Consider the following 54,295-nt stretch of genomic DNA (forward strand, 5'->3'; position numbering starts at 1 on the left):
CGTGAGACTAGTTTCAACGAACCGTGAAAAACAGGAGAAGTTCATGAGCACTACCTCGAGCCCTGACGTCTTGGTCGTCGGCGCCGGGCCGGTCGGGCTGGTCGCGGGCTGCGAACTCGCCCGCCGCGGCATCCGCGTGCGGGTGATCGACAAGTTGGCGGAACCGACCGACCAGTCCCGAGCCATCGCGGTGCATTCCCGCAGCCTGGACATGTACGCCCGGATGGGCATCGTCGACGAGATGGTGAGCACCGGGGTCAAGGCCACCGCGATGAAGATGTACGCCGGCCGCAGCAGGCTGTTCCACGTCCCGTTGGGCGGCGTCGACAGCGCGTTCCCGTTCAGTTTGGTGACGGCACAGACCGAAACCGAGCGCGTTCTCGCCGAATACCTGGAGTCGCTCGGCGTCACCGTCGAGCGCGGTGTCGAGCTGACCGCGCTGAAGCAGGACGACGCCGCCGCACACCTCACCTTGCGGCACGCCGACGGAGTGACCGAACTCCTCACCACGCCGTGGGTGATCGGGGCCGACGGCGCCCGCAGCACCGTGCGCAAACTGGTCGGTACCAAACTCGCCGGTTCCTTTGTCGGAGAACGCTTTCTGCTCGGCGACGTCGACGCCGAACATCAGCTGGACCGGGACGCGATGTACACCTTCTTCGCCACCGAGGGCCCGGTGGTGGTGCTGCCGATGCGCGACGGGCGGATGCGGTTCCTGGCCGAGGTCCACGACGAGCCCGGCACGCCGCTGAACCTGCACCCGACGCAGGACGAACTGCAGACGATCCTCGACCAGCGAGTCGGCGGCATCCGGTTGGTCGGCTCGCATTGGCTGACCACTTTCGAGGTGCACCACGCGCGGGTGCCGGCCTACCGTTGGGGCCGGGTCTTCCTGGCCGGCGACGCCGCCCATATCCACAGTCCGGCCGGCGGCCAGGGCATGAACACCGGCATGCAGGACGCGTTCAACCTGGCCTGGAAGCTGGCCGCGGTGGTCGAGGGCGACGCCGGTGAGCGACTGCTGGACAGCTATGAGGCCGAACGGCTACCCGTTGCGCAAAATGTCATCTCCTTCACCGATCGGCTCACCAAGGTCGGCACGCTCTCCGGCGTGCCGCGGGTCATCCGCAATCTGCTGGTGCGCACGCTTTCGCACATCCCGGCGACGCGGCAATTGGTCGCCAACGTCGTCGCGGAGATCGGCATCTGCTACAAGGACGGCCCCATCGCAGTGGGACCGCGCCTCAAGCACGCCAAAGTGGTTGCTGGTGAACATTTTCCGCATGTCGCCGACGAGACGCTGCAAAAACAGCTCAGTGCGGTCTGCGGTGTGCAGAATACCGGCCACACCGTGGTCACCGTCGCCGACGCACATGTGGCACCGGCCGCGGGCGACGGTCAGCCGCAGGTCCTGGTCACCGGTACGGACACGCCGGTGGCCGGGTATGACGCCGTCATCGCCGACCCGAAAGGTCTTGTGGCGCAGCGACTCGGACTCACCGACGGCGGCCGGGTCGTGATCCGCCCGGACGGCTACCTCGGGGCCGTCGCCGCCCTGGACGACACCACCACCATCGCCGACTACTTCGCCACACTGAGGAGCTGAACCCATGTACACCTACGACATCGACGCAGCGGACATGTTCGAGGACCGCACGCACCAGTTCGAGAAATTCGGTATTCCGCTCGAGGACATCGAACGGGTCCGCGAAGCCGTCACCGACATGTGGACCGACGCGCCGGGTGGCTGGACCTACGAATGGTCCAAGCTGGCCAACGAATACGCCTACCGCGGCGACCACCACATGGCCTCACTGCTCTATGGTTGCGCGAAGTTCCCGTGCCTGACCGATCAGGCGCGAGTGCAGGCCCTGCGCAATCAGCTCGAGCAATTCCAGTTGGCAGCCAAGAATTTCCCGGTGACCTTCGAACGACGGATCATCACCGTCGGCTATCGCGGCGGCACCGTCGAGGTGCCCGTCCACCTGTACTCCACCGACGGCGACTACGCGGCGCGGCCGGTGCTGATCGCCAGCGGTGGGGTGGACACCTGGAAGATGGACATCCACCCGTGGTGGGTCGGGTTCACGATGAACGCCGGCGTATCGACGCTGGCGTTCGACCACCCCGGCACCGGCGAGACCGCGATCCCGCTCGACCGGCACGCCGACGAGGTGATCCACGGAATCGCAGACTACGCAAGGACACTCGGCGACGGTAGGGTGGCTCACTTCGGCGCATCGTTCGGCGGCAACTTCGCCGCGATGTCGGGGCTGACCGGGATCGTCGACGCCGCAATCAATCTCGGCGGACCGGTCGTCAAGTCGTTCGAGCCAGAGAACCTCAAGAAGCTGCCCTACGGCATGCACGACATCGTCGGCAACGCCATGCATTGGGATCACTCGCCGAGCCTCGACGAGATCAGTGTCGGTCTGGGCGATCTCAATCGAGCGAATCTTCTTGCCCAGCAGACTAATTCTGCGATGCTGGTCGTCAACGGCGCCGACGATTACTTCATCCCGCAATCGGACACCCTGGTCTTCGAAGGCCGGCCCAACACCGAGGTACACCTGATCGAGGGCACCGGTCACGTCGCGATGAGCAAGGCCCCCGAGGTGGTGCCGATGATGATCGGCTGGCTGCGCAAACAGTTCAGCGAGAACTACGCACGCAGCTCGTAGTCGTCTTCGACCAGCGTGCGGGTGCGCTCGAAGAATGTCCGCCCGCTGTAGGGCAGTTGGGTGACCACCTTGCCGCTGGGATGGCGAAAGTAGTTGGTGCAGGCCAGCCAGACCTTGCCCGCCATCGCGGTTTGGATCTCGTCGTTGTAGCGCCGCTGCGCGTCGTGGGTCACCTCGATGGTGCGCGCCCGGCGACCACCCATCACGTCGAGCATCTGGCGGATGAAAGTCGTCTGCGCCTCGTGGATGTAGATGATCGAGTTGACGCCATTGGTGTTGGGGCCGTAGAGCGTAAAGAAGTTCGGGTACCCGGCGATCAACGTGCCCAGGTAGGCTTCCGCGCCGTCGCTCCAGTCGTCGCGCAGTTGCCGGCCACCGCTTCCGTACACGTCGATGCTGGCCAGGTAGTCGGCGGCTTTGAAGCCGGTGCCGTAGACGATGGTGTCGACGCGGTGCTCGACGCCGTCGGCGGTGCGCACCCCGCGTTCGGTGATCTCGGCGATCGCGTTGGTTTCCAGGCTGACGTTGGGCAACCCGAACGTCGGGTACCACTCGCGCGACATCAGCGGCCGTTTGCAGCCCGCCGGGTAGTCCGGTGTTAGCTTGGCACGCAGTTCGGGGTCGGCGATCTTGCGGTGCAAGTAGCTTCGGGCAAGCTCGGTCGCCTCGCGAGTCTGGTCGGCGTCGACGTCGAAACTGGATGACTCGTAGGCGTCGAATGCCTCGTCACGCAGCTTTTGCGCTGCCGCCGGATCGCGTTCGAACTCCGCGTGCTGTTCCGGGGTGAACGGAAAGTCGAATCGGGGCGCGATCCAGATCGGTGTTCGCTGAAACACGGTGAGATGAGCGGTTTTCGGGGCGATCGCCGGGACATATTGAATCGCGCTGGCACCCGTGCCGATGGACGCGACCCGCTCACCCGCCGTCGACCTGCTGTGGTCCCAGCGCGCGGAGTGGAATCGCCGGCCCCGAAACCGCTGCGCCCCAGGGATATCCGGAACATTGGGCACATCGAGCATTCCGACGGCGCTGACCACGACGTCGAACTGGTGCTCGTCGCCGTCGTCGGTGACGAGCGTCCATCGTCGCCCGCTGTCCGACCAGCGCACCGAGGCGATCGAGGTGTGGGGCCGCAGGTGTGGGCCCAGCCCGTGCTCGTCGGCCACCCGTTCCAGGTAGGCCAGGATCTCGGGCTGGTTCGCGTAGGTCTTGCTCCAGCGTGGGTTCAGCGCGAACGAATACGAGTACAGATGCGACGGCACATCGCAGGCCGCACCCGGAAAAGTGTTGTGCCGCCAGGTGCCTCCGAATCCGTCGGCGCGGTCGAAGATGGTGAAGTCGTAGCCGCCCTCGGCGAGCTGGATTCCCATCGCGATGCCGCCGGCGCCGGCGCCGATGACCCCGACCCGCGGCTTCACTCCCATTGCGCGAAGTAGGGTCGCTCGGGCCGGCTCTTCTCCACCAGGATGAACACCACGCCCCACGGATCGGCGAACCAGGTGGTGCGCACTCGCGCGACGTCGGCGATTCCGCTGACCAGGAATCGGACTCCCTTGCTCTCGAGTTCCGCCCGGGTGGCGTCGAGATCCTCACAAATCAGCCCGACGTGCGAGAGCCCGTGATCGGTCAGCGCTCTGCCGGCACCACGCTGGCTGTCGGGAGAGCCACCGTCGACGTTGAGGTACTCGATCACCTCCAGGACGCGATCGCTGCCGTCCCCGAAGCCGACGATGGCGGCCTTCATGGTGGGATCGGCCACCAGTTCACCCATGTCGTTGCGAATGGCGTTACCGGCCATCACGTACGGCGGCGACAGCACACGCAGGCCTAAGACGTCGCGGTAGAAGGCCACCGCGGCCTCACAATCCGGAACGCACACCCCGGTGTGGGCCAACCCGGTAATCACGTTCTCGACTCTACGTCGGGCTTGCCAACACCGGCGTCGGCTTCGGAATCTGGCAGGGAAGATAATGGCCGGGTGCGGTCAGTCGAGGAACACCAGCGCGTCGTAGCAGCCATGATCAGCGCCCGCCCCGCCGCGACGGTGCCACTGACGGAGGCGCAAGGCCTGGTCCTGGCCGACGACGTGGTGGCCCAGCTGGCGCTGCCGGTGTTCGACAACTCCGCGATGGACGGATACGCGGTGCACGCCGAGGACACCTACGCCGCCACGCCCGACAGTCCGGTGATCCTGCCGGTCGCCGCGGACATACCGGCCGGGCGCACTGACGCGTTGACGCTGCAACCCGGCACCGCGCACCGCATCATGACCGGCGCGCCGATGCCCGCGGGGGCGACCGGCGTTGTGCCAGTGGAGAACACCGACGGCGGCGTGGACTCGGTGGCGATCCACGCGCGCTCGGAGCCCGGCAAGCACATCCGCCGAGCGGGCGAAGACGTGGCGCCGGGCACCACCGTGCTGCGCAAGGGCCAGGTCGTGACCCCGGCGGTGCTGGGCCTGGCCGCGGCGCTGGGATTGCCGGAGCTGCCGGTGATACCGCGGCAGCGGGTGCTGGTGATCTCGACCGGGACGGAGCTGGTGACGCCGGGCACCCCGCTGCAGCCCGGACAGATCTACGAGTCCAACTCGATCATGCTGGCCGGGGCCGTGCGTGAAGCGGGCGCGGACGTGATCGCCGTCGCGACGGCCGAAGACGATGTCGCGCAGTTCAGTTCGATCCTGGATCGGCATGCGGCCGACGCCGACCTGATCATCACCAGCGGCGGAGTCAGCGCCGGCGCCTACGAAGTCGTCAAGGACGCCTTCGGCCGCGACGGCGACCAGGGCGTCGAATTCGTCAAGGTGGCAATGCAACCCGGGATGCCGCAGGGCATCGGCCGCGTCGCCGGCACCACGATCGTCACACTGCCCGGCAACCCGGTCAGCGCGCTGGTGTCCTTCGAGGTGTTCATCCGTCCCGCGCTGCGCACGGCGATGGCCCTGCCGGATCCGCACCGCCCGCACCGGCCCGCGGTTCTCGCCGAGTCGCTGACCTCGCCGCGAGGCAAACGCCAGTTCCGGCGCGCGATTCTCGACATCTCCGACGGCAGCGTGCTCAGCTACGGCCCGCCGGCCTCGCACCACCTGCGGTGGCTGGCGTCCGCGAACGGCCTGCTGGACATCCCCGAAGATGTCGTGGAAGTGTCCGCCGGAACCGAACTGCAGGTCTGGGATCTGACCTAATAGTCAGACACTCCCGGTTGCTGGCCCGGACGAAGCAGCAAGCCACCGGGGCTCCGTAAGATGACGCGGGTGGCACGACGCCCCCGCCATTCCGCTGAGGAAGGCCTGTCCTACCAGGGCCCGACGGTCAGCCCACGGCACATGCTCGAGTTGGTGCGCGAGACCGTCCCGCCGGTTCATCCCGCGGGGCTGCCGTTCATCTCCGCCGGCTTGGCCCTCGCCCTGGTCGGACGCAACCACCGGTGGCCGCGCCGGGTCGGCCTGCTGGCCGCCGGTGCCTGCGCGGCGTTTTTCCGGCACCCGCCGCGGGTGCCGCCCACCCGGCCCGGTGTCGTCGTCGCCCCCGCCGACGGCGTGGTCTGCCTGGTCGACTCCGCGGCCCCACCCGCGGAACTGAGCATGGGCGACGCGCCGCTGCCGCGGGTCAGCATTTTCCTGTCGATCCTGGACGCCCACGTGCAGCGCGCCCCCGTCGGCGGCGAAGTGATCGCCGTGCAGCACCGGCCGGGCCGCTTCGGGTCGGCCGACCTGCCCTCGGCGAGCGACGAGAACGAGCGCACCAGCGTGCGCATCCGCACCGACAACGGCGCCGAGGTGGTCGCGGTGCAGATCGCCGGACTGGTCGCCCGCCGCATCGTGTGCAACGCGCACGTCGGGGAGAAACTGTCGATCGGCGACACCTACGGCCTGATCCGGTTCGGCTCCCGGCTGGACACCTACTTCCCGCCGGGCACCCAGCCGATCGTCGCGGTCGGGCAGCGCACGGTGGCCGGCGAGACGGTATTGGCCGAGCTGCGATGACCAACAAGATCCGCGGCCGCGCGGTCAACCTGCAGATCCTGCCCAGTGCGATGACGGTGCTGTCCATCTGCGCGGGGCTGACCTCGATCAAGTTCGCCCTCGAGCATCAGCCGAAGGCGGCGATGGCGCTGATCGCCGCCGCGGCCATTCTCGACGGACTGGACGGCCGGGTGGCCCGCATCCTGGACGCGCAGTCGCGGATGGGTGAGGAGATCGACTCGCTCGCGGACGCCGTCAACTTCGGCGTGACCCCGGCCATCGTGCTCTACGTGACGCTGCTGGAGACGTCACCGGCCGGCTGGATCGTGGTGCTGCTGTACGCGGTTTGCGTGGTGTTGCGGCTGGCACGGTTCAACGCGCTGCAAGACGACGGGACCCGGCCCGCCTACGCGCACGAATTCTTCGTCGGGATGCCCGCGCCGGCCGGCGCGATCTCGATGATCGGCCTCGTGGGGCTCAAGCTGCAGTTCGGCGACGGCTGGTGGTCGCACCCGGTTTTCCTCTGCATCTGGATCACCGGGACGTCGATGTTGATGATCAGCAAGATCCCGATGCGCAAGATGCATGCGGCGGCGGTGCCACCGAACTGGGCGGCGCCGCTGCTGGCCATCCTCGCGATCTGCGCAGCGGCGGCGGTGTTGGCCCCCTACGTCCTAATCTGGGTCATCATCATCGCTTACCTCTGCCACGTCCCCTTCGCGGTGCGTAACCAGCGCTGGCTGGCCGCACACCCCGAGGTGTGGGACGAAAAGCCCGAACAACGGCGCGCGGTGCGGCGTGCCAACCGCCGCGCGCAGCCCAACCGGCGACCCATAGCCCGGCTGGGACGAACCGGCGGTCGGTCGATGGCGCGGCTGGGGCTGCGTAAGCCGGGTGGACGATTGCCATGACGGATCCCCGCGCGGGGTCCGGACAGCTGACGCTGACCGCCCGGCTGAACACCTCAGCCGTCGACTCGCGCCGCGGCGTCATCAGAATGCATCCGAATGCCGTTGCCGCCCTTGGTATCCGGGAATGGGATGCCGTATCGCTGACCGGCTCGCGAACCACCGCGGCGGTGGCGGGACTGGCCGAGGCGACCATCCCGGTGAGCACGGTGCTGCTCGATGACGTGACACTGTCCAACGCCGGGCTGCGCGAAGGCACCGCGGTGATCGTCAGCGCGGTCACGGTGTACGGCGCGCGGTCGGTCACGCTGAACGGCTCTTCGCTTGCCATTCAATCGATTACCTCGGCCACCCTGCGGCAGGCGCTGCTCGGCAAGGTGATGACCGTGGGCGACGCGGTGTCACTGCTGCCCCGCGACCTCGGCCCCGGCACCTCGACATCGGCCGCAAGCCGGGCGCTGACGTCGTCGGTCGGGATCAGCTGGACCTCGGAGCTGCTGACGGTCACCGGCGTGGATCCCGAGGGACCGGTGAGCGTGCAGCCGAACTCGTTGGTCTCCTGGGGCGACGGGGTCCGGGTGGGCGCGAGAGCACCTCGGCCGGAACCCGTGGCCGTCGCGGATCCCGCCATCCACGTCGACGATCTCAAGGGTTCCCAGGTGCAGGCCGGCAAGCTCAGCGAATGGCTCAAGCTGGCCCTCGATGAACCGCACCTGCTGAAAAGCCTTGGCGCCACCACGAATTTGGGTGTGCTGGTGTCGGGTCCGGCCGGAGTCGGCAAGACGACGATGGTGCTCGCGGTGTGTGCGGGCCGCAGGCTGGTCGAACTCGACGGCCCGGAGGTGGGCGCGCTGGCGGCCGAAGACCGGCTCAAGACGGTGGCCGCCGCGGTGACCGCGATTCGCGATGGCGGCGGCGTACTGCTGATCACCGATGCCGACGCGCTGCTGCCGGCGACCGCCGAGCCGGTGGCCGCCCTGATCCTCGCCGAGCTGCGCACCGCGGTGGCCACCGACGGCGTGGCGTTGATCGCCACCTCCGCGCTACCCGACCAGCTCGACCCACGGCTGCGCTCCCCCGAGCTGTGCGACCGGGAACTCGGCTTGACACTGCCCGACGGCGCGACCCGCAAGGCGCTGTTGGAGACGATGCTGAAATCCGTTCCCACCAGCGAGCTAGAACTCGATGAAATCGCCGGCCGTACACCGGGTTTCGTCGCCGCCGACCTGGCCGCGCTGGTGCGGGAGGCGGCGCTGCGGGCGGCCTCGCGCGCCAGCGCCGACGGCCAGCCACCCAAGCTGAACCAGGAAGATCTGGTCGGCGCGCTGTCGGTCATCCGGCCGCTGTCGCGCTCGGCCAGCGAGGAGCTGACCGTCGGAAACCTGACGCTCAACGACGTCGGCGACATGATCGAAGCCAAGCAGGCGCTGACCGAAGCGGTGCTGTGGCCGCTGCAGCATCCCGACACCTTCGCGCGTCTCGGCGTCGACCCGCCACGCGGAGTGCTGCTCTACGGGCCGCCCGGCTGCGGCAAGACCTTTGTGGTCCGCGCGCTGGCCAGCACCGGGCAGCTGAGTGTGCATGCGGTCAAGGGCTCCGAGCTGATGGACAAATGGGTGGGCGCCTCGGAGAAGGCCGTCCGCGAGTTGTTCCGGCGCGCACGGGATTCGGCGCCGTCGCTGGTGTTCCTTGACGAGGTGGACGCGCTGGCGCCACGGCGTGGGCAGAGCTTCGACTCGGGCGTGACCGATCGGGTGGTGGCCGCGTTGCTGACCGAGCTCGACGGCATCGACCCGCTGCGTGACGTCGTGGTGCTGGGCGCCACCAACCGGCCCGACCTGATCGATCCCGCGCTGCTGCGCCCGGGCCGCCTGGAGCGGCGGGTATTCGTCGAGCCGCCCGACGCGGCCGCCCGCCGCGAAATCCTGCGGACCGCGGCGAAATCCATCCCGCTGAGCGCGGATGTCAATCTCGACGACATCGCCGCCGAACTCGACGGGTTCAGCGCGGCCGACTGCGTGGCCCTGCTGCGCGAGGCCGCGCTCACCGCGATGCGGCGCTCCATCGACGCCGCCGACGTGACCGCCGCCGACCTCGAGGCGGCCCGCAACACCGTGCGGCCCTCGCTGGATCCCGTTCAGGTGGAGTCGCTACGCGCGTTCGCCAAAGCTCGCTAGCACCGCACGCACCGAGGCCGCGACATCGGCCTCCAGCCAGGACGGCATCGGCTCGTCGCGTGCGTGGCGCCGAACGACCGCATAAGGCAGGTCGACGATCGCGCGAACGACGGCATCGACGGATCGGGAATCTTTGCGCCCGTAAAGCTTTCGTGCCAGTACGCCGACCCGCTCGGTCAGCGGCGCGTTCATCGCGCCCACCGTCTGCTGGAATTGCGCGTCGGGCGCTTCGTCGAACAGGTCACCCGGACGGATGGTCAGCAACAGCCGAGCATCGTCGGGGAGTTCGCGCGCGAAGCTGATCGCCGCGACGGCCATCGCGACCGCGGTGTCGGCCGGCGAATCCGCCGCATCGGCCTCCGCGGCCGCCATCGCCCGGGACTGGAAGCGCTCCAGCGCGCGCAGCCACGCCGCCGCCAGGATGCCGTCGCGGTTGCCGAAGCGGTGATACAGCGTGCCGGCCGGCGCACCGCTGGATTTCGCGATCGCCGCGACACTGGCCGCGCGTGGTCCGCCCTCGAGCACCAGCGCACGGGCTGCGTCGAGGATCACATCGGTTTCATGCTTCCGCGGAGGTGCCATGATCTAGTACATTCCTTCTATATGGAACGATTACCCTATATCGATGAGCATGCCATAACTGTCGACGCGAATCGCGCAGAAACGTGGACGGCGCTGCTACGCGTGATGTGTCGCGATCCGCACGACCCATCCACTGTGCCAATCGGTTTCGTGCTCGACGAAGCACGCGAACCGGAACGCTTCGCGCTGAAGGGCCGCCACCTGTTCGCGATCTACCGGTGGGTGTTCGAGTTGGACGCCGACGCCGCGGGCCGCACCCGGGTGCGCGCGACCACCTGGGCGGCCTTCCCGGGTGTGCACGGAACGATCTATCGCGCCCTGGTCATCGGCACCGGCGCGCACCGGGTGGTGACCCGCCGGACGCTGAAACGCATTGCGGCCGCGGCACTTACCGAGCAGACCGGGATCGGCCAGACCGCGTCCGACTACACGGATGTCTTCGAGGTCGGAATCCCGCACGGCGACGTGCGCACTGCCGAGCAGATGTTTCGTGACGCGCTCGGCAGTGAACGGGGCGGAGGCGCGGTGGTGTGGATCCATCGCCACGTATTGAGATTTCACCTGGGCCCGCACTCCTCGCCCGATCACCTGATCGGCTGGCGCATCGTGCAGTCGGATCCCGACGAGCTCGTGCTGACGACGGGCGGCCCGCTGATGCGCGGCGAGCTGACGCTGCGACGCCTGGACGGTCGGCGCGCCACGCTCACCACCCGCGTGCACTACCACCGCAGAGCCGCCGGCATGGTGTGGGCCGTGATCGGCCCGCTGCATCGGGTCGTGGCACCGCGGCTGATGGAGCGCGTCGTCCATCCCGGCCCACGCCGACCGGTGGTCATATGAGTTCCGTCTGAACGTTTTGGCGCGCTGGCGCGTAACCACTTCGCATACACCATCCTGATGAGGTTGCCGGCCCAATACGTTGCGGCGGCCTCGAGGAGGACTCGGAGATGAGCGACCGCCCCGCGAGGCCAACATGATCGCGACGCAACCATCTCCCGGGATCGGGCGCCCCGCACCCCGGGCCGGATTGCTGGCGAAATTGCGTCAGACGGCGCCCACCAGCCGCGTCATGGTGGTGGCCGTCATGGTGTCGATGGTCGCCTTCCTCGACAGCACCGTGGTGAATCTGGCGCTGCCGGCCACCCAGCGCGACCTCGGCGGAGGACTGTGCTTGCAGCAGTGGGTCGTCGACGGCTACCTGCTGGCCATGGCGGCCGCCATCTTGCCGGGCGGTTCCATCTCCGACCTGTTCGGTCGCGTGCCGGTGATGCGTTTCGGGCTGGCGGCCTTCGGCTGCGGCTCGGTGGTGGCGGCCACCGCGGCCTCGCCGGTGATGCTGATCTCCGGGCGCGTCGTCCAGGGTCTGGGTGCGGCGTTTTTGGTGCCCGGGTCGCTGGCAATGATCAATTCCACGTTCGCCCCCGCGGACCGCCACAAAGCCATCGGAACGTGGACCGGGTGGACCGGTACCGCGTTCGCGATCGGCCCGCTGCTGGGCGGGTTGGCGGTGGACCTGCTGAGCTGGCGCTGGATCTATGCGTTGTCGGCCGTACCGATCGTCATCGGTTTCGCATTGACGTTTTGGCTGCGCCCCGTTCCCCGGCCGACCGAGCGCGCCCCCCTCGACGTCCGCGGGGCGGTGTTGGCCGCGATCGGGTTGGCCGCCACCGTGGATGCGCTGATCGAGGCCGGACAGCACGGATGGTCCGAGCGCATCGTCGCGACGCTGATCGTTGGGATCGCGGCAGTGCCGGCGTTCGTGAGTTGGCAACGGCGCGCCGCGCACCCGCTGATACCGCTGCGGCTGTTCGCGGTCCATAACTTCGCCGCCGCCAACTTGGTCACCGCATTCGTCTACGGCGCCATCGCCATGGCCTCCCTCGCCGTCGCGCTCTACACCCAGGAGGTCGCGGGCTACTGCGCGACGGTCGCGGCCTTGGCCACCCTGCCCAACCCCGTCCTGTCGTTTCTGTTCGCCAGGCGCGTCGGCGCTTTGGCCGCCCGAATCGGACCGCGGGTTTTCCTGACGACGGGCCCGATCCTGGCCGGACTGGGGCTGCTGCTGATCCGGCCCGGTCACGGATTCAACATCGTCACGCATCTGCTGCCCGGGACGACGGTGCTGGCCATCGGACTGCTACTCACCACCACGCCGTTGGGCGCCCTGAACCTGTCTTCGGTCGACGCGGCCCGCAGCGGAATCGCGGCGGCCGTCCAAAACGCGGTGGGCCGGACGTCGGCGCTGACCGCCGTGGCGTCCGTGGGATTGATCGCGGCGGGCAGGCTCACCGATGTCAGTTTCGCGCGGTTGCTGCAGATCGCCGCGGCCTTGTTCTTCATGGCCGCGGTGATCGCCACCGTCCGCGTCGTCAATCCACGGCATGCGACCGAATCCGTTACGTGTGTGCCGGCAGACCCAGGACATGTTCGGCGATGAAATTAAGGGCGAACTCGTTGCTGACCGGGCCGGATCGCGAAAGCCGGGCATCGAGGTAGTTGTCGATCCAGCCCTGGCGCTCATCCCATGCATCGACCCCCATCACCTGCATGGTGTGGTCGTGGCTGTCGAACGCGAGATCGGCGGTGAGCACCTTCGCCATATTCGCCTCGCCCGCAACGGCATACGCGTCCACACCCGCGTCGAACCGCGAGGCGGTCCGGTACACGAACAGCCGAACCGCCGCGAGCCGGGCGTGCAGGTTGGCCAACGGGTGCGCGATCGCCTGGTTGGCGCCGATCGGCGCGCTGCCCGAGATGACACGTTCCCGCGCACGGCCGATCGCGGACGTCAGGGCGTATGCCGCGCTCCCCAGGCATAGTGCGGCGGTCAGGACGCGTTCCACCGCGGTGAACGGCCACATGGCGGCCAGGCCGTTGCCCTCGGTGCCGATCAGGCCGTCCGCCGCAACGATGACACCGTCGAGTTCGAGCTGATATTGCCGGACGCCTTCGCGATAGCGCATCGGCAGCTCGCGGATCGTCACCCCGGGCGAGTTCGGGTCCACCAGGACCATTGTGTGGCCCTTCGATGCATCGCCGGACGCCGCACGGCCGAACACCAGCACGCGATCCACCGCGTCCAGGCCGGACGTGATCTGCTTGACGCCATTGACCACGAAATGGTCCCCGTCGCGATGGATCTCGGTCCTGGTGCGGAAAATGTTGTGGCCGCTGTGTGACTCGGTTGCGGCCAGGGCAAGCAGCGTCTGTCCACGGGCAACCCGGGTACACCACTGCCGACTAGCCGACTGCGGACCGGCCTCGGCGATCGCATGCGCGATCGCCGAGGACAGCACCGGCATCCACAGCACGATCCCGCGTTCGGCGAATGCCTCGAGGACAAGACTCATGCCGAGCAGCCCGCCCTCGGCCCCACCATATTCGGCGGGTAGCACCAATCCGGGCCAGCCGTGCTCGCAGAAGCTGGCCCACAATTGCGGGTGCATCTCATGGCGATCCAGCAGATGCTGTCGGATCTCGCCCGCCCGGTCCGCGCACCGCGCCGCAACATCGCGCGCTTGCGCACGCAGCCGGGTGTGGACCGGGGAGAGTTCGAGTAATTCACGCGCCGTCGGAATTTCCAGCATGGGTGCAGAGTAACACTCCGGAGTTTTACTCTCCAGCTGATCAGCGCGCGGGCGGCACCGGTGTCAGTTCGGCAACCGCGTCACCTTCCGCGATGACCGAACCCTCGCTGCCCAGCAGCTGGATACGAACTCGGCCCTGGGCCGGCGGTTGCTGTCGCCGCGGACGCTTGGTCGGGACGCCGCTCATGCCGGCAACGGCCGCATCGATCAAATCGTCGGCATAATGCAGCAGCGGGTTCGGCAGTTGGCCGGCCAGCCAGCGCTGGGCGATGGCGTGCACCGGCCCGGTCACGATCGCGATCACCACTGGCATCGGAAAGTCCTTTGCCTCACCACGGGCGATGAAGGGCGCCAACCAGTTTTGGTAGGTCTCGGTCAGGCCGCGGTTCAAGTCTTGCAGCTGCCCACCGGCCTCGGTGGTCCAGTCGAGGTGGCCTCGGCCATAAAGGAAACGCGCACGGTCCGGGTTGTCCTCAATCCAACCCATCAGTTGGCGGACCACGCCGCCGATGGCCTCCCGCAACGTCGCCGGGTTTTGCCGAATCACATTCCAGAAGCCGTCCTGAACCGATTGCATCGCCCCGACGTAAAGCGCACCCGCGATCGCGTCTTTCGACGAAAAGTGATGAAAAAGAGCACCGTTGGATACGCCACAGCGCTCTCGAATCCGCGCGACTGTGGTCCGCTCGTACCCGTCCTCGGTAAAACACTGCAGAGCCGAGTCCAAAATGCTTTCGCGCATTCCCATGCCGACGCAGAGTAACACTCCGGAGTGCCGACGACCATGATTTTGCCGTTGGCTGCGACGCCAGGCCTTGGGCGTCCGCTTTCGGGGGCACGACGACAGCATCGAGATGACGCGCAAACTGGCTACACTCAGACAATCGACATCTATCCTGAGTCACTCAAACCGCAGTTGCGGGACACGCGGAGATGAGCGAACGTCGGACCGCGCTGCAGGTCGTCGACGGAATCGACCTGTCCGGCAAGGCATGTGTGATCACCGGCGCCTCGTCGGGTCTGGGCCGGGAGTCGACGCGGGCGCTGGCCGCCGCGGGCGCCCACGTGATCCTGGCCGCCCGCAACCGGGATGCCCTGGCCGAAACCGTCCAGTGGGTGCGGGCCGAAGTACCGGACGCGACGGCCTCCGCCGTCGAGCTCGACCTCACCGTGCTATCCAGCGTTCGCGCGGCGGCGAAGGCGATCAGCGACATCGCGCCGGCGGTGCATGTGCTGATGAACAACGCCGGCGTCATGTTCACCCCGTTCGGCCGCACCCAGGACGGGTTCGAATTACAGATCGGGACAAACCATTTCGGGCACTTCGAGCTGACCCGGTTGCTGGTCCCGCAGCTGACCGCCGCGCAAGGGGCCCGGGTGGTGATCCTGTCTTCCGGGGGTCACGTGATGGGTGACGTCGACTTCAGCGATCCGAACTGGGAGCGTCGCGACTACGACAAGTTCGTGGCGTACGGCGCCGCCAAGACGGCGAACATCCTGCACGCGATCGAAGCCGATCGACGGTTGTGCCACTTGGGGATTCGCGCCTACGCCGTGCATCCCGGCACCGTCGCCACCTCGCTGGCGCGATACATGTCGCGCGCGGACTTCTCTAACCTTCGCAAGCTCGTCGTGGACAACAGCGCACTGCGCGGCGAGACCAGCGACGGCCGTCTCGACTTCTCCACTCCCGAGCAGGGTGCGGCCACCCAGGTGTGGGCCGCGGTGAGCCCCGATCTGGCCGACCGCGGCGCGCTGTACCTGGAAGGCTGCGGAATCAGCGAAAACGTCGCCCCGTACGCGAGTGACGGACAGCGCGCCGCCGAATTCTGGCTGCTCTCCGAGAAGATTTGCGCCGGCGTATGACGTCGACGCGGGTACTCACGGCTCCGGCAGGGCCTTCCAGTCCCGCGACACCCGCGAGCCGAACCGCGGGGCCCTGCGCTCGACGAACGCGGCGACGCCTTCGCTCGCGTCGGGAGTGCCCATCACCCGGTGGTGCAACTGCGTCTCCAGCAAGGCGACCTGAGCTGGCGTGTAGCCGTGAATTGCGGTGTCCCACAACAACCGCTTGGACAACGCCGCCGACATCGGCGCCACGTTGACCGCGATGTCGCGCGCCATCTCCAGCGCGGTGCCGAGCACCTCTGCGGCGGGAAGTGCCCGATTCGCGATGCCGAACGCCACGGCCTCGGGCCCGTCGAACGTGCGCCCGGTCAGCAACACCTCGGCCGCCACACCGAGATTGGTCAGGTGCGCCAGGGTCCAGTGCGCCATGCAATCGGGGATCACTCCCCGGCGCACTTGCACCACACCGTATTTGGCGTCTTCGGCGAGGATGCGGATGTCGGCCTGCAGCGCGATCGTCAGCCCGATGCCGATGGCATGCCCGTTGACGGCAGCGATCACCGGTTTGCGCAATTCGAACGCCGGCGGATCGATGGGCGACGCGGAAAACCCGGCAAAGTCTTGGGGGCTGTCGAACGGCGTTGCGCCGCCGGAGAAATCGGCGCCGGCGCAAAAGGCCCGGCCGGCCCCGGTGACCACGATGGCCCGGACCTCGTCGTCCTCGTCGCACTCCCGGTACGCTCGGCTCAACAACGCGCCCATCTCTCCCGTATAGGCGTTGAGGTGCTCGGGCCGGTTGAGCGTGAGCACCGCCACGCCCGCGTCGACCTCGACCACCAGATCGGTGCTCATCGCCGCGCTGGGGTCCGGTGCAACGCGCCGATCAGTCCGGCGAGGTCCGCGCTCGGCGGCGTGTAACCCGGGAAATAGCAACACACTTCGTCGACGCGATCGCCGAAGCGCTCGGCGATCTGCTGGGCACACTGCTCGGGAGTTCCGGCGATCCCGATCCGGGCCACCATGTCGTCGGTGATCAGGGCGCGCATCTCGGCGAAGCGGCCCTGCTTGGACAGCGCATTGAGTTCCGGCTGGACATCCGCCCAGCCCTCGACCTCGAGCACCGGCAGGTAGGCCGGGGTCGAGCCGTAGAACGCGATCAGCGAAGCGACGCCGTTGACGGCGGTGGCCAAGTCTTTCTCGTTGCTGCCGACCGCGACCATGGCCTGGGCGATCACCGGAAAATCGTTGGCCTTTCGATCCGACCGGCGCAGTCCCTCATCGATCGCGGGGACGGTGCGTTCGGCGAAATGGCGGGCGCTGTTGAACGGCATCACCAGCAGGCCGTCGGCGACTTCGGCCGCGGTGCGCGTCATGATCGGGCCCAGTGCGCCCATCAGCACCGGCGGCGGCCCGAACGGGTTGGGGCCCGGGTTGAAGTTGGGTGCCATCAGGGTGTGGGTGAAGAACTCACCGCGAAAGTTCAGCGGGGACTGGCCTTCCCACGCCGCGAAGATCGCCTTGATCGCCGCGACGGTTTCGGCCATCCGCGCCGCCGGGCGCACCCACGTGCTGCCGTAACGCTTTTCGATGTGGACCTTGATCTGCGAGCCCAGCCCGAGCCGGAATCTGCCGCCGCTGAAGACCTGCAAATCGTAGGCGGCGTGCGCCATGTGCAGCGGACTGCGCGGCGCGGCGATCGCGACGTTGGTCATCAAGTCCAGGCTGGTCTCGTTGGCCGCGATGATCAGCGGGAAGAACACATCGTGCTGACCCTCGAACGTGAACAGACCATCGGCGCCCGTCTCGGCGATCTCGGCCGCACTTGCCGACGCACCGGTCGGCGACCCGTTGACTTGCAGATGTACTTTCACTCAACCGTCCAGTCGCGCAATCAGATTCCCTATAGGAAAGCACACCGCTATTCCGACAACTGGAACTCCACCATTTCGGCGATCGCGTCGACCGCCTCACCCAGCACCGCGAGCCGGTCGGCGGCCGAGGGCGCCGAGAGCACGGCGTAGCGGTCGGCCGCACCAATCGGGATACGCGAGGCCAACGTGTACAGCCGTCGTCCCGCGTCGGCTTCGCCCGGGCCGAGTAGCACCTCGCGCTCGGGCAGCGTGGCGCCGCGCGCTTCCGCGATCCGCTCGAACAAGGCCATCATCCGGTCTTCGACGTCGACAAGCTGCGCCTCGGTGACCGTATCCCCCGCCTCATCGGGCCACGGCCGCACCGAGGCGCGCGGGTAGGGATCGTCGGGCAGCCACTCGTGCACCCGAATCCGCTCGCCGGTCCGGCAGCGCAGCGAGTATCGGTCCGCTCCCTGCTCGACGCATTCGTCGATCGCGCACAGGACACCGACATCGCAGCGCGCGTCGCCGCCACCGACCTCGCGCCCGCGCGAGATCAGCACCACGCCGAAGGGTTCGCCGGTGTCGACGCAATGCCGCACCAACGCGACGTAGCGAGGCTCGAAGATGCGCAACGGCAGATCCTGGTTCGGCAGAAACGCCGACTCCAGCGGAAACATCGCCAGTTCCATCAGATCTCCAGCTCGCCCACCAACGCATCGACGACCGCGCGCAGATCGCCGTCGTGCTCTTCGGCCACCCGCCGCTGCCGCTGATAGGACGCACCGTGACGCCAGATCTCCTCCACCGCCGCGAGTTCGTCGCTGCAGTGCAGCGACTTGGCAACCGGCTCCAACCGGGTGAGCAGATCGGCGAGGTCGTCGGTGACCAGGCGCTCGTTGCTGTCGGCGTCCTGGATGATCACCGCGTCCAGCCCGTAGCGCGCCGCGCGCCACTTGTTCTCCTGGTTGTGCCACGGCGGCATGGTCGGCAACGACTCGTCGGCTTCCAGCCGGCGATCCAGTTCGACCACCAGGCAGTGCGTCAGCGCGACCAGCGCGCTCAGCTCACGCAGGTTGGACACGCCGTCGCAGACCCGCACCTCGATTGTGCCCAGATGCGGCGAAGGCCTTATATCCCAACGGACTTCGTCGACATGGTCGATGATGCCGGTCTTCTTCTGGTCGTAGACGAACCCTTCGAATTCCGGCCAGGTCTGAAACTGGAACGGCAACCCGGCGGTCGGCAACTGCTGGAACATCATGGCCCGGTTGCTGGCGTACCCGGTGTCCACGCCGGTCCACCACGGTGAGGACGCCGACAGCGCCAGCAGATGCGGGTAGTACCGCAGCAGTGAGGTCATGATCGGCATCACCTTGTGCGCCGAGGAGATCCCGACGTGCACGTGCACACCCCAGATCAGCATCTGCCGTCCCCACCATTGGGTGCGCTTGATCAGCTCGGCGTAGCGGGGCGCATCGGTGAGCTGCTGGGTGCTCCACTGCGCGAACGGGTGTGCGCCGGCGCAGAACAACTCCATGCCGCGGGCCCGGACGATTTTGCGTGCGGGGCCCAAGGTTTCGCGCAGGTCTTCGATCGCCTGCCCGGTGCAGTCGCAGATACCGCTGACCACCTCGACGGTGTTGCGCAGCAATTCCTTGTGCACGCGCGGGTTTTCGCCGATCTCGGCGATGACGGAGGTAGCTTCGTTGCTCAGGTCACGCGTCCGCGCGTCGACGAGCGCGAACTCCCACTCCACGCCGAGGGTCGGCCGCGGCGACCGGGCGAAATCGATATGCGCATCGCCCTTTTTAGAGGGCCTGTTAGCCGGTACCAATGACACCGCACGCCACTCGCTTGCCGGCGTCACCAGTGCTCATCGTCATCGCATCCGGACCCGGCGTCCCATTGGTCTGGCTGTAGCGCTCCGGCGGGATGTTGGCGAAGTTGTCCGCGCCCGCGTGAATGATGATCGCGGTCTTTTCACCCGTCAACAGGTCGTCCAGCGCGAAGGCGTCCGTGGTGGTCATCAACGTCCCGGAACCGTCCTTGCGAACCTCCAGCGAGGTGAGGTCCCCACTGGCGGGTTCGTTGGAGTGACCGGGCGCCTGGAAGTGGCCGCCAGCGGAAAGGAAGTCGCCGGGGGCACCGCCGGTGGGGCCAACCGAATTGGCCTCGCACTTACCGACTTTGTGGATATGCACCCCGTGGAAGCCGGGCGTGATCAGACCCACGCCGGTCGTCGCGATCGTGATCGTCGCGTAGCCGTTGCTGAAGTCGAACGTCGCGGTCGCGACCTGGGTGCCGTCGGGTGCCCGCAAGTGGGTGGTGATGCTCGGCTTGCCCTTGCCCTCGCCCTCGCCTCCCGCGGTTCCCGATGGCGCGGGTGAACCCGTCCAGATGGCCGGCGTGGTGCCCGGGACCGACGACGCGTGCTGGGGCGAGGAACACCCACTCAGCAAAGCGATACTCGTGGCCGCGGACAGTGCGGAGATGGTGACAACGACATTGCGGTGACCGGCAAGCGTAGGCATAGCGGAAGCCTAACCCGGCTCACGACTCGGAGTCAGCCCGCGACCAACACGATTACGCCGGGTGGTTCTCCGCTCAGGGCGGGGAGGCGCGGTTCGACGGGCACGCCCAGGTTTTTGCCGACCGCGTCCGCGGTGGCGTGCTCACCGTCGGCGTCGGTGAAGTACACGGTCGTGACCGTCACTTCGGGTAGCGACAGGTTCCCGACGTCGATGACCTTGAAGCCGCCGGCCTTGAGTTGGTCCGCGGTGTGCCCGGCGACACCTTCTTTGCCCGAGATGTTGAACACGTGGACGTCGGCGTCGGTGGCCGCGGGCTTCGGGCTGGCCGAGGTCGACGCGGAACTGCTGGAGCTGGTGGCACTCGAGGCCGCCGAGGCCGAGTCGTCATCGGACTTGCCAGAGGAGCTCAGTGCCTGCCACCCGAGCAGCAAAAAGATGACGCCCAGAAACAACAGCACCATCACCATGGCCCGCAGTGGGAGCCCCGTGGAGTCGGGCACGCGCTCTTTCATCGAGCCCTACTGTAGCTAGTCAGGTCACCTCGAAGCCGAGGCGCCGCGCGGCACGCGCCTTCTGACGGCTGGCGCGCAACCGCCGCAGCCGCTTCACCAGCATCGGATCGGCCGCCAGCGCCTCGGGCCGATCCACTAGCGCGTTGAGCACTTGGTAGTACCGCGTTGCCGACATCGAGAACAGTTCTTTGATCGCGTCTTCTTTGACACCGGCGAATTTCCACCACTGACGCTCGAAGGCCAGGATGTCGTGTTCGCGTCGGGTCAGCCCATCGGCGATCTCAGCATCGTCCCCCGATCGATTTGCCCGCGCCATGGCGCTGTCCATATCGCTTCCCCTGGACCCTTCCGCCGAATTCCCGGTTGCTCTAATGACTTGACTTACATCGGGGCATGTTTCGGCGAATATTGAATCACGCCGCGAACCCTCAAGCCCTCATCCAGACCCGCGAGTCGGCGGATTGCCTTCATTGCTTGCTTCGCGGCCCCTTAAGCTAGCCGACCATGGCAGTCGTACCCATCCGCATCGTCGGCGATCCGGTGTTGCACACATCGACCGCACCGGTACCCGTCGATGCCGACGGTTCGCTACCGGCAGAGCTCGCCGGATTGATCGCCGACATGTACGACACCATGGACGCCGCCCACGGCGTCGGGCTGGCCGCCAATCAGATCGGACACGGGCTGCGGCTGTTCGTCTACGACTGCGCCGACGAGCGCGGGATGACCGAGCGCCGCCGCGGTGTGATCATCAATCCGATCCTGGAAACCTCGGAGATACCCGAGACCATGCCCGACCCGACCGACGATGACGAGGGGTGCCTTTCGGTTCCCGGCGAGTCGTTTCCCACCGGCCGCGCGAAATGGGCACGGGTCACCGGCCTCGACGCCGACGGCAAACCGGTCACGATCGAGGGCAGCGGACTGTTCGCCCGGATGCTGCAACACGAGACCGGGCACTTGGACGGATTCCTCTATCTGGATCGCCTGATCGGCCGGCATGCCCGCGCCGCAAAGCGAAGCGTCAAATCCCACGGCTGGGGCGTACCCGGGCTGTCCTGGATGCCCGGCGAGGGACCGGATCCGTTCGGTCACTGATGGTCTCGTGGCCGGACCTTGGAACCCGGGTGACGGTGCGCTACCGGCGTCGGCCCGGATCGGTGCCTCCGCTCACGGATGCGGTCGGACACCTGCTGGCGGTGGATCCGGTGGTGCGGGTGCGGACGAAGACGGGCGCAGTCGTCGAATTCGCGGCCGACGACGTGGTGGCGCTGCGGGTGCTGACCGACGCACCGGTGCGCACGTCGGCGATCCGCGCACTGGAGCACGCCGCCGCGGCGGCCTGGCCCGGCGCAGAACAGGCCTGGCTGGACGGCTGGCTATTGCGGGCCGGAGATGAATCCGGCTTTGCCGCTAATTCTGCTGTGCCGCTGGATATTTCAGCGCAAATCAGCACGATCCCCGCGATCGTCGCCTGGTACGATCGCCGCGGCCAGACCCCGCTACTGGCCATCCCGGACCGCTTGCTGACGCTGCCGCGCACCCCGGCTGCCGATCACACCGAGCGCGTGTTGGTGCGCGACGTAGGGGAGCTCGCAGCCCGGGAGCCCGACCCGTCCATCGCCGGGTCGGATCCGCCCACGGGTGCGGCGGTGACCGACGCGCCCGACGGCGTTCGGTGGGTGGGACTTTCGACGCCGCGCGAGGCTCTGCTGGTCTGGGGGGCGCACCGCGGCGCCACCCGCGGCTATATCGCGGTCGGCGAGGGCGACGCCGTCAACGCCACCCTCGCCGACGGCCTCGGCTTCCGACTGCACCACCGCCGTCGCTACTTCGAAGCCCGGTCGACCGCCTGGGATACCGTCTAGCCATGCGACTGGCGACCTGGAACGTCAACTCGATCCGCACTCGCCTGGACCGCGTCGTCGACTGGCTCGCCCGCGCCGAAGTCGACGTGCTGGCCATGCAGGAGACCAAATGCTCCGACGGCCAGTTCCCCGCCCTGCCGTTCGTGGAACTCGGTTACGAGGTCGCCCACGTCGGCTTCAATCAATGGAATGGCGTGGCGATCGCGTCGCGAGTGGGCCTTAAAGACGTGCAGATCGGATTCGACGGCCAGCCCAGTTGGAGCAGCAAGCCGGAGGTGGCCGCGACCGCGGAGGCCCGCGCGCTGGGCGCCAGCTGCGGCGGCGTCCGGGTGTGGAGCCTGTACGTACCCAATGGCCGCACCCTGGCCGATCCGCATTACAACTATAAGCTGGAATGGCTTGCCGCCCTGCGTGATACGGCCGCCGGCTGGCTACACGACGATCCCGCCGCGCAGATCGCGATGGTCGGCGATTGGAACATCGCACCGACCGACGAAGACGTGTGGAGCACGGAATTCTTTGCCGGCGCCACGCATGTGTCCGAGCCGGAACGCCGGGCGTTCAATGCCATCGTCGATGCGCAATTCACTGATGTGGTAAGGCCTTTCACTCCGGGCCCGGGCGTCTACACCTACTGGGATTACACCCAGCTCCGGTTCCCGAAGAAGCAAGGCATGCGCATCGACTTCATCCTCGCCTCCCCGGCGCTGGCCGGGCGGGTGGCCGATGCGCAGATCGTTCGCGACGAACGCAAAGGCAAGGCGCCCAGTGATCACGCACCGGTTTTGGTCGACCTGAATCCTTAGTAAACCGGGGAAATTCAGGAGCCTTCGCGTTGTCTGCGCGTTTGCGACGTGGCAGCATTTCCCCCTGTTAGATGCGTGAACAATTTCGTGGCTGCTGTTAACTCCCCGTTTGGCGGGTATACATGTTGCTACGCGGTTTGCGACCAGAGCAACCGAGGAACCGGGAGTCATCATGGGTGTCGTCGGAGGGGCAGTCCGTAACGCGGGGAAAACGGTCAATCGTGCGGCAGATGCGACCACCGCCGCGGCGGGCGCTGTCGGGGGCGCCGCAATCAGTGGAATCGTCGGTGGGGTCACCGGCGCGGCGGAGGGCATCAAGCGCGGCATCAACGCGGGTAGTCATTCGACACCCGCGGCCGCACTGGCCATCGGCGCGCTTGGGGTGGCCGGACTGGTCGAGTGGCCGATACTGCTGGCCGTCGGCGGTGGCGCGCTGGTGTTGCGCCGGCTGAACCACAAACCCGAGGTGCCGGCGAAAGCCAACCTCAAGCCGGTACCCACCGAGCCGACAGCGCAGAAAGCCGCTCCGCGAAAGTCCGCCGCCAAGGCGCCGGCCAAGAAGACGGCCGGACGTCGGGCCGGTGCCGCCGAGTTGCGCAGCACCAACTGATCGGGAGCTGACTTACGCCGACGCGCGTTCGGGCCGGCCGTGTGGCCGCCCCGCAGCGTGTGCCGACGGGTCCGGGCAGAGCGTCGCCCGGGGCCCCGAAACCACTCGAGACGAGAACCGCGGCGCCCTACGGCGCGTCCGATCGGGCTGGACGATCTCCACGATCCCGACGCGCCACAGAAGCGCATAGAGTTCGAGCAACGGCACCCGCAGCACCGAAGCAACAGAGGAAAATATCGGATCGGCCAGGGAATCGGTCGTCGACATAGGTCCGACGGTGACCAAGTCACCCGGCGAGTTGGGAAACCCCTCGTTACTGAAAGGCAAATGATGGCGGAAAAGAAAACTCGCCGTGCAACTTCTCAACGCGATGCGGTGGAGAAAATTCGCGAAGGCGAAACCTTCGTCGTGAAGTTGCCGCTGGTCGGACAGACCGAGATTCCGCGGCCCGAACAGCTGGCCTATTACGGCGGGCTGGCCGCCCTGGCCGCCCTCGAACTGATCGATTGGCCGGTCGCCTTGGTCATCGCCGCCGGTCACCTGCTGGCCAGCAGTCACCACAACCGGCTGCTGGAGGAAATCGGCGAGGCGATGGAAGAGGTCTAGCGGCCGTTTTCAGCGGGCATGCGCTCGTGGATCGTCAGCAGCAGATGGTCGACCTGGCTCTGCATGGCTGCCGACATCGGTGGCAGGTTGCCGACCTCGTGAATCAGTTGCTTGGCCAATGTGCGCAACTTGATGTTGGTCTCTTGCGAACGCCACTGCAACACCCGAAACGCCTGGTCAGGGCTGACTCGGTAGACGGCCATCATCACACCCTTGGCCTGCTCGATGGCCGCGCGGTTTTCGAATAGATCGGGCAGCGCCTCGTCGAGCGCTTCCTGGCGGCTTTCGTGCCGGGCTTCGTCGAACGTGCCGGTCAGGTCGATGTAGTAGCCCGCGGTCCCCTGCACGGCGCCCGACTCGTCGTCCACGATGCGATCGGCCACCACGATCGCCTCGTGCACACCGCCGGATGTGTCGACAAAGCGGTGACGACTGGAGAAAGACTCCCCGGAGTGCAACGCATGGTGAAGCAGATCCCGGACGTGCTCCCGGTCGTCGGGATGCTTGTGGGACAACATCAGTTCGGTCGTCGGGGCTACCGTCCCGGGTTCGTAGCCGTGCATCCGGGCGACCTCGTCGGACCATTCCCAGCGTTCGCCGTCGAACCAGAACCGGAAGCTGCCGACATTCAGATAGGTGAGCGCGGCGTCCCCGGTCCCGCTCGTCGGCTGATTCCGCGTCCGGGTGAATGTCGCGGCGCCCGTTTGCTTGGGCTGCTGCACGTGGTCATCATTCCACTCCGGGGAATTCACCGTCGAGCAATCCGCGCACTCTGGACGACTAGGGCGCGCCCGTACGGCGCGGATGGTCCGCAGTGAGGGTAACGTCGCGTGTGGGCGTCTTTCGCCACCGAAAAGTAAACAACCGCGGGAGCGCACGCCGAGTGTGCTGAGAGGACGGCTTGGGGCCGTCGACCGTACGAACCTGACCGGGTAATGCCGGCGTAGGGAGATGAAAAAAAATGACCGTTACCGTCGAACCGACCGTGACCACCGGGCCCATCTGGGGCAGCACCAAGGCCTATGTGGAGCTCGACGGGGTTTCCGGGGCCCGCGTGCCGTTGCGCCGGGTGAACCTGTCCAACGGAGAGCATTTCGATCTGTACGACACCTCCGGGCCGTACACCGATCCGGACGCGGTGATCGACCTGACGGCCGGGCTGCCGCCGCGACCCGGCGTGGTGCGCGACCGCGGTACCCAGCTACAGCGGGCCCGCGCCGGCGAGATCACCGCCGAGATGGCGTTCATCGCAATCCGCGAAGGCATGCCCGCCGAACTGGTGCGCGACGAGGTCGCCCGCGGACGTGCGGTCATCCCGGCCAACCACAACCACCCCGAGATCGAGCCGATGATCATCGGCAAGGCGTTCGCGACCAAGGTCAACGCGAACATCGGCAACTCGGCGGTGACGTCCTCGATCGCCGAGGAGGTCGACAAGATGGTGTGGGCCACCCGCTGGGGCGCCGACACCATCATGGACCTGTCCACCGGCAAGGACATTCACCAGACCCGCGAGTGGATCCTGCGCAACTCGCCGGTGCCGGTCGGCACCGTGCCGATCTACCAGGCGCTGGAAAAGACCAACGGCGATCCGACCGAACTGACCTGGGAGCTCTACCGCGACACCGTGATCGAGCAGTGCGAGCAGGGTGTGGACTACATGACCGTGCACGCCGGCGTGCTGCTGCGCTACGTGCCGCTGACCGCCAAGCGGGTCACCGGCATCGTGTCGCGCGGCGGATCGATCATGGCGGCCTGGTGCCTGGCGCATCATCGGGAGTCGTTCCTGTACACCAACTTTGAAGAGCTCTGCGAGATCTTCGCCCAATACGACGTCACCTTCTCCCTGGGCGACGGGCTGCGGCCCGGATCCATCGCCGACGCCAACGACGCCGCGCAGTTCGCCGAGCTACGCACCCTGGGCGAGCTGACCAAGATCGCGAAAGCCCATGGCGTGCAGGTGATGATCGAGGGCCCCGGGCACGTCCCGATGCACAAGATCGTCGAGAACGTGCGGTTGGAAGAGGAGCTGTGCGAGGAGGCCCCCTTCTACACGCTGGGGCCGCTGGCCACCGACATCGCACCGGCCTACGACCACATCACCTCGGCGATCGGCGCGGCCATCATCGCCCAGGCCGGCACCGCGATGCTCTGCTACGTCACCCCGAAGGAGCACCTCGGGCTGCCGGACCGCAACGACGTCAAGGTCGGCGTGATCTCTTATAAGATCGCCGCGCACGCGGGCGATCTCGCCAAGGGACATCCGCACGCGCAGGACCGCGATAATGCGTTGTCGCAGGCGCGTTTCGAGTTCCGGTGGAACGACCAGTTCGCGCTGTCGCTGGATCCCGACACCGCCCGGTCCTACCACGACGAGACGCTGCCCGCCGCGCCCGCCAAGGCCGCGCACTTCTGCTCCATGTGCGGGCCGAAGTTCTGCTCGATGCGCATCACCCAGGATGTCCGCGACTACGCCGCCAAGCACGGCCTGGAAACCGAGGAGGACATCGAGGCCATGCTCGCCTCCGGCATGGAGGAGAAGTCGCGCGAGTTCGCCGAGCACGGCAACCGGGTGTATCTGCCGATCACGCAGTGAACTACCTGCCTCCGGACCTGCCGGTGCCGCCGCCGGGCGCGACGCCGCTGCGGGTGCTGTCCGTCGCCGGATCGGACTCCGGGGGCGGCGCGGGCATCGAAGCCGATATGCGCACCATCGCGATGCTGGGCGTGCACGCGTGCATCGCGGTGACCGCGGTGACTGTGCAGAACACCTTGGGGGTCAAGAGCTTTCACGAGATTCCTGACGATGTGGTCGCCGGCCAGATCGAAGCGGTGGTCACCGACATCGGCATTCAGGCCGCCAAGACCGGGATGTTGGCGTCGCCGCGCATCATCGACACCGTGGCCACCACCTGGCGCCGGCTCGGGTTGACGGTTCCGCTCGTCGTCGACCCGGTGGCTGCGTCCATGCACGGCGATGCACTGATGGCACCGGCGGCCCTGGATTCGCTTCGCACTCAACTGTTTCCGTTGGCCACGCTGGTGACGCCGAATCTCGACGAGGTGCGACTGCTGGTCGGTATCGACGTGGTGGACGCCGAGTCGCAGCGCGCGGCGGCCAAGGCACTGCACGCGCTGGGCCCGCAGTGGGTGCTGGTGAAGGGCGGCCACCTGCGCTCTTCGCAACGCAGCAACGACCTGCTCTATGACGGCGCGGATTTCCACGAGTTCGATGCCGAGCGCATCGCGACCGGCAACGACCACGGCGGCGGTGACACGCTGGCCGCCGCGATCGCCTGCGCGCTGGCCCACGGGCTTGCCGTTCCCGAGGCCGTCGAGTTCGGCAAGCGCTGGGTCACCGAATGCCTGCGTGCCGCTTACCCACTCGGCCACGGGCACGGCCCGGTCTCCCCACTGTTCCGGCTGTCATGAACCTCGACCCGATCGCCGGCATCGCGCACGAACCCGACGGCCCGGCGGACGGCGTCGTGGTGCTCACCCACGGCGCCGGTGGAAACCGCGAATCCGAGCTGCTGCAACGGATTTGCGACGAGTGGGCGCGGCGCGGCTGGCTGGCGATTCGCTACAACCTGCCCTATCGCCGGCGCCGGCCCAAGGGGCCACCGTCCGGCTCGGCGGCCACCGACCGCGCCGGAATCGAGGAGGCAATCGTCTTGTGCCGCACCCTTGCCGACGGCCCGCTGATCGCCGGCGGACATTCCTACGGCGGCCGGCAGACGTCGATGGTGGTCGCCGAGGCGAACCCGCCCCAGGTCGACGTCTTGACGCTGTTTTCCTACCCGGTCCATCCGCCGGGAAAGCCGGAACGACCCCGCACCGAGCACCTGCCCGCTATCCGGGTGCCCACCGTGTTCACCCACGGAACATCGGACCCCTTCGGCACGCCGGCCGAGGTTCGTGATGCCGCGGCGTTGATCGCGGCACCGACCGAGGTCGTCGAAATCGCCGGTGCGCGACACGATCTGCGCTCGAAGACCCTCGATGTACCCGCGCTCGCGGTCGACGCGGCGCTGCGACTGTTGCGCTGAGCCGTTACTGCCCCGGCAGGGTGCAGGTGGTCGGCAGCAGCAGAATCGCGGGCCACAGCGCGGCGGCTTCACCGAATGCGGCGATGTCCGAACCTAGCGAGCTCACCTTCGCCCATTCCGCCTGCAGTTCTTGAACCCGGTCGGGGTGGATGACGGCCCAGAAGACGCCGATCAGCAGGTAGGGCAGGGCGAGCCACAAGGCCAATTCGATGAGTGCCTGGACCGAAACCGGACGCGCAAGCCCGCGCCGAATGCGCGCCATTCCTGCCGCCAACGCTGCCATATGCGCAACGATAGGCCAGGCACCCGGAAGGAATGAGTCGGTTGATCACCAAGCTGCGACAGTTGCTGAACTACGAGATGACAGTGGCCGAGTGGATCGCACTCGCGGTGCTGCTGGGGATTCCCTACTCGATCGTCGGGCTGATCTGGTCATCGACGCACACCAGCCAGCTTCGCGGCATGCAGGGCGCCGACCTGGTGGTGTCGTTCCTCGGCTCGATCGTGTCCTGGCCGGTGCTGCTGTTCTCCAACGTCTGCATGACATGACCGACCCGCTGAGATCGGTTGAGCACCAGAGTATTTAGGCAGCGATGGCCGGCGGCGCTACGGTGTCGACGACGAGAACCACGGCCGGAGCTCCCGAATACCGGTGGTGTTCTTCCATGCTCCCGCTGATCACCGAGAAGATCCCGCCGATGATGCCGAACACGATCAAGACCGCGCCGATGGCTATTCCGGCAATGGCCAGTCCACGGCCGCCTTCACCGGTCTGCTTGATCTTGCCCAGTGCGAGAATGCCGAAGATGATGCCCAGGATGGGCCCGATGCCGCACAGCCATCCCAACAACGAGCAGACCAGTGATGCGATGGCCATGCCATTGGTGCCGACGGCCGGCGGGTAACCCGGACCCGGCGGCGGCGGGTAGCCCGGTCCCGGCGGGGGCGGATAACCTGCTCCCGGCGGCGGTGGGTAACTCGGTCCCGGCGGAGGCGAATAACCCTGCCCCGGCGGGGGATACCCGGATTCCCCCGGTGGCGGCGGATAGCTAGGCGGTTCTTCCGTCACGGACGCCTCCTGAGGTCAAGTGGCCCATACTCTACGTGGATCAGCCGGGATAGCGCGAGTAGCACGCGTCCATGTTGCCGCCCACGCCGCCGCGGAACGCCGCTATGCGCGTGAAGCCGGCCGGCACGCTGGTCCCGTCCGCATCGCTGGCCACCATGTGGTTGGTGAGCAAACCGGCGACGGCCTCGTCGAGGTCACCGGCGGTCAGCAACAGTTCCTTGTGGGAGGGGGTGTCGATCGGTTCGGCCATCTTGCGGTGCACCACACCGGTCAGGCACGCGGTCCGCAGCGCGGTCCATGGGCTCTGCATCGGTAGATCGCGTTCATGCTGTACCGCAAGCGCGTATCGCGACATCAGGATCGACAGGGCGGTGTCGTCACCTTGCGGCAGCGTGTGTTCCTTCTCGTCGGAGACCTTCGCCATCGCCGCCAGACCGGCCAGGTCGACCATGATGGTGTTGGTGGCCGGGCAGTAGGACGCGGGTGGACTGGGTTTCGCATCCGGACAACCGGTCGTGTGGAAGGACAGGGTCGGCGGGCTCTTCGGCGAGAACACCTTTCCCAACAGCTCCATCAGCGTCGACAAGGTGTCTTCGTTGATGGCGACCTCACCGTTCTCCGGGTCGCCGTTGGGATCGGTCTGCAAGCCCTTGGGCAGGTCACCGCGGCGCTGGGTGATCTCCTGCTTGTTGATTCCCGCGCAGGCCGAAGCGCCACTGATGAAGCCCATCTGGAAGGCACTGACCCGGTCCAGCGCCGACCCGTGCTCGTCGTCGTTCTCGGTCTCGGCATCCATCACCGGGTCACGGGTGACGATGACCCCGGCCAGTACGTGGTCGAGGCCGTCGGCGGTGCTCAGCGTGAAGCGCGGGGACTTGCCGGCCGCAACCCAATACAGATAAACACCCGCGAAGCAGTCGGCCTGCTGCTCACGAACGATGGTGGCGTCTCGTTTGGTCACCAGGCTCGCCATCTGCTGCAAGGCGTGGCCGAACTCGTGGGCCAGCACACCGGTGACGGACATGTCACCGAAGTACTTCTGCGCGACGGGCATGAACACCCCGCGGTCCCAGGCGATCAAGTTGCAGCGGGACGTGAAAAAGGCGTTGACGAGCTTGTACGTCTCGTTGTGGCAAACGATCGGACTGCTCGGATCGTTGGAGTCGTAGGAGACCAATTTGGCGACGGGAAGAAACGTTCCCTTCAGCGACTGGCTGTACGTCGATTTCCAGTAGTCCTCGATATCGTTAATCGACAGCAACGACAACTTGTCGATCGTCCCGTTGTCGGTGTTGATCACCGTGCCGGTGGGTGCCGGTGCGTTCGAGCGGATCCCGCTGGGCCCGTCGGTCGCGGGAAGGTCGCCCACCCGGAATGGGTCGTTGAGCATCGACAGGGCCCGCCCGTCGAGGACGGTCGAACACCCCGCTACCACAAACACCGTCGCTGCACAGGCAATTGCGGCCCTCAGCGAACCGCCTACGGCCCGCCTGCGACCACCGTGAGACCGACGTCGACTTTGCCCGCGGTTCATCATGCCCAACCTCATCCCGACCGGGTGCCCGGCAGCATCAAAGGGTTCTCATTCTAGGTCCGCTGGTTGAACAGCGTAGCGAAAATGACAGACCCAGCAAACATGGCTAGGGCAACCGGGTCCGATGCCGTTTGTCGTGGGGTGGGACGCCGTTGACGCCCGCAATCGACATGGCGTAGCTGCCCACCGTGTATGCCACGCCAGAACCCATGACGGCCAATGCTTCCCGGTTGATGTTGTCGATCGTGTCCCGGGGACTCTGGAAGTTGGGGTCGAACCCGACACCGGCCTTGCCGCCCCACAGGCGTGCTTGCACAGGGGTTTTCAGCTGCGATGCGCCGGTGCTCATGCCGCCGATCGGCACGCCCGCGACCATGAAAGGGTGGTAGTCGGTCCGGGTGCCCAGCGGCATGTCGGCGGGCCGCTTGCCGGCCAGGTTGAGATAGCCGGACAGGGTGCGCTCGATACCGGCCGACCCCTCGGGCACGTCACCGGCCGCGATCCCCTGTCCGGGCGGACCGGACTGATCGCCGTCGTCGGTGAAAAAGCCGGCGTTGGGCGAACCGAGCAGGTTGAAGTTCAGGTACATCGCGATGTCGTTGAGCTGCTCGTCATCCAGGCCGAACACGTAATCCATCACGCCGTTGAGCCCGTCCTCGTCGGCGCCCCAGAACACGAAGCGCACCGCGTTGTTCACCGGCGCCAACGGGCCCAGCTGCAGCGCGGTTTCCAGCACCGCCGCCACCCCGGATCCGTTGTCGTTGATACCCGGACCGCTACGCGGGCCGTCGAGATGAGCACCGACCACAATCACGTCGTTCGTCGAGCCGGTTTTGGTCTGCACCAACACGTTTCGGGAAGTGGTCTTGATATTCTCGGCGTCCAGCACCAGGCGAGCCGGCGCGGTGGCGCGGGCTAGCGCGCTCCCGCCGTTGCTACCCACGACGGCAACCGGCATCGTCAGCTGCTTGTAGTAACCCGGGGTGAACAACGTCGGCGGGGCGCCGTGGCCGGTGGGTGCGCTGACCACGATCACGGCCGCGGCCCCCTTGGCCCGCGCGCTGTTCTGTTTGTCGACCACCGAGCAGCGCGCGTCGTCGACGACGGCGATCGCACCCGCCGGCAGCGCGGCCGGGTAATCGCCCGGCGCGCAGCCCGACGGTTGGGTGGGCCGAACCGGTTGGCCGCTGAGGCCACCGGGCGGTGTCCGGACCAACAGCGAGGCCTGGTCGACCGGATAGTCGCTGCCGGCGATCGTCAGCGACGGCTTACCCGACGACACCGCGTGCAGGCGGTCGAATTGCGGCGTAGCCACCTCGAACCCCTTGCCGCGCAACACTTTCGCGACGTATTCGACGCTGGCGTCGTAGCCCGGCGTCCCCTCTGCCCGGTTCCCCTTGTTGGCGTTGGCGATATCCTGCAGCGCGCGCAGGTGGACGAACATCTCGTCGGCGGTGACCTTTCCGGCGAGCGCACGGCCGAGGTCCGGCGCGGCCCCCGGCGGACCCTGCCGCGGCGACGAGCATCCCGCCACCAGCCCGATCAGCATCAACATCGAGCACAGGCGACGAATCATGGCTTTGCGAGCACGTGGCGGGTGCGGTCCCCCATGACGGGAACTCCGTTGTGTCCGGTGAGGTCTTGGGCGTAAAGAGCGATCGCGTAGGCGACGCCGGAGCCGTTGATGCCCAGCGACGTGCGGTCGATGTGATCGAGGGTGTCGGTCTTCTTGTGATAGTTCGGGTCGAACGGCTCGTCCGCCGTACCGCCCCACAACTTGGCTTGGTCGGCGGACTTCTTTGCTTCCGCACCGGAGAACAGACCACCCGCCGGGATACCGGCCAGGGTGAAGCCGTCATAGTCCGACCGACCGTCGAACGACGTGTCCTGGGCGGTCTTGCCCGCAGACTTCAGGTAGGCGACCAGCGTGCGCTCGATGCCGGCCGAGCCTTCCGGGACCACGGGCTGGCCGCGGGTGTCGGCCGGCAGGGATTGGTCACCGTCATAGGTGAAGTAACCGGGGTTCGGCGACGCGAGCATGTCGAAATTCAGGTACAGCGCAATGTTTTTGAGGTCCTCGAGATTCAGTGACTCGACATAGTTGCGCGATCCGATCAACCCCAGTTCCTCGGCACCCCAGAAGGCGAAACGCACCGCGTTATGCACTTGGGGTGAATTCCCCAGCTGCACTGCGGTTTCCAAGATCGCGGCCACACCGGAGCCGTTGTCGTTGATACCCGGCCCCTCGAGCACGCTGTCCAGGTGCGCGCCTGCCATCACCACGTCGGTGAGCGAGCCCGTCTTGGTCTGCGCGATGATATTGCGCGCTTTGAAACTCTTGCTGCTGGCGTCCAGCTTGATCGTGGCCGGCCCGGGCTGGGCACGCAGCTGCATTCCGGTGGACTTGGTGACGCCGACCGCCGGAATCTTCACCTCGGTATTCGCCCCGAGCGTGCCGCCCATCTGTTCCTCGTCGACGTTGTCGGCGACGATCATCGCCACGGCGCCGTGCTGCGCCGCGGCGTCCTCCTTCTGCGCGAACGGGCAGGTGCCGCGGTCCACCAGGACCACCGCGCCCTTGGCCGGAAGGTTGTCGTAATCCGATGCCGCGCAGCCCAGGCCATTGCCCGTCGACACCGCCAGCAACGGCCCGCTCACACCGTTGGCTCCGGTGCCGAGGCTGAACTCGAGCGCGTGCGCCTCGACGGTCTTACCGCCGACTGTCACCGCGGGCTTCTCGGCGTGAAAAACCCGGGCCGAAAACTCGGGTGTCTGCACATCGAAACCGCTGTCGCGCAACGTGTTAACCACATAATCGACGCTGGCTTCGTAGCCGGGTGTGCCCACCGCCCGGGTGCCGTTGTTGGCGTTGGCGATGTCTTGAAGCTTTGTCAGGTGCGCCATCATCGCATCTGCCGTGACCTTGTTGTGCACCGTGCTGGCGAACTCCGCCGCGGCGGGATCGCTCGCCGGCTGGGAGTTCGCCGACCGGTGCAAGCACCCGGTCAACACTGCGGCGAGCGCGACCGCGGCGACCATCGCCGCCAGCGTTCGGGATTTGTTCACCATCGCGCCCAAGGTTAGACGCCCGTCGCGCGTCAGCGCACTCGGCTCACCGCGGCGTGAGGTCAGACATACAGCCCGCTGAAGGGGGCAAACGGAATGTTGCGCACCACAAACCAAACCGATACCAACGACAGCGCCACCATGGCCGACCAGCGCTGGTGTTGCCAGCTCCTGATCCGCCGGCCCGTCACCCGGCCGTAGGTCCAGACCAGGTACGCCCATACCAACAGCACGACCGCCGCCAAGCCCAACGCGTTGAACCTGGCGGCGGCCATCAAGTTGCCGTGCAAGAGCGAATAGAGCATGCGCAGGCTGCCGCATCCGGGACAGTCGATACCCAGCAGAGCCTTGGTGGGACACACCGGTAGCGGGCCGCCCGGGGTAGTCGGATCGCCCACCCAGGTGGCCGCGCACACCAACGTCGTCGACGCGGCGACCATCAGCGGGGCGCCGAGACCGAGCGTGAGCGGCCGCTGGAGGGTCACCGTAGGTGCAACCCCTTAGAGCATTGCGGCCAGCGCCGCGGGGGTTGAGGTGTCGGCGGTCATGGCGATAATCCCCAGCACGATGCCGTACAGGACGGCGCTCACGACCGCGGCGATGACCGACCACTTCACCCACTTCTTGGCGGCGTCGGCTGCGGCCTGAGCTTCGGCGTACTGACCTTGCGCCCACAACCCACTCACCTGAGTGGATTTGACGATTGCCACGATGCCGAACGGCAGACAGCAGAACAGTGTCGCCAAAATGGACCACACCAAATAGTTATCCGGTGCTTGCCCCGCAGGTTGCTGCGGCGGGTACCCCGGGGGTGGCGGTTGTGCAGTCATGAATTCTCCAGTCACGAGAAGTTAGCTGGCGTGAAGCGGTGCCTACCATACCCGAGCGGAGTCGCGAGGGCACTAGGTACGCAAAAATCAGTTCGTCGGGACCCTCGACATCGACGTCGCCGCAGGGGCTCTGCCGATGGCCGGGTCAGCTCGAAAGGCGGCGCACCGACGAAATGCGTTGTGTGCATCGCATTCCCGTTGACAACCAGAATTGCCCAGGTCAACCTCGAATAATGCCCAGAAAGACAATGCCCGGTGGAATGTATTGCATAGCCACGACATAGCCCTACGATTCGGGTAGCCGCATCGTCGTCCCAGCACCGAAAGGAGTCGTTGGATGCCCCGTGGAACCAACGCGCTTCGCGCCGCGACGGCCGCGGTACTCGTGGGCGGTTTCGCGTTTGCGGGCGCCGCAACGGCGACCGCAGACCCCAACGCGGGTAGCGGGGCGGATATCAACACACTAGCCAGCGCGCTGTCGAAGGGGTACGGCCTGAACAACTGCACCACCCAGGCGGTTCCCAGCGGCGCGCTGGCCTACCTACTCTGCGGGCCGAGCCCCGACCCCGGCGGGCCGATACTCGGCAAGTATTTCCTCTTCGGCGATGGCAGCGCCCTAATGAGTTCATTCCAGCGCGTCATCGGCGGTGACGCCCTGAGCAACTGCGGGGATGCTTCGTCACCGACGCCGTGGCATCAAGGCAGCTCGACCACCAACGCGGGATCGGTGGCGTGCGGGACATTTCAGAACCATGCCGAGATCATTTGGACCAATGACGCCAAGAACATGCTGGGTGTGATTCGCGCCGCCGGCAACGACGTCGCGGCGCTCTACAAGTGGTGGCGAGACAACGGCTGAGCTTTGCGGTTGGGCCGCAACGGGTTCCATGCCCGAATTGCCCGGAATGTTGCCGGTGTAAATGGTATGCGGCGGAATGGGTTGCATAGCTGCGGTTTATCCCTACGATCATTCTGGCAAACACTTTGCTGGGGCCACGGTCCCGGCGGTCCGACGAACCTCAGGAGTCGAGGATGTCTTACCCGACCATCTCGTTGCGCGCCGCGACGGCCGCAGCGCTTACGGCTACCTTTTGCTGCGTCGGTACGGCCACCGCGACCGCCGACACCACCGGCAGCTCGACAGATGTCAACACACTGGCCAGTTCGCTGGCGAAGGGCTACGGCCTCAACAATTGTCAATCGACTGCGTTGACGGGCGCCGAAGTGGCCGAGCTGCAATGCGGGCAAAACCCCGATTCCAGCGGACCGGCTTCCGCGGTCTACCAACTCTTCAAGAGCGGCAACGATTTGACCGGCTCCTACGCCTCCAACCTCAAAGACGTGACGCTCGCCGCCTGCAGCGGCAGCGGCAGTACGGCGCCGGGACCTTGGCACCAAGGCAATGCCGACCAGGCGGGCGGACAGATAGCCTGCGGAACTTATAAAGATGTGAGTGTGGTGCTCTGGACCGTCGACGGCAAAAACGTGTTGGGCTCCATCTTTTCCAAAGGTGACGTCCCCACGCTCTACAAGTGGTGGCAGGCCAACGCCTGATAAGAGTTGGGCCGCAACGGGTTCCACACTCTAGCCGCCGGGAATGATGCCGGTGTAAACCGTATTCGCCGGAATGGGTTGCATAGCGGTGGTTTACCCCTACGATCATTCTGGCAAAGACAAATACCGTCGGCGCAGCCTTCCGGGCGGTTACCAAATTTCAGGAGTCGAGGATGTCTCACCCGACCAAGATGCTGCGAGCCGCGACGGCTGCAGCCTTTACAGCGACCTTCTTCTGTATCGGCACTCCCACCGCGATGGCAGACAACAACGCCACGCTGTTAAGCGCCCTTTCGAAGGGCTACAGCGCCAGCAACTGCTCGTCTCAGGCGACGTCCGAGGTGCAGGGCTCGTTCAGCGCCTCCGTGGTAGCGGTCTTGCAGTGCGGGCAGAACACCGACTCCAGCGGCCCGATGGGCGGCAAGTACTTCTTGTTCGGTAACAGCGCCGACACGGCCAGCTCGTTCACCAAGCTCATCAGCAGCGACACCCTCACCAACTGCGGGGACGCCAAATCGCCCACCACCTGGCATCAGGGCAGCTCCGACTCGGCCGGACAGGTGGCGTGCGGAACGGATTCAGGCCAGGCCGAGGTCCTGTGGACCGTCGACGCCAAGAACGTGCTGGCCTTCGTCCGCGCGTCCAACGGCGACACGGCGGCCCTCTACAAGTGGTGGCAGTCCAACGGCTGAGCTTTAGAGTTGGGCCGCAACGAGTTCGGCCACCGCGCTCATCCCCGCGCCATTGGGGTGTAGTGGGGCCGGCCGACCAGGCAGCGGCACAACGTATTTCGCCGGCGTGGTCGTCCACGGCCGCGCAGACCATGCGTGGTGTTCACGGCTGGCCGCGCCGGCGCCGATGACCTCGCAGCCGGCCGCCGCGGCCGCGTCGGCGGTGAGCCGTTCCAGCGTGGCGGCCACGTGGCGGCCCAGGTCGGCATCCGCGTCCGAAATCGGGGGTGCGGACCCGCCCGCGGGCGGCAGCAGCGTCAGGTAGTCGACGAAGAAAACCCTTGCGCGCGGGGCCCGTTCGCACACCGCCTTCCCGACCGCACACAAGGAATCGAACACTTCTGCCAGGGCCCGATCGCGCGCGTCACGGTCCAGCAGTTCGGCGATGCGCGTGCCCAGCAGCGGCAGCCGCCGCGCCGGCCGGGGCAGTGCGGCCGCCATCAGCAGCGGGACATACCCGACGTCGTTGCCGCCGATGGTGACGGTGACCAGGTCCTCCGAGCCGTCCAGGGCGGCGATCTGAGGTGGCGCATTGTGCTGACGCTCGAACAGGATGTGGGCCGTGGTGGCGCCGGAAAAGGTGACGTCGACCAGCTCGAGATTCATCCGCTCGGCGACCAGATGCGGGTAGTTGCGCGCCGATCTGCCCGACCATCGGGGAGCCCCCTGGGCGCCCGGCTGGATGCCAGGACCGGCAGCCATCGAACTGCCCAGCGCTACATACCTTTTCATCGCTCAGGCTCGATGGCCCGCTCCTCAGCAGGCCGGTCCCCGGCCCGCATCGTCGTCGGGCGTGGACTGGATGCCTGCGCCCAGAAGCGTTTCGGGATCCGCCCGGCACGTCGCGCCAGATAGCCGGCGGTTACCGCGGCCGCCATCGCGGCGGCCATCGCGGGCGGGTCGGTGGCCCGGGTCACCGCGGTGGCCAACAGCACCGCGTCGCAACCCAATTCCATCGCCAGCGCGGCGTCGCTCGCGGTTCCGATGCCGGCGTCGAGGATCACCGGAACGCCGGCGCGGGCGACGATCATCTCGATGTTGTGTGGGTTGGTGATGCCCAGGCCGGTTCCGATCGGCGAGCCCAACGGCATCACCGCCGCGCACCCGGTGTCCTCCAGCCGGCGGGCCAGCGCCGGATCGTCGTTGGTGTAGGGCAGTACCACGAACCCGTCGTCGACCAATTGTTCTGCGGCCCGGACTAATTCGATCGCGTCGGGCAGTAGAGTGCGTTCGTCGGCGATCACCTCGAGTTTGACCCAGTTGGTGCTCAACGCCTCGCGAGCCAGCTGTGCGGTGAGCACCGCTTCGGCGGCGCTACGGCACCCCGCCGTGTTGGGCAACGGGGTGATGCCGAGCCGGTTGAGCAGCTCCAGCAATCCGGTACCACCCTCGGCGTCGACCCGGCGCATCGCGACCGTGGTCAGCTCGGTGCCCGAGGCAGCCAGCGCCTCCTGAAGCACCGAAAGGCTGGTCGCTCCCCCGGTTCCCATGATCAGCCGCGAAGCGAAGCTGCGGTCCGCGATCGTTAGCTTGGAATCAACCACCCTGCACCGCCGTCACTACCTCAAGCCGAGCGCCATCGAAAAGCTTTGTGGTCCAGCTGGACCGGGGCAGCACGGCGTCGTCGACCGCCACCGCGATACCCCGTTCCGGAAAGCCCAGCGATTCCAGCAACCCGGCGACCGTGGTCTGCCCGTCGACCTCGACCGCATTTTCGTTGACTACCACGATCATGAGTGGACTCCAACCGGAACGAGTTCGGACACAATCTGTTCGGCGGTCCATGGCGCCAGCAGAAAACCTGACCGGCCGTGGCCGGTGGCGACCAGAGTGCGTTCGTCCAGGCGATGCACCAGGGGCAGGTTGTCCGGTGTCATCGGGCGCAGCCCGGCGGCGCACTCGGCCAGCTCGTACTCACCCAGTGCCGGCAGCACCGCACACGCGTCGTCCAGCAGGTCACGCACGCCGGACACGACCGGGGCGGTATCGCGGCCGTGCTCGTACTGCGTCGCGCCAACCACCACTCCGTCCGCACGCGGCACCACATACACCTGGCGCCCGTGCACGCGCGCACGAATCACTCTGCGCAGCAACGGCATACAGCCTTTTCGCCAGCGCAGCCGCAGCACCTCGCCCTTGACCGGGCGCACCGGCAGACCGGGCCACAGCGTCGGTGCGTCAATGCCGTTGGCGATCACCACCGCGTCACCGTCGACCCGCGACAGGTCATGCGCCGGCGGCGCCCACGCGATGCCGAGACGTTCGCAATCCGCTGCCAGCGCGTCGACCACGGCGCGATTGTCCACGGCCAGCTCGGTGGGCGCCCGGAAGCCGTGCCGGATGCCTTGCGCCAGAAGGGGTTCGACATCGCACGCGGCCGGCTCCCAGATCACCGGATGCCCTTGGTCAGCCAGCCAGTCCGCGACGGTGCGCAAATCGGCGACGTCGGCCCGGTCTACGGCCAGCACCAGCGACTCGCGCGCGGTGACCACCTCCGGCGGCAGCCCGTCCAGGTAGCCGCCCTCACGCCACAGCCGCAGCGACTCCAGGCCCAGCCGCAGCAATCGTTCCTCGCCGGGCCAGCCCTCGCTGTGCGGGGCCAGCATGCCGCCGGCGACCCAGGACGCGCCCTGCTCGCCACTGCGGTGTACCCGCACCGACCATCCGGCTTGGGCTGCCCGGCGCGCGACCGACAGCCCGATGACGCCGCCGCCGATGACGGCCAGCGTCCCCACCTCTGCAGGCATTTTCCGCTCCCTTCGCCGGCATGACCCGGATCAGGTGTGACGGTAAGGACAGCTCCGGTTGCTCCGGCTGTGTCCACTCTCAGCCCCGCAGATCGCCCGGGACTCCCGTGTCTCTCGTTGTTTGGTCTCTACGCTAGCGCGCTAGCGTCGCGGTGTGCACGATCCTGTTACCCGTCTTACCGCCGCCCGGCTCTATCTGTGTACCGACGCGCGGCGCGAGCGCGGCGACTTGGCCCAGTTCGCCGACGCCGCCCTGGCCGGCGGGGTCGACATCATCCAGCTGCGCGACAAGGGATCGGCAGGTGAACAGCGGCTCGGTCCGCTGGAGGCGCGCGACGAGCTGGCCGCCTGCGAGATCCTCGCGGACGCGGCCCGCCGGCACGGCGCGCTGTTCGCGGTCAACGACCGCGCCGACATCGCCCGCGCCGCCGGGGCCGACGTGCTGCACCTGGGCCAGGGTGACCTGCCACCGGCGGTGGCCCGCGAGATCGTCGGGCCGGACACGCTGATCGGCCTGTCCACCCACGACGCCGACCAGGTCACCAATGCCGACGCGGCCGGCGTCGACTACTTCTGCGTCGGCCCGTGCTGGCCGACCCCCACCAAACCCGACCGTGCCGCGCCCGGCCTGGGATTGGTCCGCACCGCCGCCGCGCTGCGGACCGGCAAGCCGTGGTTCGCGATCGGCGGCATCGACGCGCAGCGGCTGCCAGAGGTGCTCGAGGCCGGGGCCCGGCGAATCGTGGTGGTGCGCGCGATCACTGCGGCCGACGACCCCCGGGCCGCGGCCGACCGGCTCAGGTCAGCGCTTCGAGCAGCGAGCTGATCCGGGGGCTCAGTTGCGACGGCGCCTGATCCGCATCACCCGGCATACACCAGACGAAGACTCCGGCGTCGATCTCCAGCGTTCGCGGCAGATGCTGGCGCCGTTCGTCGCCATGCCCCAGCGGAACCAGCGCGGTCGCGGTGCGCAGCCGCTCCCAGCTGGCGGCGAAACCGGGATGCAGCGGCAGGTCGGCCACCTCGTCCTCGGCCACCCAGCGCATTTCGGCGCTTTCCCGGTTGGGCACCGTGTGCAGCAACTCGCCGGCGTCGGCGACGACGGTGGTGTAGGTCCAGTGCGTGCCGGCGATCCCGGCTACCTCGGCGGTGAGCACCGTCGCCCGCACCGCCACCCGTTCGGCCGGCAGACCGGCCTCCTCGTGGGCCTCGCGGACCGCGGTCTCCTCCGGGGTTTCGTGGCTGTCTCGCGCGCCGCCGGGCAACCCCCAGGTGCCGCCCTGATGGCTCCACACCGCGCGATGCTGCAGCAACACGGCGGGGGTTCCGTCGGGCCGCGGCGCCCGCAACAGCAGACCCGCCGCGCCGAACCGACCCCAGTAGTGGGCGCCGCTGTCGGATATCACCCATCCGTCACCGTCGCCATGCACGCGTTCAGGATATGCAGCCGATCACCGAAATTGGGGCCGCCTCCCCCCATCCGCCCCGAGATCCTCTTAGAATTCGCTTATACAGGTACGAGCGGCGCACACCAATGACCGAAAGTTGAGGTCGGGACACACGTGACGGTTCAGCTGGCGCACCCGTCGACCGAACCGCTGGGGTCGCGGTCGCCGGGCGAACCGGCCCACCCCCGCTGGTGGTTCATCTCGACGACCCCGGGACGCATCCTGACGATCGGCATCGTCTTGGCCGCGCTCGGGGTCTCCAGCGCCTTCGCCACCTCGACGACCATCAACCACCGCCAGCAGGTGCTGTCCACCGTCCTCAACCACACCGAGCCGCTGGCGTTCGCGGCCGGACGGCTCTACACCACGCTGTCGGTGGCCGACGCCGCGGCGGCCACCGCGTTCATCGCCCAGGCCGAGCCGTGGCCGGTGCGGTTGCGCTACGAACAGGCCATCACCGACGCGGCGGTCGCCGTGACCCGGGCTTCGAGCGGTCTGACCGATGAACCGCTGGTACAGCTACTCGGCAAGATCAACGCCGAGCTGGCCGTCTATACGGGCCTGATCGAAATAGCGCGGACCAACAACCGGGAAGGCAACCCGGTCGGTTCGTCGTACCTGTCGGAAGCCTCGGGCCTGATGCAGTCGACGATCCTGCCCGACGCGGCGCAGCTGTATCAGGCGACGTCGGAACGGGTGGACGCGGAAACCACGGCGTCCACGCACTTCCCGGCTCCGGTGGTGCTCGTCATCGCCACCACGGTGGTCTTCGGCCTGTTCTCGCATCGCTGGCTGGCCCGGCGTACCCGGCGCCGCATCAACCCGGGGCTGGTGGTGGGCGCGCTCGGTATCCTCGTGATGGTGGTGTGGGTCGGGACTGCGCTAACAATCTCCACGACTGCCAGCCGTAGCGCCAAAGACACGGCGGCCGAGTCGCTCAAGACCGTGACCAGCGTGGCGATCACCGCGCAGCAGGCCCGGGCCGACGAGACGCTGTCGCTGATTCGGCGCGGCGACGAGCAGATCCGCAAACAGTCGTTCTATCAGCGCATCGACTTCATGCATAACCAGATCGATCAGTACATGGCGCGCAGCGATGCCGTCGACAAACCCGACCTGCAAGGCGCCGATCAGCTGCTGGTCCGCTGGCGCCAAGCCAATGACCGCATCAACTCCTACATCTCGGTCGGCAACTATCGCTCCGCCACCCAGATCGCGCTGGGCAGCGCCGAGGACGACTCGACGCCCGCGTTCGACAAGCTCGAAGATCAGTTGGGCAAGGCCATGACCCAATGCCGGGCGCACCTGCGCAACGACGTGATCAACGCGCGCAGCGGGCTGTCCGGCGCTCAGGTCGGCGGCGTGGTGCTCAGCCTGGGTGCCGCCATCGCGGTCGCGCTGGGCCTGTGGCCGCGGCTGAAAGAGTATCGATAATGAACCGTCTGCCCAGGATCCGCCGGGCGTCCGCCGTGCTGGGCACGGCGATCGTGCTGGCGGGTTGCGGGCACACCGAATCGCTGACCGTGGCCACCGCGCCGACGTTGCCGCCGCCCACGCCGGTCGGCATGGAGCAGCTGTCGGCAGAGCCACCGCTGCCGCCCGACGAAGCCAGCCAGGATTGCAACGCCACCGCCAGCCTGCGCCCGTTCGCCACCAAGCCCGAGGCCGACGCCGCGGTGGCCGACATCCGGGCCCGCGGCCGGCTGATCGTCGGGCTCGACATCGGCAGCAACCTGTTCAGCTTCCGCGACCCGATCACCGGGGAGATCACCGGTTTCGACGTCGACATCGCCGGTGAGATCGCGCGCGACATCTTCGGCGCCCCGTCGCACGTCGAGTACCGGATCCTGTCGTCCGACGAACGCATCACCGCGCTGCAGCACTCCGAGGTCGACATCGTCGTCAAGACGATGACCATCACCTGCGACCGTCGCAAGCAGGTCAACTTCTCCACCGTCTACCTCGATGCCAACCAGCGGATCCTGGCCTCGCGCGACTCGCCGATCGCCAAGGTGGCCGATCTGTCCGGCAAGCGCGTCTGCGTGGCCAGGGGTACCACGTCGTTGCACCGCATCCGTCAGATCGACCCGCCCCCGGTGATCGTCTCGGTGGTCAACTGGGCGGACTGCCTGGTGGCCATGCAACAGCGGGAGATCGACGCCGTCAGCACCGACGACTCGATCCTGGCCGGGCTGGTCGAGGAAGACCCGTATCTGCACATCGTCGGACCGAACATGGCCACCCAGCCCTACGGCATCGGCATCAACCTGGACAACGCCGGGCTGGTCCGATTCGTCAACGGCACGCTGGAGCGCATCCGTCGTGACGGCACCTGGAACACCTTGTACCGCAAGTGGTTAACGGTTCTCGGCCCGGCGCCCGCCCCGCCCGTACCTAGGTATGTGGACTGATGAGCGAGGCAGAACCCGACACCGACGCCGAGGACACCGACCCCGGCACCCAGCCACCGGACGCACAGACCGGTGCGACGACGGGGCGCGCGCATGCCACCCAGGCGCTCTTCCGGCCCGACTGGGACGACGATGACGACGACAGGCTGCCGCACATCACGCTCGGCAGCCTGGACACCGAGCCGCAAGACCGGATGACGGTCGCGACCCGGGTGCTGCCGCCGACCCGGGAGCTCGGGGGTGGGCTGGTCAAGATCCCCCGGGTGCGGGATATCGACCCGGTCGAAGCCCTGATGACCAATCCGATGGTGCCGGAGGGAAAGCGGTACTGCTGGAACTGCGGAAAGCCGGTGGGCCGCTCCGGCTCCGAGGGCAAGGGCGCATCGGAGGGCAAATGCCCGTCCTGCGGAAGTCCGTATTCGTTTCTGCCCCAGCTGAATCCAGGCGACATCGTCGCGAACCAGTACGAGGTCAAAGGCTGCATCGCACACGGCGGGCTGGGCTGGGTGTACCTGGCCGTCGACCACAACGTCAACGACCGACCGGTGGTGCTCAAGGGCCTGGTGCATTCCGGTGACGCCGAGGCGCAGGCGATCGCGATGGCCGAACGGCAGTTCCTCGCCGAGGTGGTCCACCCGCAGATCGTGCAGATCTTCAACTTCGTCGAGCACACCGACCGGCACGGCGATCCGGTCGGCTACATCGTCATGGAGTACATCGGCGGGCAGTCGCTCAAGCGGGGCAAGAAGGACCCCAGACTGCCGGTCGCCGAGGCCATCGCCTACCTGCTGGAAATCCTGCCCGCGCTGAGTTATCTGCATTCGATCGGCTTGGTCTACAACGACCTCAAGCCGGAGAACATCATGCTCACCGAGGAGCAGCTGGAGCTGATCGACCTGGGCGCGGTGTCGCGGGTCAACTCGTTCGGCTACCTCTACGGCACACCGGGCTACCAGGCGCCCGAGATCGTGCGCACCGGCCCGACGATCGCCACCGACATCTACACCGTCGGACGTACGCTGGCCGCGCTCACGTTGAAGCTGCGCACCCGCAATGGCCGCTACGTGGACGGGCTGCCCGAGGACGACCCGGTGCTGTCCACCTACGACTCGTTCGGCAGGCTGCTGCGCCGCGCCATCGACCCCGACCCGCGGCGCCGGTTCGGCTCCGCCGAGGAGATCTCCGCGCAGTTGATGGGCGTGCTGCGCGAGGTCGTCGCCCAGGATTCCGGGGTGCCGCGGCCCGGGCTGTCGACGCTGTTCAGCCCGAGCCGCTCCACCTTCGGCGTGGACCTGTCGGTGGCGCACACCGACGTCTACCTGGACGGGCAGGTGCATTCGGAGAAGTTGACCGCCCGGGAGATCGTGACCGCGCTGCCGGTGCCGCTGGTCGATCCGAGCGACCTCGCCGCGCCGGTGCTGCAGGCGACGGTGCTCTCGCAGCCGGTGCAGACCCTGGACTCGTTGCGCGCGGCGCGGCACGGCTCGCTGTCCGCCGAGGGCATGGACGTATCGGAGTCCGTCGAGCTGCCGCTGATGGAGGTCCGCGCACTGCTGGATCTCGGGGATGTGGCCAAGGCCACCCGCAAACTCGACGACCTGGCCGAGCGGGTGGGCTGGCGCTGGCGGCTGGTCTGGTTCCGGGCCGTCGCCGAGTTGCTCACCGGCGACTACGACTCTGCCATCAAGCATTTCACCGAGGTGCTGGATATCTTCCCCGGCGAGCTGGCGCCGAAATTGGCGCTGGCCGCCACCGGCGAACTCGCCGGCAATGTCGACGTGGACAAGTTCTACCGGACGGTATGGCGCACCAACGATGGCGTGATCTCGGCGGCCTTCGGATTGGCGAGATCGCTTTCGGCCGAGGGCGATCGAATGCGTGCGGTGCGCACGCTCGACGAAGTGCCCGCGACCTCACGGCATTTCACGACGGCGCGGCTGACCAGTGCGGTGACCCTGTTGTCCGGCCGGTCGATCAACGAGGTCACCGAGGAGCAGATCCGCGACGCCGCCCGGCGAGTCGAGGCACTACCGCCCACCGAGCCGCGGGTGTTGCAGATCCGCGCCCTGGTGCTCGGCGGTGCGATGGACTGGCTCGACACCAACCCGGCCAGCACGAACCACATCCTCGGCTTCCCGTTCACCCAGCACGGGCTGCGGCTGGGCGTCGAGGCATCGCTGCGCAGCCTGGCCCGGGTAGCGCCCACCCAGCGGCATCGCTACACCCTCGTCGACATGGCCAACCGGGTGCGCCCCACCAGCACGTTTTAATTCCTTCGCGTCGCGGGTCGGGCCCCGGGTCGTCGCCCCGGGTCGTCGAGTGTGCATCCTTGTCGGTCTAGATGCACACTCACCACCCTCAGCGCACACTCGACGCGGCCAGCGCGGCCCGCACCCGGCGCAGGATATTGGCCGGGCTGTCTTCGGCCACCACCCGGACGACTGTCCAACCCAGCCCCTCGAGCATCTCCAGCCGCCGGATGTCCTTGACGTATTGCCTTCGGTCCGTGCGATGTTGGTCGCCGTCATACTCCACCGCGAGCATGCAGTCCTCCCAGCCGAGGTCGAGGTAGGCGACCGGCATGCCGTCAACACCGACTACGGGTATCTGTGTCTGCGGCCGCGGCAGACCCGCATCGATGAGCAGCAGCCGCAAGTAGCTCTCCCGCGGAGATTGCGCCCCCGCATCGACCAAATCAAGCGCGGCCTGCAAGCGACGAACTCCGGGTGAGCGTGGGTGGCACGCGGCCACCTCCAGCACGTCCTCTACTTTGAAACCCGTTGCACGCGCGAGCGCGTCGAGTCGGGCAACCGCGGAGTGGACCGCCCCGCGCCGGCCGACGTCGAAGGCGGTGCGCTCGGGTGTCGTCACATCGAGTCCGTCAACCAGCTGTATCTCGCTGTCTAGCAACGCATCACGCCGCGCCAGTACCCCGGGGGGTGCATGTGAGTTGGCGTAAATCAGCTCTACCGGGACAGCATTGGGAATCCACTTGGCGCCGTGTAATGCCGCGGCCGCTGCCCCGGCGATAATTCCTCTGCGCTTCGACCAGAGCCAGGCGGCAACGATGCGCCGTTCCAGTGATATCTCGGCATCTCTTGATAGGTAGACATTCGGAAAGAGCACGCGGTACTGAGTCTGCAACTCATGACGAGTCAGCGCGCCGTCCGCCAGTGCCTCGCTGCCCATGAACGGTTTTCCCAGATAAGGCATGTGTCGAACACTCGCACAACCGGGCAGTCCGCGACTTCGTCTATCCACAGGCCTGTCGAGTGTGCATCGTCGTCGGCCTGAGTGCACACTCCACGACGTGAGTTCACACTCGACGACGGGCGACGGGCGACGGCCGACGGGCGAGCTATCCGGTCAGCAGGTCCGCGCAATCGCGGGCGATCGCAAGTTCCTCGTTGGTCGGGACCACTAGCACGGCGATCGGCGAATCGTCGGCCGAAATCAGCTGCGCGCCTTCGCTTCCGGACAGGTTACGGCCTTCGTCGAACACGATACCCAGCTCCTGCAGCCCGGCCACCGCGTCACGACGCACCGCCGCATCGTGCTCGCCGATCCCCGCGGTGAAGCTGATCACATCGGTGTGCCCCAGCACAGCCAAATAAGCACCGATGTACTTACGCAAGCGGTGGATGAACACGTCGTACGCCAATTCCGCTGAGCTGTCGCCCGATTCGATCATCGCGTGCAGCCTGCGGAAGTCACGCTCACCTGCCAGACCCCAGACCCCCGACCGGTGATTCAGCATCGACTCGGTCGCCTCGACGTCCATCTTCGCGGTGCGCCACAGGTAGCTGATGACGCCGGGGTCGATGTCGCCGCTGCGGGTGCCCATCACCAGACCCTCCAACGGGGTCAGGCCCATCGACGTGTCGACCGGCCGGCCGCCGGCGATCGCCGAGGCCGAAGCGCCATTGCCCAAATGCAGCACGATTTGATTCAGGCCGTCCAGCGGCCTGCCCAAGAATGCGGCGGCCCGCTCGCTCACGTACCGGTGCGACGTGCCGTGAAATCCGTAGCGGCGTATCTGGTATCGCTCGGCCAGCTCCCGATCCATCGCGTACGTCGCGGCCGCGGCCGGCAGGTGATGGAAAAACGCCGTATCGAACACGGCGACGTGCGCGACGTCCGGCAGTAGCTTGCGCGCTACCTTGATGCCCTGCACGGCGGGCGGATTGTGCAGCGGGGCTAGCTCCGACAGCTTCTCGAGTTCGGCGATCCGCTGGTCGTCGAGCAGCGTCGGGCGATAGAACTCCTTGCCCCCGTGCACGACTCGGTGTCCGACGCCCAAAAGCCCGCACGAATTCAGGTCGATTCCGTCCCCGGCCAGCTGCTGAAACGCCAGGCGCAGCGCCTCCTCATGATCGGCGGCGCGCCCTGACGGCTCGCCGATCTCCCCGATGACACCCCCCGCGCGGATAGCACCCGAATCCGGTTCGACCAGTTGGTATTTCAGCGACGAGGAACCCGAATTGATCACCAATACGAGTTGATCAGCCATGTCCGACGCCCTGCGCCTGGATTGCGGTGATCGCAATGGTGTTGACGATGTCTTCCACCAGCGCACCGCGGGACAGGTCATTTACCGGCTTGCGCAAGCCCTGCAGCACCGGACCGATCGCGATTGCCCCGGCGCTGCGCTGCACCGCCTTGTAGGTGTTGTTGCCGGTGTTCAGGTCGGGGAAGATCAGCACGGTGGCGTGACCGGCCACCGCCGAGTCGCGCAGCTTGGTGGCGGCCACCGAAGGTTCTATCGCGGCGTCATACTGGATCGGCCCCTCGACCAACAGCCGCGGATCCCGGGCCCGTACCAATTCCGTTGCCTTCCTGACCTTGTCGACATCGACTCCGGTTCCGGAATCACCGGTGGAATAGGACAGCATCGCCACCTTCGGCTCGATGCCGAACTGCGCGGCGGTGCGCGCCGAGCTGATCGCGATGTCGGCGAGCTGCTCGGGCGTGGGATCCGGGACGATCGCACAGTCGCCATAGGCCAGCACCTGATCGGGCAAACACATCAGAAAAATGCTGGACACCGTCGAGACGTCCGGGACGGTCCTGATGATCTCGAACGCCGGGCGAACGGTGTGTGCCGTGGTGTGGGCCGCGCCGGACACCATGCCGTCGACCATGCCGCTGTGCACCAGCATGGTGCCGAAATACGAGACGTCGTGCATGATCTCGTGGGCCTGCTCGACGGTGATCCCCTTCGCCTTGCGCAATTCGACGTACTGCTGGGCGAACTGATTACAGAGTTCTTCGTTGTGCGGGTCGATGATCGTCGCGTCGTGCAGGTCGACACCGAGTTCTGCTGAACGCAATCGGATTTGGGCTTCGTCGCCCAGAATCGTCAGGTCGGCGACACAGCGCTTCAGCACCCGGCCCGCGGCCTTGAGGATGCGATCGTCGTTGCCTTCGGGCAGGACGATGTGCTTGCGATCCGCACGGGCCTGCTGGGTGAGCCGGTGGGTGAACATCTGCGGGGTCGTGATGGTCGGGATCGGAATAGCAAGCTGTGCAAGCAGATCCGTGATGTCGACGCGGCGTTCCATCAGCCCTACTGCGGTGTCGATCTTGCGCTGGGATGTCGCCGTGACTCGGCCCCGAGCCGACGCGGCCGCGCTGGCCGTATCATAGGTCCCCAAATCGTTCCCTATGATCGGCAGCCGCAGCCGCAATCCAGCAACCAGCGCCGCGATCGACGGATGCAGGTCGAAGCCGCCGTTGAGCACGATGCAGGACAGTGCCGGAAACCCCTCGGCCGCATGGGCGCTAGCGGCAGCCAATACCACGTCGGAGCGGTCGCCGGGGGTGATAACCGCCATGCCGTCGCGCAGCCGCTCGAGCACATGGTCTGCGGTCATCCCGGCCACCAGCACTCCCATCACCTCGCGCTCGACCAGCTCGGTGTCACCGCTGAGCAGCGTCCCGTGGACGGCCTGCCGTAGTTCTGCCACCGTCGGCGCCGAGAGTAGCGGCTCGTCGGGCAGCACATAACTGGGTACGGTGAACCTGCCGAGGGCTTCTGCGACCACTCCCATTTCTGCCGGCTCGCATCGGCTGGCCACCACCGCCGCGGTGTGGGCGTGCTGGGCGGTCAGCTCGGCCAGACACACGTCGACAACACTGGCGACCTGGTCTGCGGTGCGGTCCTTGGCCCGCACCGCCAACAGCACCGGCGCACCGAGATTGACCGCGATCCGGGCATTGACCGAGAGTTCGGCGGGCGTGGTGACATCGGTGTAGTCGCTGCCGACGATCACCACCGCATCGCACCCGTCCGCCATGGCGTGATAGGCCTCGACGATGCTGGCGATCGCGCCGTCGGGGTCGGCATGGATCTCCTGGTAGGTGGCGCCCACGCACTCCTCGTAGGACTGGCCCGCGGTGGTGCGGGTCAGCAGCAACTCCAGGATGTAGTCGCGATCCTCGCCGAGCCGGGTGATCGGCCGGAACACACCGACTTTGGCGACCGTCGCCGTCAGTCGGTTGAGCAGCCCCAGCGCGATCGTCGACTTGCCGGTCTCGGGCTCGGGCGCCGCGATGTAAATCGCGGAGGTATCAGCCAAGTCGTCGCAGCCTGGGCGCCAGGTCCTTTTCGAACAGCTCCAGGAACCGGCGCTGGTCGTGACCGGGCGCGTGGAACACCAAGTGGTTGAGGCCCCACTGCACGTACTGACCGACCTTTTCGACGGCCTCGTCGGGATCCGACGCCACGATCCAGCGCTTGGTGATCTGCTCGATCGGCAGCGCGTCGGCGGCCTTCTCCATCTCGATCGGGTCGTCGATGCTGTGCTTCTGCTCGGCGCTCAGCGACAGCGGCGCCCAGAACCGGGTGTTCTCCCGGGCCAGTTCGGGGTCGGTGTCGTAGGAGATCTTGATCTCGATCATCCGGTCGATGTCTTGCGCGTTCTTGCCCGCTGCTTCGGCGCCCTCGCGCATTGCCGGGATCAGCTTGTCCTTGTAGAGCTCTTCGCCCTTGCCGGAGGTGCAGATGAACCCGTCGCCGGCGCGCCCGGCGTACTTGGCCACCTGCGGCCCGCCCGCGGCGATGTAGATCGGGATACCGCCTTCGGGGACGTCGTAGATCGAGGCGCCCTTGGTCTTGTAGTACTCGCCCTCGAAGTCGACGCGGTCGCCGAGCCAGAGCTCGCGCATTAGTTTCACCGACTCGCGCAGCCGCGCGTAGCGCTCCTTGAACTCCGGCCACTCGCCCTGGTATCCGGTGGCGATCTCGTTCAGCGCCTCGCCGGTGCCGACGCCGAGGAAGATGCGGTTCGGGTACAGGCAGCCCATCGTGGCGAAGGCCTGGGCGATGACGGCGGGGTTGTACCGGAAGGTCGGGGTGAGCACCGACGTGCCCAGGACGAGCCGCTCGGTGCGCTCGCCGACCGCGGTCATCCAGGCCAGCGAGAACGGCGCGTGTCCGCCCTTGTGCCGCCACGGCTGGAAGTGGTCACTGACGGTGGCGCTGTCCATACCGTGTGCTTCGGCGGCAACAGCCAGTTCGACGAGCTCGCGCGGTGCGAATTGTTCAGCAGACGCTTTGTATCCAAGTTTCAGTTCAGCCACCCGTTCTTTCTACTCCTAGACTCGCGGGCATGGCACCAGCGCCAACACTTGTTCAAGTCACCGACACCGTGCACCTCGCCCAGGGTGAGGCCGTCAACTGGACGCTGGTCACCGACGACACCGGCGTGCTGCTGATCGACGCCGGCTATCCGGGCGACCGGGAAGCCGTGCTGGCGTCGCTGAAAGCGCTCGGCTACGGCGTCGGCGACGTGCGCGCGATCCTGCTGACGCATGCCCACATCGACCATCTGGGCTCGGCGATCTGGTTCGCCGGCGAGCACGGCACTCCCGTCTACTGCCACGCCGACGAAGTCGGCCACGCCAAGCGCGAGTACCTGGAACAGGTCTCGGTCATCGATCTCGCGCTGCGCATCTGGCGGCCCACCTGGGCGGTGTGGACCGCCCACGTGGTGCGCAGCGGCGGCCTGATCCGCGATGGGATTCCGAGCACCCAGCCGCTGACGCCCGACATCGCCGCGGGGCTGCCGGGCCACCCGATGCCCGTCTTCAGCCCCGGCCACACAGGAGGCCACTGCTCGTACCTGGTCGACGGTGTGCTGGCCAGCGGCGACGCGCTGATCACCGGGCACCCATTGATCCGTCACGACGGGCCGCAACTGCTGCCGGCGATCTTCAGCTACAGCCAGGAGAACTGCATCCGAACCCTTTCGGCGCTGGCCCTGTTGGAGACCGAGGTCCTGGCGCCCGGTCACGGCCCGCTGTGGCGCGGCCCGATCCGCGAAGCGACCAATGCCGCGCTGGAAAAAGCCGGCGCACTGTGACGGTTGCCAAGTCGATCGCGTTGTTTGTGCTGGCGGCGCTGTTCGAGATCGGCGGCGCCTGGTTGGTATGGCAGGGGGTGCGCGAACACCGCGGCTGGATGTGGGTGGGCTGGGGCGTCCTCGCGCTGGGCGCCTACGGCTTTGTCGCCACCTTGCAGCCCTCGCTTAGTTCCGGGGCCCACTTCGGTCGCATCCTGGCCGCGTATGGCGGCATCTTCGTGGCCGGTTCGCTGTTGTGGGGCATGGGTTTTGACGGGTTTCGCCCCGATCGCTGGGACGTCACCGGCGCGTTGATCTGCCTGCTGGGCGTGGCCGTCATCATGTATGCGCCGCGAACTCACTGAGCCCCAAATGATCTCGCAGCGTCTCGCCGACGTACTCGCTGCGATACGCGCCACGCTCCTGCAGTAGCGGCACCACCCGGTCGACGAACTCGTCGAGACCGTGCGGCGTCAGATGCGGCACCAGGATGAACCCGTCGCAGGCGTCGGCCTGGATGTATTCGTCGATCTCGTCGGCGATCCGGGCGGCGGTGCCGACGAATTGCTCCCGGGTGGTGACGGCGATGATCAGCTCACGAATCGACAGTTTCTCGGCTGCGGCGCGTTCGCGCCATCGGCCCGCAACCGCGACCGGGTCGACGTGGCGGACCCGGCCCTGGGTGATGTCGCTGTCGGCGACCGGATCGAATTCGGGCAACGGGCCGTCCGGGTCGAAGTCGGAGAGCGCACGTCCCCACACCTGCTCCAGCATCGCGATCGCCGTGGCGCCGCTGACCTGCTGATAGCGAATGTGGCGTGCCTTGTCCTGCGCCTCGGCATCGGTGTCGCCGAGAACAAAGGTCGCGGCCGGAAAGACCTTGAGCTGATTGGGATCTCGACCCGACGACACGGCCCGGCCCTTGACGTCGGCGTAGTAGCGCTGACCGTCCTCCAACGAGCCGTGCAGGGTGAACAACGCGTCGGCGTACCGAGCACCGAACGCCCGGCCCTCGTCGGAGTCGCCGGCCTGTAGCAGGATCGGATGGCCTTGCGGCCCCACCGGCAGCGTCGCGAACCCCCGAACGTTGAAGTCGGGGCCCTGGTGCTCGACGCTGCGGATCCGCTCGGGATCGACGTACGTGCCGTTTTCGGTATCGGCCAGCACGGCACCGTCTTCCCAGCTGTCCCAGAATTGGCGTGCCGTGCGGAGGAACTCCTCGGCCCGCCGGTACCGGTCGGCAGGCTTCAGGAAGCCGCCGCGCCGGAAGTTTTCGCCGGTGAAGGCGTCCGACGAGGTGACGATGTTCCAGCCGGCGCGGCCGTCGGACAGGTGGTCGAGGGTGGCGAATTGCCTTGCCACCTCAAATGGTTCGTTGAAGGTGGTGTTGATCGTCCCGGTCAGCCCGATCCGGTCGGTGACACCCGCAAGGGCCGCCAGCACGGTGAAGGTGTCCGGCCGTCCGACGACGTCGAGATCGTAGATCCGCCCGCGATGCTCACGCAGCCGCAGCCCTTCGGCCAGGAAGAAGAAGTCGAACAGGCCACGCTCGGCGGTGCGGGCGAGATGCACGAACGAGTCGAATTCGATCTGGCTGCCCGCGGTGGGATCCATCCACACCGTGGTGTTGTTGACACCCGGGAAGTGGGCGGCCAAGTGAATCGGCTTGCGGTGCTTGCCGTCTCGAAAACTCACGACGTCAATCCCCAGCGTTTGGCGATCAGCTCGTGAGATCGCAGCCGGTCGGACTGCTGGTGAGTCACCGAGGTGATCACCAGTTCGTCGGCCCGGGTAACCCGCTGCAGCGCGTGTAGCCGCTCGGCCACTTCGTCGGCATTCCCGACGAATTGCGTTGTGATCCTGTCCTTTACCACAGACAGCTGCTCCTCGGTCAGCGGTGGGCAGCTGTCGGGTTCCGGGTAGGGCATGGCACCCACACCGGTTCGGATCGAGTACACCCAATGGCCGTAACCGGCAGCCA

General features: G+C 67.1%; 59 protein-coding genes, 1 pseudogene and 2 riboswitches (1 of these 62 running past the window's edge). Of the genes and pseudogenes, 27 read left to right on the forward strand and 33 right to left on the reverse strand.

The window, feature by feature from the left end; translation table 11 throughout:
- The first annotated feature begins 43 nt into the window (after window positions 1-43).
- A complete protein-coding gene (locus LMQ14_RS24585; RefSeq protein ID WP_267732219.1) occupies window positions 44-1,606 on the forward strand; it encodes an FAD-dependent monooxygenase in 1,563 nt (520 codons plus the stop codon).
- Between the two features lie 4 nt (window positions 1,607-1,610).
- On the forward strand, window positions 1,611-2,681 hold the full coding sequence (locus LMQ14_RS24590; RefSeq protein WP_267732220.1) for an alpha/beta hydrolase: 1,071 nt from the start codon (window positions 1,611-1,613) through the stop codon (window positions 2,679-2,681).
- Here LMQ14_RS24590 and LMQ14_RS24595 read toward each other — a convergent pair.
- Together LMQ14_RS24595 and LMQ14_RS24600 are read right to left on the reverse strand one after the other, a co-directional pair.
- Window positions 2,663-4,105, reverse strand: coding sequence for a flavin-containing monooxygenase (locus tag LMQ14_RS24595; RefSeq protein ID WP_267732221.1), 1,443 nt, complete (start codon window positions 4,103-4,105; stop codon window positions 2,663-2,665). The two genes, LMQ14_RS24590 and LMQ14_RS24595, sit on opposite strands and share 19 nt — an antisense overlap.
- Complete coding sequence (locus tag LMQ14_RS24600) at window positions 4,096-4,587, reverse strand: VOC family protein (RefSeq protein WP_267732222.1); 492 nt, start codon at window positions 4,585-4,587, stop codon at window positions 4,096-4,098. The genes LMQ14_RS24595 and LMQ14_RS24600 overlap by 10 nt, the downstream gene beginning before the upstream one ends.
- Window positions 4,588-4,659: 72 nt before the next feature.
- Here LMQ14_RS24600 and glp point away from each other — a divergent pair, with 72 nt between their 5' ends.
- From glp to LMQ14_RS24620, 4 genes are all read left to right on the forward strand, one after another.
- Window positions 4,660-5,865 carry a gephyrin-like molybdotransferase Glp gene (glp, locus tag LMQ14_RS24605; protein WP_267732223.1) on the forward strand — a complete coding sequence of 402 codons (1,206 nt, stop codon included), beginning with the start codon at window positions 4,660-4,662 and terminating at the stop codon, window positions 5,863-5,865.
- Between the two features lie 69 nt (window positions 5,866-5,934).
- Entirely contained in the window at window positions 5,935-6,666 is a 732-nt protein-coding gene (locus LMQ14_RS24610; RefSeq protein ID WP_267732224.1) for a phosphatidylserine decarboxylase, read from the forward strand.
- The gene (pssA, locus tag LMQ14_RS24615) at window positions 6,663-7,556 is read left to right on the forward strand and encodes a CDP-diacylglycerol--serine O-phosphatidyltransferase (protein ID WP_267732225.1); all 894 of its coding nucleotides are present in this window, start codon (window positions 6,663-6,665) and stop codon (window positions 7,554-7,556) included. Before LMQ14_RS24610 ends, pssA begins: the two co-directional genes overlap by 4 nt.
- A complete protein-coding gene (locus LMQ14_RS24620) occupies window positions 7,553-9,730 on the forward strand; it encodes an AAA family ATPase (RefSeq protein WP_267732226.1) in 2,178 nt (725 codons plus the stop codon). The genes pssA and LMQ14_RS24620 overlap by 4 nt, the downstream gene beginning before the upstream one ends.
- Here the strand turns inward: LMQ14_RS24620 and LMQ14_RS24625 are convergent.
- Entirely contained in the window at window positions 9,704-10,312 is a 609-nt protein-coding gene (locus tag LMQ14_RS24625) for a TetR/AcrR family transcriptional regulator (protein ID WP_267732227.1), read from the reverse strand. The genes LMQ14_RS24620 and LMQ14_RS24625 overlap by 27 nt on opposite strands.
- Window positions 10,313-10,447: 135 nt before the next feature.
- Between LMQ14_RS24625 and LMQ14_RS24630 the strand changes: the two genes are divergently transcribed.
- Entirely contained in the window at window positions 10,448-11,152 is a 705-nt protein-coding gene (locus LMQ14_RS24630) for a DUF2867 domain-containing protein (RefSeq protein ID WP_267732228.1), read from the forward strand.
- A gap of 133 nt (window positions 11,153-11,285) precedes the next feature.
- Window positions 11,286-12,749: an MFS transporter gene (locus LMQ14_RS24635; protein WP_267732229.1), complete on the forward strand. Its 1,464-nt coding sequence runs from the start codon at window positions 11,286-11,288 to the stop codon at window positions 12,747-12,749.
- Here the strand turns inward: LMQ14_RS24635 and LMQ14_RS24640 are convergent.
- The 3 genes and pseudogenes from LMQ14_RS24640 to LMQ14_RS28205 all read right to left on the reverse strand — a co-directional run.
- Window positions 12,709-13,899 (reverse strand): acyl-CoA dehydrogenase family protein, encoded by a 1,191-nt coding sequence (locus LMQ14_RS24640; protein ID WP_267732230.1) that lies wholly within the window; start codon window positions 13,897-13,899, stop codon window positions 12,709-12,711. The genes LMQ14_RS24635 and LMQ14_RS24640 overlap by 41 nt on opposite strands.
- Before the next feature lie 40 nt (window positions 13,900-13,939).
- Window positions 13,940-14,476 (reverse strand): TetR/AcrR family transcriptional regulator, encoded by a 537-nt coding sequence (locus tag LMQ14_RS24645; protein WP_267735739.1) that lies wholly within the window; start codon window positions 14,474-14,476, stop codon window positions 13,940-13,942.
- A 27-nt stretch (window positions 14,477-14,503) separates the two neighbouring features.
- Window positions 14,504-14,749 (reverse strand): annotated as a pseudogene (locus LMQ14_RS28205) (helix-turn-helix domain-containing protein); the annotation flags it as partial.
- A gap of 83 nt (window positions 14,750-14,832) precedes the next feature.
- Between LMQ14_RS28205 and LMQ14_RS24655 the strand changes: the two are divergent.
- On the forward strand, window positions 14,833-15,765 hold the full coding sequence (locus LMQ14_RS24655; RefSeq protein WP_267732231.1) for an SDR family NAD(P)-dependent oxidoreductase: 933 nt from the start codon (window positions 14,833-14,835) through the stop codon (window positions 15,763-15,765).
- A gap of 15 nt (window positions 15,766-15,780) precedes the next feature.
- Here LMQ14_RS24655 and LMQ14_RS24660 read toward each other — a convergent pair whose 3' ends face one another.
- From LMQ14_RS24660 to LMQ14_RS24690, 7 genes are read right to left on the reverse strand one after another with little or no spacing between them, the layout of a single operon-like run.
- On the reverse strand, window positions 15,781-16,599 hold the full coding sequence (locus LMQ14_RS24660; protein WP_267732232.1) for an enoyl-CoA hydratase-related protein: 819 nt from the start codon (window positions 16,597-16,599) through the stop codon (window positions 15,781-15,783).
- Window positions 16,596-17,618 (reverse strand): TIGR03617 family F420-dependent LLM class oxidoreductase, encoded by a 1,023-nt coding sequence (locus LMQ14_RS24665; RefSeq protein ID WP_267732233.1) that lies wholly within the window; start codon window positions 17,616-17,618, stop codon window positions 16,596-16,598. The genes LMQ14_RS24660 and LMQ14_RS24665 overlap by 4 nt, the downstream gene beginning before the upstream one ends.
- 47 nt (window positions 17,619-17,665) lie before the next feature.
- Window positions 17,666-18,289 (reverse strand): LON peptidase substrate-binding domain-containing protein, encoded by a 624-nt coding sequence (locus tag LMQ14_RS24670; RefSeq protein ID WP_267732234.1) that lies wholly within the window; start codon window positions 18,287-18,289, stop codon window positions 17,666-17,668.
- Window positions 18,289-19,440 carry a glutamate--cysteine ligase gene (locus LMQ14_RS24675; protein ID WP_267735665.1) on the reverse strand — a complete coding sequence of 384 codons (1,152 nt, stop codon included), beginning with the start codon at window positions 19,438-19,440 and terminating at the stop codon, window positions 18,289-18,291. Before LMQ14_RS24675 ends, LMQ14_RS24670 begins: the two co-directional genes overlap by 1 nt.
- Window positions 19,421-20,131 (reverse strand): superoxide dismutase[Cu-Zn], encoded by a 711-nt coding sequence (gene sodC / locus LMQ14_RS24680; protein ID WP_267732235.1) that lies wholly within the window; start codon window positions 20,129-20,131, stop codon window positions 19,421-19,423. The genes LMQ14_RS24675 and sodC overlap by 20 nt, the downstream gene beginning before the upstream one ends.
- Before the next feature lie 32 nt (window positions 20,132-20,163).
- Complete coding sequence (locus tag LMQ14_RS24685) at window positions 20,164-20,643, reverse strand: LytR C-terminal domain-containing protein (protein ID WP_267732236.1); 480 nt, start codon at window positions 20,641-20,643, stop codon at window positions 20,164-20,166.
- 19 nt (window positions 20,644-20,662) lie between these two features.
- A complete protein-coding gene (locus LMQ14_RS24690; RefSeq protein ID WP_003873790.1) occupies window positions 20,663-20,971 on the reverse strand; it encodes a DUF3263 domain-containing protein in 309 nt (102 codons plus the stop codon).
- A gap of 176 nt (window positions 20,972-21,147) precedes the next feature.
- Here LMQ14_RS24690 and LMQ14_RS24695 point away from each other — a divergent pair, with 176 nt between their 5' ends.
- The 4 genes from LMQ14_RS24695 (at window position 21,148) to LMQ14_RS24710 (ending at window position 23,927) form a co-directional block, all read left to right on the forward strand.
- The gene (locus LMQ14_RS24695) at window positions 21,148-21,741 is read left to right on the forward strand and encodes a peptide deformylase (protein ID WP_267732237.1); all 594 of its coding nucleotides are present in this window, start codon (window positions 21,148-21,150) and stop codon (window positions 21,739-21,741) included.
- The gene (locus LMQ14_RS24700) at window positions 21,741-22,511 is read left to right on the forward strand and encodes a GNAT family N-acetyltransferase (RefSeq protein ID WP_267732238.1); all 771 of its coding nucleotides are present in this window, start codon (window positions 21,741-21,743) and stop codon (window positions 22,509-22,511) included. Before LMQ14_RS24695 ends, LMQ14_RS24700 begins: the two co-directional genes overlap by 1 nt.
- Before the next feature lie 2 nt (window positions 22,512-22,513).
- Complete coding sequence (locus tag LMQ14_RS24705) at window positions 22,514-23,317, forward strand: exodeoxyribonuclease III (RefSeq protein ID WP_267732239.1); 804 nt, start codon at window positions 22,514-22,516, stop codon at window positions 23,315-23,317.
- A 172-nt stretch (window positions 23,318-23,489) separates the two neighbouring features.
- The gene (locus LMQ14_RS24710) at window positions 23,490-23,927 is read left to right on the forward strand and encodes a hypothetical protein (RefSeq protein ID WP_267732240.1); all 438 of its coding nucleotides are present in this window, start codon (window positions 23,490-23,492) and stop codon (window positions 23,925-23,927) included.
- Between the two features lie 12 nt (window positions 23,928-23,939).
- Here the strand turns inward: LMQ14_RS24710 and LMQ14_RS24715 are convergent, their stop codons facing one another.
- Window positions 23,940-24,194, reverse strand: coding sequence for an Rv1535 domain-containing protein (locus LMQ14_RS24715; RefSeq protein WP_267732241.1), 255 nt, complete (start codon window positions 24,192-24,194; stop codon window positions 23,940-23,942).
- 63 nt (window positions 24,195-24,257) lie between these two features.
- On the opposite strand from LMQ14_RS24715, the gene LMQ14_RS24720 reads away from it, so the two are divergent.
- A complete protein-coding gene (locus LMQ14_RS24720) occupies window positions 24,258-24,533 on the forward strand; it encodes a hypothetical protein (RefSeq protein ID WP_267732242.1) in 276 nt (91 codons plus the stop codon).
- On the opposite strand, the gene LMQ14_RS24725 is transcribed toward LMQ14_RS24720, so the two are convergent.
- Entirely contained in the window at window positions 24,530-25,165 is a 636-nt protein-coding gene (locus LMQ14_RS24725) for a PAS and ANTAR domain-containing protein (protein ID WP_267735666.1), read from the reverse strand. The genes LMQ14_RS24720 and LMQ14_RS24725 overlap by 4 nt on opposite strands.
- Before the next feature lie 224 nt (window positions 25,166-25,389).
- A riboswitch (TPP riboswitch) is annotated at window positions 25,390-25,500 on the forward strand.
- Here LMQ14_RS24725 and thiC point away from each other — a divergent pair.
- The 3 genes from thiC (at window position 25,495) to LMQ14_RS24740 (ending at window position 28,582) form a co-directional block, all read left to right on the forward strand.
- Window positions 25,495-27,129 carry a phosphomethylpyrimidine synthase ThiC gene (thiC, locus tag LMQ14_RS24730; RefSeq protein ID WP_267732243.1) on the forward strand — a complete coding sequence of 545 codons (1,635 nt, stop codon included), beginning with the start codon at window positions 25,495-25,497 and terminating at the stop codon, window positions 27,127-27,129. (Overlaps the previous riboswitch by 6 nt.)
- 5 nt (window positions 27,130-27,134) lie before the next feature.
- A complete protein-coding gene (gene thiD / locus LMQ14_RS24735; protein WP_420714717.1) occupies window positions 27,135-27,965 on the forward strand; it encodes a bifunctional hydroxymethylpyrimidine kinase/phosphomethylpyrimidine kinase in 831 nt (276 codons plus the stop codon).
- The gene (locus LMQ14_RS24740; protein WP_267732245.1) at window positions 27,962-28,582 is read left to right on the forward strand and encodes an alpha/beta family hydrolase; all 621 of its coding nucleotides are present in this window, start codon (window positions 27,962-27,964) and stop codon (window positions 28,580-28,582) included. The genes thiD and LMQ14_RS24740 overlap by 4 nt, the downstream gene beginning before the upstream one ends.
- 4 nt (window positions 28,583-28,586) lie before the next feature.
- On the opposite strand, the gene LMQ14_RS24745 is transcribed toward LMQ14_RS24740, so the two are convergent.
- A complete protein-coding gene (locus tag LMQ14_RS24745) occupies window positions 28,587-28,865 on the reverse strand; it encodes a hypothetical protein (RefSeq protein WP_267732246.1) in 279 nt (92 codons plus the stop codon).
- A gap of 41 nt (window positions 28,866-28,906) precedes the next feature.
- Here LMQ14_RS24745 and LMQ14_RS24750 point away from each other — a divergent pair, with 41 nt between their 5' ends.
- A complete protein-coding gene (locus LMQ14_RS24750; RefSeq protein ID WP_267735667.1) occupies window positions 28,907-29,131 on the forward strand; it encodes a hypothetical protein in 225 nt (74 codons plus the stop codon).
- Window positions 29,132-29,165: 34 nt separating this feature from the next.
- Here LMQ14_RS24750 and LMQ14_RS24755 read toward each other — a convergent pair whose 3' ends face one another.
- The 6 genes from LMQ14_RS24755 to LMQ14_RS24780 all read right to left on the reverse strand — a co-directional run bounded on the left by LMQ14_RS24755 (window position 29,166) and on the right by LMQ14_RS24780 (window position 35,081).
- Window positions 29,166-29,651 carry a DUF4190 domain-containing protein gene (locus LMQ14_RS24755; protein ID WP_267732247.1) on the reverse strand — a complete coding sequence of 162 codons (486 nt, stop codon included), beginning with the start codon at window positions 29,649-29,651 and terminating at the stop codon, window positions 29,166-29,168.
- Window positions 29,652-29,691: 40 nt separating this feature from the next.
- The gene (locus LMQ14_RS24760) at window positions 29,692-31,188 is read right to left on the reverse strand and encodes a neutral zinc metallopeptidase (protein WP_420714571.1); all 1,497 of its coding nucleotides are present in this window, start codon (window positions 31,186-31,188) and stop codon (window positions 29,692-29,694) included.
- A 103-nt stretch (window positions 31,189-31,291) separates the two neighbouring features.
- Window positions 31,292-32,761, reverse strand: a complete 1,470-nt coding sequence (locus LMQ14_RS24765; protein WP_267732249.1) for a M28 family peptidase — start codon at window positions 32,759-32,761, stop codon at window positions 31,292-31,294.
- Window positions 32,758-34,254, reverse strand: a complete 1,497-nt coding sequence (locus LMQ14_RS24770) for a M28 family metallopeptidase (protein ID WP_267732250.1) — start codon at window positions 34,252-34,254, stop codon at window positions 32,758-32,760. Before LMQ14_RS24770 ends, LMQ14_RS24765 begins: the two co-directional genes overlap by 4 nt.
- Window positions 34,255-34,313: 59 nt before the next feature.
- Window positions 34,314-34,691: a DUF2752 domain-containing protein gene (locus LMQ14_RS24775; RefSeq protein ID WP_267735668.1), complete on the reverse strand. Its 378-nt coding sequence runs from the start codon at window positions 34,689-34,691 to the stop codon at window positions 34,314-34,316.
- Window positions 34,692-34,751: 60 nt separating this feature from the next.
- Window positions 34,752-35,081 (reverse strand): CD225/dispanin family protein, encoded by a 330-nt coding sequence (locus tag LMQ14_RS24780; protein ID WP_267732251.1) that lies wholly within the window; start codon window positions 35,079-35,081, stop codon window positions 34,752-34,754.
- Between the two features lie 337 nt (window positions 35,082-35,418).
- On the opposite strand from LMQ14_RS24780, the gene LMQ14_RS24785 reads away from it, so the two are divergent.
- The 3 genes from LMQ14_RS24785 to LMQ14_RS24795 all read left to right on the forward strand — a co-directional run bounded on the left by LMQ14_RS24785 (window position 35,419) and on the right by LMQ14_RS24795 (window position 37,327).
- On the forward strand, window positions 35,419-35,940 hold the full coding sequence (locus LMQ14_RS24785) for a serine/threonine protein kinase (protein WP_267732252.1): 522 nt from the start codon (window positions 35,419-35,421) through the stop codon (window positions 35,938-35,940).
- A 173-nt stretch (window positions 35,941-36,113) separates the two neighbouring features.
- Window positions 36,114-36,635, forward strand: coding sequence for a serine/threonine protein kinase (locus LMQ14_RS24790; protein WP_267732253.1), 522 nt, complete (start codon window positions 36,114-36,116; stop codon window positions 36,633-36,635).
- A gap of 173 nt (window positions 36,636-36,808) precedes the next feature.
- A complete protein-coding gene (locus LMQ14_RS24795; RefSeq protein WP_267732254.1) occupies window positions 36,809-37,327 on the forward strand; it encodes a serine/threonine protein kinase in 519 nt (172 codons plus the stop codon).
- A gap of 3 nt (window positions 37,328-37,330) precedes the next feature.
- On the opposite strand, the gene LMQ14_RS24800 is transcribed toward LMQ14_RS24795, so the two are convergent.
- The 4 genes from LMQ14_RS24800 to thiO all read right to left on the reverse strand — a co-directional run bounded on the left by LMQ14_RS24800 (window position 37,331) and on the right by thiO (window position 40,113).
- A complete protein-coding gene (locus tag LMQ14_RS24800; protein ID WP_267732255.1) occupies window positions 37,331-38,098 on the reverse strand; it encodes an SGNH/GDSL hydrolase family protein in 768 nt (255 codons plus the stop codon).
- Window positions 38,095-38,910, reverse strand: coding sequence for a thiazole synthase (locus LMQ14_RS24805; protein WP_267732256.1), 816 nt, complete (start codon window positions 38,908-38,910; stop codon window positions 38,095-38,097). Before LMQ14_RS24805 ends, LMQ14_RS24800 begins: the two co-directional genes overlap by 4 nt.
- Window positions 38,903-39,100, reverse strand: a complete 198-nt coding sequence (gene thiS / locus LMQ14_RS24810) for a sulfur carrier protein ThiS (protein WP_267732257.1) — start codon at window positions 39,098-39,100, stop codon at window positions 38,903-38,905. The genes LMQ14_RS24805 and thiS overlap by 8 nt, the downstream gene beginning before the upstream one ends.
- Window positions 39,097-40,113 (reverse strand): glycine oxidase ThiO, encoded by a 1,017-nt coding sequence (gene thiO, locus LMQ14_RS24815; RefSeq protein ID WP_267732258.1) that lies wholly within the window; start codon window positions 40,111-40,113, stop codon window positions 39,097-39,099. Before thiO ends, thiS begins: the two co-directional genes overlap by 4 nt.
- Window positions 40,104-40,232: riboswitch (TPP riboswitch) on the reverse strand. Its footprint overlaps the gene before it by 10 nt.
- A 35-nt stretch (window positions 40,233-40,267) precedes the next feature.
- Between thiO and thiE the strand changes: the two genes are divergently transcribed.
- Window positions 40,268-40,939, forward strand: coding sequence for a thiamine phosphate synthase (thiE, locus tag LMQ14_RS24820; protein WP_267732259.1), 672 nt, complete (start codon window positions 40,268-40,270; stop codon window positions 40,937-40,939).
- Here the strand turns inward: thiE and LMQ14_RS24825 are convergent.
- Window positions 40,911-41,543 (reverse strand): NUDIX hydrolase, encoded by a 633-nt coding sequence (locus LMQ14_RS24825; protein ID WP_267732260.1) that lies wholly within the window; start codon window positions 41,541-41,543, stop codon window positions 40,911-40,913. The genes thiE and LMQ14_RS24825 overlap by 29 nt on opposite strands.
- Window positions 41,544-41,675: 132 nt before the next feature.
- On the opposite strand from LMQ14_RS24825, the gene glnX reads away from it, so the two are divergent.
- From glnX to LMQ14_RS24840, 3 genes are read left to right on the forward strand one after another with little or no spacing between them, the layout of a single operon-like run.
- A complete protein-coding gene (gene glnX, locus LMQ14_RS24830; protein ID WP_267732261.1) occupies window positions 41,676-42,995 on the forward strand; it encodes a protein kinase G-activating protein GlnX in 1,320 nt (439 codons plus the stop codon).
- The gene (locus LMQ14_RS24835) at window positions 42,995-43,972 is read left to right on the forward strand and encodes a glutamate ABC transporter substrate-binding protein (RefSeq protein WP_267732262.1); all 978 of its coding nucleotides are present in this window, start codon (window positions 42,995-42,997) and stop codon (window positions 43,970-43,972) included. The genes glnX and LMQ14_RS24835 overlap by 1 nt, the downstream gene beginning before the upstream one ends.
- Window positions 43,972-46,242 (forward strand): serine/threonine-protein kinase PknG, encoded by a 2,271-nt coding sequence (locus LMQ14_RS24840; protein WP_267732263.1) that lies wholly within the window; start codon window positions 43,972-43,974, stop codon window positions 46,240-46,242. The genes LMQ14_RS24835 and LMQ14_RS24840 overlap by 1 nt, the downstream gene beginning before the upstream one ends.
- An 88-nt stretch (window positions 46,243-46,330) precedes the next feature.
- Here the strand turns inward: LMQ14_RS24840 and LMQ14_RS24845 are convergent, their stop codons facing one another.
- The 4 genes from LMQ14_RS24845 to fgd all read right to left on the reverse strand — a co-directional run bounded on the left by LMQ14_RS24845 (window position 46,331) and on the right by fgd (window position 51,553).
- Window positions 46,331-47,185 carry an endonuclease domain-containing protein gene (locus LMQ14_RS24845; RefSeq protein WP_420714572.1) on the reverse strand — a complete coding sequence of 285 codons (855 nt, stop codon included), beginning with the start codon at window positions 47,183-47,185 and terminating at the stop codon, window positions 46,331-46,333.
- Window positions 47,186-47,330: 145 nt separating this feature from the next.
- Entirely contained in the window at window positions 47,331-48,482 is a 1,152-nt protein-coding gene (locus LMQ14_RS24850) for an acetate kinase (RefSeq protein ID WP_267732264.1), read from the reverse strand.
- Window positions 48,475-50,550: a phosphate acetyltransferase gene (gene pta, locus LMQ14_RS24855; protein ID WP_267732265.1), complete on the reverse strand. Its 2,076-nt coding sequence runs from the start codon at window positions 50,548-50,550 to the stop codon at window positions 48,475-48,477. The genes LMQ14_RS24850 and pta overlap by 8 nt, the downstream gene beginning before the upstream one ends.
- Window positions 50,543-51,553, reverse strand: a complete 1,011-nt coding sequence (fgd, locus tag LMQ14_RS24860; RefSeq protein WP_267732266.1) for a glucose-6-phosphate dehydrogenase (coenzyme-F420) — start codon at window positions 51,551-51,553, stop codon at window positions 50,543-50,545. The genes pta and fgd overlap by 8 nt, the downstream gene beginning before the upstream one ends.
- 29 nt (window positions 51,554-51,582) lie before the next feature.
- Here fgd and LMQ14_RS24865 point away from each other — a divergent pair, with 29 nt between their 5' ends.
- Complete coding sequence (locus LMQ14_RS24865) at window positions 51,583-52,335, forward strand: MBL fold metallo-hydrolase (protein WP_267732267.1); 753 nt, start codon at window positions 51,583-51,585, stop codon at window positions 52,333-52,335.
- A complete protein-coding gene (locus LMQ14_RS24870; RefSeq protein ID WP_267732268.1) occupies window positions 52,332-52,679 on the forward strand; it encodes a YnfA family protein in 348 nt (115 codons plus the stop codon). The genes LMQ14_RS24865 and LMQ14_RS24870 overlap by 4 nt, the downstream gene beginning before the upstream one ends.
- On the opposite strand, the gene LMQ14_RS24875 is transcribed toward LMQ14_RS24870, so the two are convergent.
- Together LMQ14_RS24875 and LMQ14_RS24880 are read right to left on the reverse strand one after the other, a co-directional pair.
- On the reverse strand, window positions 52,654-53,928 hold the full coding sequence (locus LMQ14_RS24875) for an NtaA/DmoA family FMN-dependent monooxygenase (RefSeq protein WP_420714718.1): 1,275 nt from the start codon (window positions 53,926-53,928) through the stop codon (window positions 52,654-52,656). The genes LMQ14_RS24870 and LMQ14_RS24875 overlap by 26 nt on opposite strands.
- A gap of 77 nt (window positions 53,929-54,005) precedes the next feature.
- Window positions 54,006-54,295 carry the end of an LLM class flavin-dependent oxidoreductase gene (locus LMQ14_RS24880; protein ID WP_267732270.1) on the reverse strand. Its footprint extends 829 nt past the window's final position, so only the last 290 of its 1,119 coding nucleotides appear in the window; the start codon falls outside the window, past its right edge — the gene reads right to left on this strand; the stop codon is at window positions 54,006-54,008.

The organism is Mycobacterium sp. Aquia_213, from assembly GCF_026625985.1.
GTDB lineage: Bacteria > Actinomycetota > Actinomycetes > Mycobacteriales > Mycobacteriaceae > Mycobacterium.

Bases quoted from the DNA above. Each gene is read 5' to 3' on its own strand.
- LMQ14_RS24585 (WP_267732219.1), top strand. From the start codon at position 44: ATGAGCACTACCTCGAGCCCTGACGTCTTGGTCGTCGGCGCCGGGCCG.
- LMQ14_RS24590 (WP_267732220.1), top strand. From the start codon at position 1,611: ATGTACACCTACGACATCGACGCAGCGGACATGTTCGAGGACCGCACG.
- LMQ14_RS24595 (WP_267732221.1), bottom strand. From the start codon at position 4,105: ATGGGAGTGAAGCCGCGGGTCGGGGTCATCGGCGCCGGCGCCGGCGGC.
- pssA (WP_267732225.1), top strand. From the start codon at position 6,663: ATGACCAACAAGATCCGCGGCCGCGCGGTCAACCTGCAGATCCTGCCC.
- LMQ14_RS24620 (WP_267732226.1), top strand. From the start codon at position 7,553: ATGACGGATCCCCGCGCGGGGTCCGGACAGCTGACGCTGACCGCCCGG.
- LMQ14_RS24625 (WP_267732227.1), bottom strand. From the start codon at position 10,312: ATGGCACCTCCGCGGAAGCATGAAACCGATGTGATCCTCGACGCAGCC.
- LMQ14_RS24635 (WP_267732229.1), top strand. From the start codon at position 11,286: ATGATCGCGACGCAACCATCTCCCGGGATCGGGCGCCCCGCACCCCGG.
- LMQ14_RS24640 (WP_267732230.1), bottom strand. From the start codon at position 13,899: ATGCTGGAAATTCCGACGGCGCGTGAATTACTCGAACTCTCCCCGGTC.
- LMQ14_RS24645 (WP_267735739.1), bottom strand. From the start codon at position 14,476: ATGCAATCGGTTCAGGACGGCTTCTGGAATGTGATTCGGCAAAACCCG.
- LMQ14_RS24655 (WP_267732231.1), top strand. From the start codon at position 14,833: ATGAGCGAACGTCGGACCGCGCTGCAGGTCGTCGACGGAATCGACCTG.
- LMQ14_RS24660 (WP_267732232.1), bottom strand. From the start codon at position 16,599: ATGAGCACCGATCTGGTGGTCGAGGTCGACGCGGGCGTGGCGGTGCTC.
- LMQ14_RS24670 (WP_267732234.1), bottom strand. From the start codon at position 18,289: ATGGAACTGGCGATGTTTCCGCTGGAGTCGGCGTTTCTGCCGAACCAG.
- sodC (WP_267732235.1), bottom strand. From the start codon at position 20,131: ATGCCTACGCTTGCCGGTCACCGCAATGTCGTTGTCACCATCTCCGCA.
- LMQ14_RS24685 (WP_267732236.1), bottom strand. From the start codon at position 20,643: ATGAAAGAGCGCGTGCCCGACTCCACGGGGCTCCCACTGCGGGCCATG.
- LMQ14_RS24690 (WP_003873790.1), bottom strand. From the start codon at position 20,971: ATGGACAGCGCCATGGCGCGGGCAAATCGATCGGGGGACGATGCTGAG.
- LMQ14_RS24695 (WP_267732237.1), top strand. From the start codon at position 21,148: ATGGCAGTCGTACCCATCCGCATCGTCGGCGATCCGGTGTTGCACACA.
- LMQ14_RS24700 (WP_267732238.1), top strand. From the start codon at position 21,741: ATGGTCTCGTGGCCGGACCTTGGAACCCGGGTGACGGTGCGCTACCGG.
- LMQ14_RS24705 (WP_267732239.1), top strand. From the start codon at position 22,514: ATGCGACTGGCGACCTGGAACGTCAACTCGATCCGCACTCGCCTGGAC.
- LMQ14_RS24710 (WP_267732240.1), top strand. From the start codon at position 23,490: ATGGGTGTCGTCGGAGGGGCAGTCCGTAACGCGGGGAAAACGGTCAAT.
- LMQ14_RS24715 (WP_267732241.1), bottom strand. From the start codon at position 24,194: ATGTCGACGACCGATTCCCTGGCCGATCCGATATTTTCCTCTGTTGCT.
- LMQ14_RS24720 (WP_267732242.1), top strand. From the start codon at position 24,258: ATGGCGGAAAAGAAAACTCGCCGTGCAACTTCTCAACGCGATGCGGTG.
- thiC (WP_267732243.1), top strand. From the start codon at position 25,495: ATGACCGTTACCGTCGAACCGACCGTGACCACCGGGCCCATCTGGGGC.
- LMQ14_RS24740 (WP_267732245.1), top strand. From the start codon at position 27,962: ATGAACCTCGACCCGATCGCCGGCATCGCGCACGAACCCGACGGCCCG.
- LMQ14_RS24745 (WP_267732246.1), bottom strand. From the start codon at position 28,865: ATGGCAGCGTTGGCGGCAGGAATGGCGCGCATTCGGCGCGGGCTTGCG.
- LMQ14_RS24760 (WP_420714571.1), bottom strand. From the start codon at position 31,188: ATGATGAACCGCGGGCAAAGTCGACGTCGGTCTCACGGTGGTCGCAGG.
- LMQ14_RS24765 (WP_267732249.1), bottom strand. From the start codon at position 32,761: ATGATTCGTCGCCTGTGCTCGATGTTGATGCTGATCGGGCTGGTGGCG.
- LMQ14_RS24770 (WP_267732250.1), bottom strand. From the start codon at position 34,254: ATGGTGAACAAATCCCGAACGCTGGCGGCGATGGTCGCCGCGGTCGCG.
- LMQ14_RS24775 (WP_267735668.1), bottom strand. From the start codon at position 34,691: ATGGTCGCCGCGTCGACGACGTTGGTGTGCGCGGCCACCTGGGTGGGC.
- LMQ14_RS24780 (WP_267732251.1), bottom strand. From the start codon at position 35,081: ATGACTGCACAACCGCCACCCCCGGGGTACCCGCCGCAGCAACCTGCG.
- LMQ14_RS24785 (WP_267732252.1), top strand. From the start codon at position 35,419: ATGCCCCGTGGAACCAACGCGCTTCGCGCCGCGACGGCCGCGGTACTC.
- LMQ14_RS24790 (WP_267732253.1), top strand. From the start codon at position 36,114: ATGTCTTACCCGACCATCTCGTTGCGCGCCGCGACGGCCGCAGCGCTT.
- LMQ14_RS24795 (WP_267732254.1), top strand. From the start codon at position 36,809: ATGTCTCACCCGACCAAGATGCTGCGAGCCGCGACGGCTGCAGCCTTT.
- LMQ14_RS24800 (WP_267732255.1), bottom strand. From the start codon at position 38,098: ATGAAAAGGTATGTAGCGCTGGGCAGTTCGATGGCTGCCGGTCCTGGC.
- thiS (WP_267732257.1), bottom strand. From the start codon at position 39,100: ATGATCGTGGTAGTCAACGAAAATGCGGTCGAGGTCGACGGGCAGACC.
- thiO (WP_267732258.1), bottom strand. From the start codon at position 40,113: ATGCCTGCAGAGGTGGGGACGCTGGCCGTCATCGGCGGCGGCGTCATC.
- LMQ14_RS24835 (WP_267732262.1), top strand. From the start codon at position 42,995: ATGAACCGTCTGCCCAGGATCCGCCGGGCGTCCGCCGTGCTGGGCACG.
- LMQ14_RS24840 (WP_267732263.1), top strand. From the start codon at position 43,972: ATGAGCGAGGCAGAACCCGACACCGACGCCGAGGACACCGACCCCGGC.
- LMQ14_RS24845 (WP_420714572.1), bottom strand. From the start codon at position 47,185: ATGCCTTATCTGGGAAAACCGTTCATGGGCAGCGAGGCACTGGCGGAC.
- LMQ14_RS24850 (WP_267732264.1), bottom strand. From the start codon at position 48,482: ATGGCTGATCAACTCGTATTGGTGATCAATTCGGGTTCCTCGTCGCTG.
- LMQ14_RS24865 (WP_267732267.1), top strand. From the start codon at position 51,583: ATGGCACCAGCGCCAACACTTGTTCAAGTCACCGACACCGTGCACCTC.
- LMQ14_RS24875 (WP_420714718.1), bottom strand. From the start codon at position 53,928: ATGGATCCCACCGCGGGCAGCCAGATCGAATTCGACTCGTTCGTGCAT.